Origin of the sequence: Cedecea sp. VD22 (assembly GCF_037150195.1) — a bacterium.
GTDB lineage: Bacteria > Pseudomonadota > Gammaproteobacteria > Enterobacterales > Enterobacteriaceae > Cedecea.
The window spans coordinates 564,722-621,892 of record NZ_JBBCPX010000001.1 but is presented as its reverse complement, the minus strand read 5'-3'; the positions used below and the strand labels follow the sequence as shown (position 1 = coordinate 621,892).

At 56.1% G+C, this 57,171-nt stretch carries 51 protein-coding genes and 1 other annotated feature (2 of these 52 only partly in view); of the genes, 25 read left to right on the top strand and 26 right to left on the bottom strand.

Annotated elements, in window-relative coordinates; genetic code table 11:
- Positions 1-715, bottom strand: partial view of a ferrochelatase gene (hemH, locus tag WFK85_RS02995; protein WP_008460250.1) — the 5' portion only. Its footprint begins 251 nt before the window's first position; the window shows 715 of its 966 coding nt (coding positions 1-715); it begins with the start codon at positions 713-715; its stop codon lies off the left edge, out of view.
- Positions 716-849: 134 nt separating this feature from the next.
- A complete protein-coding gene (gene adk / locus WFK85_RS02990) occupies positions 850-1,494 on the bottom strand; it encodes an adenylate kinase (RefSeq protein ID WP_008460251.1) in 645 nt (214 codons plus the stop codon).
- A 401-nt stretch (positions 1,495-1,895) separates the two neighbouring features.
- Here adk and WFK85_RS02985 point away from each other — a divergent pair, with 401 nt between their 5' ends.
- Complete coding sequence (locus WFK85_RS02985; RefSeq protein ID WP_008460252.1) at positions 1,896-2,246, top strand: hypothetical protein; 351 nt, start codon at positions 1,896-1,898, stop codon at positions 2,244-2,246.
- Between the two features lie 154 nt (positions 2,247-2,400).
- On the opposite strand, the gene htpG is transcribed toward WFK85_RS02985, so the two are convergent.
- The 3 genes from htpG to WFK85_RS02970 form a co-directional block, all read right to left on the bottom strand.
- Entirely contained in the window at positions 2,401-4,275 is a 1,875-nt protein-coding gene (gene htpG / locus WFK85_RS02980; protein WP_008460253.1) for a molecular chaperone HtpG, read from the bottom strand.
- A 110-nt stretch (positions 4,276-4,385) separates the two neighbouring features.
- The gene (recR, locus tag WFK85_RS02975; RefSeq protein WP_336706759.1) at positions 4,386-4,991 is read right to left on the bottom strand and encodes a recombination mediator RecR; all 606 of its coding nucleotides are present in this window, start codon (positions 4,989-4,991) and stop codon (positions 4,386-4,388) included.
- 103 nt (positions 4,992-5,094) lie between these two features.
- The gene (locus WFK85_RS02970) at positions 5,095-5,964 is read right to left on the bottom strand and encodes a pirin family protein (protein WP_008460257.1); all 870 of its coding nucleotides are present in this window, start codon (positions 5,962-5,964) and stop codon (positions 5,095-5,097) included.
- A 108-nt stretch (positions 5,965-6,072) separates the two neighbouring features.
- Here WFK85_RS02970 and WFK85_RS02965 point away from each other — a divergent pair, with 108 nt between their 5' ends.
- Positions 6,073-6,978, top strand: a complete 906-nt coding sequence (locus WFK85_RS02965) for a LysR family transcriptional regulator (protein ID WP_166990611.1) — start codon at positions 6,073-6,075, stop codon at positions 6,976-6,978.
- A 40-nt stretch (positions 6,979-7,018) separates the two neighbouring features.
- Here the strand turns inward: WFK85_RS02965 and WFK85_RS02960 are convergent, their stop codons facing one another.
- The 4 genes from WFK85_RS02960 to WFK85_RS02945 form a co-directional block, all read right to left on the bottom strand.
- The gene (locus WFK85_RS02960; protein WP_008460260.1) at positions 7,019-7,348 is read right to left on the bottom strand and encodes a YbaB/EbfC family nucleoid-associated protein; all 330 of its coding nucleotides are present in this window, start codon (positions 7,346-7,348) and stop codon (positions 7,019-7,021) included.
- A gap of 87 nt (positions 7,349-7,435) precedes the next feature.
- On the bottom strand, positions 7,436-9,364 hold the full coding sequence (dnaX, locus tag WFK85_RS02955) for a DNA polymerase III subunit gamma/tau (RefSeq protein ID WP_166990608.1): 1,929 nt from the start codon (positions 9,362-9,364) through the stop codon (positions 7,436-7,438).
- Positions 8,036-8,100 (bottom strand) — a sequence feature (DnaX frameshifting element). It overlaps the preceding gene by 65 nt.
- A gap of 246 nt (positions 9,365-9,610) precedes the next feature.
- Positions 9,611-10,162: an adenine phosphoribosyltransferase gene (gene apt / locus WFK85_RS02950; protein ID WP_008460281.1), complete on the bottom strand. Its 552-nt coding sequence runs from the start codon at positions 10,160-10,162 to the stop codon at positions 9,611-9,613.
- A gap of 151 nt (positions 10,163-10,313) precedes the next feature.
- Positions 10,314-10,691 (bottom strand): DUF454 family protein, encoded by a 378-nt coding sequence (locus WFK85_RS02945; RefSeq protein ID WP_166990606.1) that lies wholly within the window; start codon positions 10,689-10,691, stop codon positions 10,314-10,316.
- A gap of 35 nt (positions 10,692-10,726) precedes the next feature.
- Between WFK85_RS02945 and priC the strand changes: the two genes are divergently transcribed.
- Together priC and rsmS are read left to right on the top strand one after the other, a co-directional pair.
- Positions 10,727-11,263 carry a primosomal replication protein PriC gene (gene priC, locus WFK85_RS02940; RefSeq protein ID WP_008460286.1) on the top strand — a complete coding sequence of 179 codons (537 nt, stop codon included), beginning with the start codon at positions 10,727-10,729 and terminating at the stop codon, positions 11,261-11,263.
- Positions 11,264-11,282: 19 nt separating this feature from the next.
- Positions 11,283-11,450, top strand: a complete 168-nt coding sequence (gene rsmS / locus WFK85_RS02935) for a pleiotropic regulatory protein RsmS (RefSeq protein ID WP_008460289.1) — start codon at positions 11,283-11,285, stop codon at positions 11,448-11,450.
- Here the strand turns inward: rsmS and mscK are convergent.
- The gene (gene mscK / locus WFK85_RS02930) at positions 11,447-14,827 is read right to left on the bottom strand and encodes a mechanosensitive channel MscK (RefSeq protein ID WP_336706757.1); all 3,381 of its coding nucleotides are present in this window, start codon (positions 14,825-14,827) and stop codon (positions 11,447-11,449) included. The two genes, rsmS and mscK, sit on opposite strands and share 4 nt — an antisense overlap.
- Before the next feature lie 150 nt (positions 14,828-14,977).
- Complete coding sequence (gene acrR, locus WFK85_RS02925; protein ID WP_336706755.1) at positions 14,978-15,616, bottom strand: multidrug efflux transporter transcriptional repressor AcrR; 639 nt, start codon at positions 15,614-15,616, stop codon at positions 14,978-14,980.
- 143 nt (positions 15,617-15,759) lie between these two features.
- Here acrR and WFK85_RS02920 point away from each other — a divergent pair, with 143 nt between their 5' ends.
- The 6 genes from WFK85_RS02920 to WFK85_RS02895 all read left to right on the top strand — a co-directional run bounded on the left by WFK85_RS02920 (position 15,760) and on the right by WFK85_RS02895 (position 22,717).
- Positions 15,760-16,959 (top strand): efflux RND transporter periplasmic adaptor subunit, encoded by a 1,200-nt coding sequence (locus tag WFK85_RS02920; protein ID WP_166871834.1) that lies wholly within the window; start codon positions 15,760-15,762, stop codon positions 16,957-16,959.
- A gap of 22 nt (positions 16,960-16,981) precedes the next feature.
- Complete coding sequence (gene acrB / locus WFK85_RS02915) at positions 16,982-20,131, top strand: multidrug efflux RND transporter permease subunit AcrB (RefSeq protein WP_166990600.1); 3,150 nt, start codon at positions 16,982-16,984, stop codon at positions 20,129-20,131.
- A 564-nt stretch (positions 20,132-20,695) separates the two neighbouring features.
- On the top strand, positions 20,696-21,070 hold the full coding sequence (tomB, locus tag WFK85_RS02910; protein ID WP_008460297.1) for an Hha toxicity modulator TomB: 375 nt from the start codon (positions 20,696-20,698) through the stop codon (positions 21,068-21,070).
- A gap of 27 nt (positions 21,071-21,097) precedes the next feature.
- The gene (locus tag WFK85_RS02905) at positions 21,098-21,313 is read left to right on the top strand and encodes an HHA domain-containing protein (RefSeq protein ID WP_008460299.1); all 216 of its coding nucleotides are present in this window, start codon (positions 21,098-21,100) and stop codon (positions 21,311-21,313) included.
- Between the two features lie 250 nt (positions 21,314-21,563).
- A complete protein-coding gene (gene maa / locus WFK85_RS02900) occupies positions 21,564-22,115 on the top strand; it encodes a maltose O-acetyltransferase (protein WP_008460300.1) in 552 nt (183 codons plus the stop codon).
- Between the two features lie 125 nt (positions 22,116-22,240).
- Entirely contained in the window at positions 22,241-22,717 is a 477-nt protein-coding gene (locus tag WFK85_RS02895) for a YlaC family protein (protein ID WP_008460303.1), read from the top strand.
- Positions 22,718-22,720: 3 nt separating this feature from the next.
- Here the strand turns inward: WFK85_RS02895 and ykgO are convergent, their stop codons facing one another.
- The 3 genes from ykgO to WFK85_RS02880 form a co-directional block, all read right to left on the bottom strand.
- Complete coding sequence (gene ykgO, locus WFK85_RS02890; protein ID WP_003859006.1) at positions 22,721-22,861, bottom strand: type B 50S ribosomal protein L36; 141 nt, start codon at positions 22,859-22,861, stop codon at positions 22,721-22,723.
- A gap of 3 nt (positions 22,862-22,864) precedes the next feature.
- Positions 22,865-23,125 carry a type B 50S ribosomal protein L31 gene (locus WFK85_RS02885; protein ID WP_008460319.1) on the bottom strand — a complete coding sequence of 87 codons (261 nt, stop codon included), beginning with the start codon at positions 23,123-23,125 and terminating at the stop codon, positions 22,865-22,867.
- 124 nt (positions 23,126-23,249) lie between these two features.
- Positions 23,250-25,154 carry a methyl-accepting chemotaxis protein gene (locus tag WFK85_RS02880; RefSeq protein ID WP_336706751.1) on the bottom strand — a complete coding sequence of 635 codons (1,905 nt, stop codon included), beginning with the start codon at positions 25,152-25,154 and terminating at the stop codon, positions 23,250-23,252.
- 379 nt (positions 25,155-25,533) lie between these two features.
- On the opposite strand from WFK85_RS02880, the gene WFK85_RS02875 reads away from it, so the two are divergent.
- From WFK85_RS02875 to WFK85_RS02850, 6 genes are all read left to right on the top strand, one after another.
- Entirely contained in the window at positions 25,534-26,571 is a 1,038-nt protein-coding gene (locus tag WFK85_RS02875) for an isopenicillin N synthase family dioxygenase (RefSeq protein WP_166871826.1), read from the top strand.
- A 29-nt stretch (positions 26,572-26,600) separates the two neighbouring features.
- Entirely contained in the window at positions 26,601-27,407 is an 807-nt protein-coding gene (locus WFK85_RS02870; RefSeq protein ID WP_336707001.1) for a MetQ/NlpA family ABC transporter substrate-binding protein, read from the top strand.
- Positions 27,404-28,195 carry a methionine ABC transporter ATP-binding protein gene (locus tag WFK85_RS02865; protein ID WP_008460326.1) on the top strand — a complete coding sequence of 264 codons (792 nt, stop codon included), beginning with the start codon at positions 27,404-27,406 and terminating at the stop codon, positions 28,193-28,195. Before WFK85_RS02870 ends, WFK85_RS02865 begins: the two co-directional genes overlap by 4 nt.
- Entirely contained in the window at positions 28,192-28,851 is a 660-nt protein-coding gene (locus WFK85_RS02860; protein ID WP_166864839.1) for a methionine ABC transporter permease, read from the top strand. Before WFK85_RS02865 ends, WFK85_RS02860 begins: the two co-directional genes overlap by 4 nt.
- 202 nt (positions 28,852-29,053) lie before the next feature.
- Complete coding sequence (locus WFK85_RS02855; protein ID WP_166990588.1) at positions 29,054-30,304, top strand: oligosaccharide MFS transporter; 1,251 nt, start codon at positions 29,054-29,056, stop codon at positions 30,302-30,304.
- Between the two features lie 4 nt (positions 30,305-30,308).
- Positions 30,309-31,751, top strand: a complete 1,443-nt coding sequence (locus WFK85_RS02850; protein ID WP_336706749.1) for a glycoside hydrolase family 32 protein — start codon at positions 30,309-30,311, stop codon at positions 31,749-31,751.
- Here the strand turns inward: WFK85_RS02850 and WFK85_RS02845 are convergent.
- Both WFK85_RS02845 and WFK85_RS02840 read right to left on the bottom strand, forming a co-directional pair.
- A complete protein-coding gene (locus tag WFK85_RS02845) occupies positions 31,746-32,741 on the bottom strand; it encodes a LacI family DNA-binding transcriptional regulator (RefSeq protein ID WP_336706747.1) in 996 nt (331 codons plus the stop codon). The two genes, WFK85_RS02850 and WFK85_RS02845, sit on opposite strands and share 6 nt — an antisense overlap.
- A 43-nt stretch (positions 32,742-32,784) precedes the next feature.
- Entirely contained in the window at positions 32,785-34,185 is a 1,401-nt protein-coding gene (locus tag WFK85_RS02840; RefSeq protein WP_166990579.1) for a PTS transporter subunit EIIC, read from the bottom strand.
- Positions 34,186-34,464: 279 nt separating this feature from the next.
- Between WFK85_RS02840 and WFK85_RS02835 the strand changes: the two genes are divergently transcribed.
- Positions 34,465-35,664, top strand: coding sequence for an enolase C-terminal domain-like protein (locus WFK85_RS02835; RefSeq protein WP_008460333.1), 1,200 nt, complete (start codon positions 34,465-34,467; stop codon positions 35,662-35,664).
- Here WFK85_RS02835 and WFK85_RS02830 read toward each other — a convergent pair.
- A complete protein-coding gene (locus tag WFK85_RS02830; RefSeq protein ID WP_336706745.1) occupies positions 35,661-36,374 on the bottom strand; it encodes a GntR family transcriptional regulator in 714 nt (237 codons plus the stop codon). The genes WFK85_RS02835 and WFK85_RS02830 overlap by 4 nt on opposite strands.
- 107 nt (positions 36,375-36,481) lie before the next feature.
- Between WFK85_RS02830 and WFK85_RS02825 the strand changes: the two genes are divergently transcribed.
- Positions 36,482-38,041 carry an EAL domain-containing protein gene (locus WFK85_RS02825; protein WP_336706743.1) on the top strand — a complete coding sequence of 520 codons (1,560 nt, stop codon included), beginning with the start codon at positions 36,482-36,484 and terminating at the stop codon, positions 38,039-38,041.
- On the opposite strand, the gene WFK85_RS02820 is transcribed toward WFK85_RS02825, so the two are convergent.
- The 4 genes from WFK85_RS02820 to norR all read right to left on the bottom strand — a co-directional run bounded on the left by WFK85_RS02820 (position 38,042) and on the right by norR (position 41,941).
- Positions 38,042-38,512 carry a 2TM domain-containing protein gene (locus WFK85_RS02820; RefSeq protein ID WP_008460336.1) on the bottom strand — a complete coding sequence of 157 codons (471 nt, stop codon included), beginning with the start codon at positions 38,510-38,512 and terminating at the stop codon, positions 38,042-38,044. It abuts the gene before it with no gap.
- Between the two features lie 104 nt (positions 38,513-38,616).
- Positions 38,617-39,375 (bottom strand): molybdate ABC transporter permease subunit, encoded by a 759-nt coding sequence (locus tag WFK85_RS02815; protein ID WP_336706741.1) that lies wholly within the window; start codon positions 39,373-39,375, stop codon positions 38,617-38,619.
- The gene (locus WFK85_RS02810; RefSeq protein ID WP_336706739.1) at positions 39,372-40,304 is read right to left on the bottom strand and encodes an extracellular solute-binding protein; all 933 of its coding nucleotides are present in this window, start codon (positions 40,302-40,304) and stop codon (positions 39,372-39,374) included. Before WFK85_RS02810 ends, WFK85_RS02815 begins: the two co-directional genes overlap by 4 nt.
- A 95-nt stretch (positions 40,305-40,399) precedes the next feature.
- Complete coding sequence (gene norR, locus WFK85_RS02805; RefSeq protein ID WP_336706738.1) at positions 40,400-41,941, bottom strand: nitric oxide reductase transcriptional regulator NorR; 1,542 nt, start codon at positions 41,939-41,941, stop codon at positions 40,400-40,402.
- A gap of 222 nt (positions 41,942-42,163) precedes the next feature.
- On the opposite strand from norR, the gene norV reads away from it, so the two are divergent.
- Both norV and norW read left to right on the top strand, forming a co-directional pair.
- On the top strand, positions 42,164-43,615 hold the full coding sequence (norV, locus tag WFK85_RS02800; protein ID WP_336706737.1) for an anaerobic nitric oxide reductase flavorubredoxin: 1,452 nt from the start codon (positions 42,164-42,166) through the stop codon (positions 43,613-43,615).
- A complete protein-coding gene (gene norW, locus WFK85_RS02795; protein WP_166990557.1) occupies positions 43,612-44,751 on the top strand; it encodes an NADH:flavorubredoxin reductase NorW in 1,140 nt (379 codons plus the stop codon). Before norV ends, norW begins: the two co-directional genes overlap by 4 nt.
- Positions 44,752-45,429: 678 nt before the next feature.
- Here norW and WFK85_RS02790 read toward each other — a convergent pair.
- Positions 45,430-46,851, bottom strand: coding sequence for an alpha,alpha-trehalose-phosphate synthase (UDP-forming) (locus WFK85_RS02790; RefSeq protein WP_336708604.1), 1,422 nt, complete (start codon positions 46,849-46,851; stop codon positions 45,430-45,432).
- A 42-nt stretch (positions 46,852-46,893) separates the two neighbouring features.
- Positions 46,894-48,312: a glutamine synthetase family protein gene (locus WFK85_RS02785; RefSeq protein WP_336708603.1), complete on the bottom strand. Its 1,419-nt coding sequence runs from the start codon at positions 48,310-48,312 to the stop codon at positions 46,894-46,896.
- 260 nt (positions 48,313-48,572) lie between these two features.
- Between WFK85_RS02785 and osmF the strand changes: the two genes are divergently transcribed.
- From osmF to WFK85_RS02765, 4 genes are all read left to right on the top strand, one after another.
- Positions 48,573-49,484 carry a glycine betaine ABC transporter substrate-binding protein OsmF gene (gene osmF, locus WFK85_RS02780; RefSeq protein ID WP_166995391.1) on the top strand — a complete coding sequence of 304 codons (912 nt, stop codon included), beginning with the start codon at positions 48,573-48,575 and terminating at the stop codon, positions 49,482-49,484.
- A 118-nt stretch (positions 49,485-49,602) separates the two neighbouring features.
- Positions 49,603-50,754, top strand: coding sequence for an ABC transporter permease (locus WFK85_RS02775; protein ID WP_286180333.1), 1,152 nt, complete (start codon positions 49,603-49,605; stop codon positions 50,752-50,754).
- On the top strand, positions 50,754-51,701 hold the full coding sequence (locus tag WFK85_RS02770) for an ABC transporter ATP-binding protein (protein WP_008455617.1): 948 nt from the start codon (positions 50,754-50,756) through the stop codon (positions 51,699-51,701). The genes WFK85_RS02775 and WFK85_RS02770 overlap by 1 nt, the downstream gene beginning before the upstream one ends.
- Positions 51,685-52,416, top strand: coding sequence for an ABC transporter permease (locus tag WFK85_RS02765; protein WP_039291356.1), 732 nt, complete (start codon positions 51,685-51,687; stop codon positions 52,414-52,416). The genes WFK85_RS02770 and WFK85_RS02765 overlap by 17 nt, the downstream gene beginning before the upstream one ends.
- Here the strand turns inward: WFK85_RS02765 and WFK85_RS02760 are convergent.
- The 3 genes from WFK85_RS02760 to WFK85_RS02750 all read right to left on the bottom strand — a co-directional run bounded on the left by WFK85_RS02760 (position 52,397) and on the right by WFK85_RS02750 (position 55,248).
- A complete protein-coding gene (locus WFK85_RS02760) occupies positions 52,397-52,489 on the bottom strand; it encodes a hypothetical protein (RefSeq protein WP_409335219.1) in 93 nt (30 codons plus the stop codon). The two genes, WFK85_RS02765 and WFK85_RS02760, sit on opposite strands and share 20 nt — an antisense overlap.
- A gap of 122 nt (positions 52,490-52,611) precedes the next feature.
- Positions 52,612-53,367, bottom strand: a complete 756-nt coding sequence (locus tag WFK85_RS02755) for a MerR family transcriptional regulator (protein WP_336708600.1) — start codon at positions 53,365-53,367, stop codon at positions 52,612-52,614.
- A gap of 759 nt (positions 53,368-54,126) precedes the next feature.
- Entirely contained in the window at positions 54,127-55,248 is a 1,122-nt protein-coding gene (locus WFK85_RS02750) for a ribosomal protein uL16 3-hydroxylase (RefSeq protein WP_008460962.1), read from the bottom strand.
- A 288-nt stretch (positions 55,249-55,536) separates the two neighbouring features.
- Here WFK85_RS02750 and WFK85_RS02745 point away from each other — a divergent pair, with 288 nt between their 5' ends.
- Positions 55,537-57,171, top strand: partial view of an AvrE-family type 3 secretion system effector gene (locus WFK85_RS02745; RefSeq protein WP_336708598.1) — the 5' end (the start) only. It continues 3,852 nt past the right edge of the window; only the first 1,635 of its 5,487 coding nucleotides appear in the window; its start codon is at positions 55,537-55,539; its stop codon lies off the right edge, out of view.

The following is a 57,171-nucleotide window of genomic DNA, read 5'->3' as shown; positions in this document are numbered from 1 at the left end:
GGCCAAAGCGGGACTGGTAGGTCATCATCACTTTTTCCGGCGGCAGCTCAAGGGCGCTCAGCAGTTCGCGGGTGGTGTCGCGGCAGCGCTGCGGGTAATCATCGCCTTCATTCGCGTAGCGCTGCGGAATACCGTGATAGGAAAGCAGCAGCACGTCCGGTTCACCGTGTTCGGCAAAAGAGCGTTTGACCGAGGCCGCCAGCGCGTTGATGTAAGCCGGCTCTGTCGCGTAGTCGCGAATCAGGGAAATAGAAGGCAGACTGCGGTAATCGGCGAAGATACGCCCCAGCTCGTCCCATACCGCCGCCACGGTTGAGCAGGAAAACTGCGGATAAAGCGGCAGCACCACAATGTGCGTCACGTTCTGCGCCAGGAGGTCGTCCACGGCGCTTTTGAGCGACGGTTCGCCGTAGCTCATCCCCAGCGCAACCGGCGTGTCCGGCAGCTGCTGCGCCAGCGCTTTTTCCTGCCGACGGCTGTATACCATCAAGGGCGAGCCCTCTTCCATCCAGATGGACTGATAGAGTTTGGCGACACGCGGTGAACGGATCGGCAGAATGACGCCGCGCAGCAGCGGCCACCAAAGCAGGCGGGGCGTATCTACCACGCGCTTATCGCTGAGGAACTGACGAAGATAGCGGTTGACCGCCGCCGGTGTCGGGGCGCTCGGCGTACCAAGGTTAGCCAGTAAGATGCCAATTTTTTCCTGATTCATTCCCACCCCTTATCTGTAAATTGCCGTCAATTGTAACGTAAAAGAGCGAAACGAGAACCGATTACAGTGAAAGGGGAAAATAGGGGCAAAAAAATACCAGGGCATGCCCTGGTATTTTTTGCCGCTGCGGGAAATTATCCGAGGATTTTTTCCAGTTCAGCGCGCACGTCAGCCACGGCCTGGGTGCCGTCAACTTTAGCGTATTGGGTGTTACCCGCCTGCGCTTCTTTAGAGTAGTAGCCGATCAGCGGCGCGGTCATCTGATGGTATTCCACCAGGCGTTTACGCACGGTTTCTTCCTGATCGTCTTTACGGGTAGTCAGCTCTTCGCCGGTCACGTCGTCTTTACCTTCAACCTTAGGCGGGTTGAATTTAATGTGGTAAACGCGGCCGGAAGCAGCGTGCACGCGGCGACCCACGATGCGGTCAACGATCAGCTCGTCAGGTACGTCGAACTCCAGCACGAAATCAACCTTGATGCCCGCTTCTTTCATGGCGTCTGCCTGCGGGATAGTGCGTGGGAAACCGTCCAGCAGGAAACCGTTACGGCAGTCTTCCTGCGCAATGCGCTCTTTAACCAGGGCGATAACCAGCTCATCGGTCACCAGTTTGCCAGCATCCATGATGTCTTTGGCCTGTTTACCCAGTTCTGAACCAGATTTAACCGCAGCACGCAGCATATCACCGGTGGAAATTTGCGGAATACCGTATTTCTCCATGATGAACTGAGCCTGAGTCCCTTTACCTGCGCCCGGTGCGCCGAGCAGAATGATACGCATTGCGTAATTCCCCATACATTTAATTATTCAATCGAATTTGAGGCGAAAACCATACCACTAAAGGCGGTATCATCACAAGAAAGGGAGGTGCTCAGGCTGAAGCCCCGGGCCTCGATTTCGCCTGAATCCCGACCGCTTAGCGGCCCTGATGGAAGCCAGAATCGGTTCAGCCAAACAGCATTTTTATTTTTCAGCAGCGGCCTTATCCCTTATCTCATCGGGGGAATAATAAGGTTTTCGCCTGGTAATTTATGAACCGTCAGGCTGGCTGAAAAAGGCCTGCTATATAGATTAGGTTTATGTACAGCAATTATAATGACGGCCAACACAGCCTGCCGACGCTGTTTGGCGTCAGGCTGTTAACCAGGAGATCTATTTTGCTAAAAGGAAGAGCGCCCGCCATGAATAAGCCCTTAATTGCCATTATCTGTTGTTTGCTGCTAAGCGGGTGCACATCTCAGTGGGTAAAAACCCGCAGTAACGCGCAGGAGTACACCAGCGCACGAGGAGACTGTGAAACCCAGTCCCAGCAGGCTTTTCCGGTAAGGAATGAGGTTGCACAACGTACTAAGTACACCACTTACTACGAAGCCTGTACTAAAAAAGATGAGTGTGATGGCGAGAAAACCCGGGCGGTAAAAAAGCCAGAAATTGAAAGCTATGTGATGGACGTGAATAGCGAAAGCCGGGACCGGTTATTTAATCAATGCATGGAACTGAAAGGTTGGGAAAGCAAAATAAAGTGGCTGTAATATCTGAAATTCAACATCCATAGCCCGTATTCCGACAGAAAAATAACCTTACTTTTTAAAGCATGAAATTTTCTGCAGTTACTGTGCCTGAATATTTAAGTGAAAAAAAACCACCTGTCGATACAGGTGGTTTTTGTCAGATAATCAATCCGACTTAAGAAACCAGCAGCTGGTTCATGCGGCGGATGAACTGGTTAGGATCTTCCAGCTGGCCGCGTTCAGCTAACAGCGCCTGGTCAAGCAGCAGCTCAACCCACTCGCTAAACTGCGCGTCATCCTGCGTATCCGCAGCGCGTTTCACCAGCGCATGCTCCGGGTTAAGCTCGAAAATGTACTTAACTTCCGGCACTTCCTGGCCCGCAGCGGCAAACAGTTTCGCCATCTGGGTGCTCATGTCGTTGCTGTCGGTGGTGACGATCGCCGGGGTATCGGTCAGGCGATGCGTCAGACGCACTTCCTTCACACGCTCGCCCAGCAGGGTTTTCACGCGGTCCACGAACGGCTCCAGCGCCTTCTCAGCTTCTTTCGCTTCTTCGGTTTCTTCGTCCGTCAACTTATCCAGTGATTCATCGGTCTTGCTGACTGACTGGAACGCTTTCCCGTCGAACTCGGTCAGGTAGCTCATCATCCACTCGTCGATGCGATCGGAAAGCAGCAGGACTTCGATGCCTTTCTTACGCAGCAGTTCCAGGTGCGGGCTGCTCTTCGCCGCCGCGTAGCTGTCCGCGGTGATGTAGTAGATCTTCTCCTGGCCTTCTTTCATGCGGGAGACATACTCTTCCAGCGACACGGTCTGCGCGGAGGAGTCGTTGTGCGTGGTCGCGAAGCGCAGCAGTTTAGCGATAGCTTCCTGGTTCGCGTTATCTTCCGCCGGGCCTTCTTTCAACACCAGGCCAAAGTTTTTCCAGAAGGTCTGGTATTTCTCAGCATCGTCTTTCGCCAGCTTGTCCAGCATCTGCAGCACACGCTTGGTCAGCGCGCTGCGCAGGTTCTGGGTCACGCGGCTGTCCTGCAGGATTTCACGGGAAACGTTCAGCGGCAGATCGTTAGAATCTATCAGGCCACGCACGAAGCGCAGGTAGTTCGGCATGAACTGCTCGGCATCGTCCATGATAAACACGCGCTGCACGTAGAGTTTCAGCCCGTGTTTGTGGTCACGGTTCCACATATCCCACGGCGCCTGCGCAGGGATGTACAACAGGCTGGTGTACTCCTGCTTCCCTTCTACACGGTTGTGGCTCCAGGCCAGCGGGTCGGTAAAGTCGTGAGCGATGTGCTTGTAGAACTCTTTGTATTCGTCATCGCTAACTTCGGATTTGCTTCGGGTCCACAGCGCCTGAGCTTTGTTGATTTTTTCCCAGCTAACGATGGTCTCACCGTCTTTTTCTTCCTGCTGTTCAATCTCAACCGGCAGAGCGATGTGATCAGAATATTTGCTGATGATGGAGCGAACGCGCCAGTCGTCGAGGAACTCATCTTCGCCTTCACGCAGATGCAGCGTGATTTCGGTACCACGATCGACTTTCTCAATGTCGGCCACGGTGTATTCACCCGCGCCTTCAGACTCCCAGAACACGCCCTGCTCCGCGCTGGCACCGGCGGCGCGAGTGCGAACGGTGACTTTGTCCGCCACGATAAACGCAGAATAGAAGCCTACGCCGAACTGGCCGATAAGCTGGCTGTCTTTCGCCTGGTCAGACCCCATGGACTCGAGGAAAGCCTTGGTGCCGGATTTAGCAATGGTGCCCAGATGATCGATAACTTCATCACGGGTCATGCCGATGCCGTTATCGGCAATAGTCAGGGTACGGTTGTCTTTGTTAAAAGAGACGCGAACGCGCAGTTCACCGTCACCTTCGTAAAGGCTGGCGTCAGACAGGGCGCGGAAGCGCAGCTTGTCTGCCGCATCGGAGGCGTTGGAGATCAGCTCACGCAGGAAGATTTCTTTGTTTGAATAGAGAGAATGGATCATCAGGTGCAGAAGCTGTTTTACCTCTGACTGAAAACCGCGGGTCTCTTGTCCTTTCATGGTCATTGATACCTCAACAAAATCATACGGGATGAAGAAAACGTTGAGGGGGATATGGTAGCGATTTGTGCCTTTTCAAGCTGGAGGAGGCAAAAACCTCCCCCAACCGATTAAAAATTAATCTTATGGCGACCCAGCAGCGAGTGTGAAAGCGTGGTGCCATCCACCATTTCCAGCTCGCCGCCCACCGGCACCCCGTGGGCGATACGGCTGGCTTCAACGCCGTACTGCGCGCACAGCTCGGCAATGTAGTTCGCCGTGGCTTCGCCTTCTACCGTCGGATTAGTGGCAAGAATAACTTCTTTCATCGGCTCGCTGGAAAGGCGCTGCTCAAGGCGATCCAGTCCAATATCGTTCGGGCCAATGCCATCCAGCGGCGAGAGGTGCCCCATTAAGACAAAGTAGCGGCCTGAGAACTGGCCGGTTTGCTCGATGGCGTGAATATCCGCCGGGCTTTCCACCACGCAAATCTGGCCGTTTTCCTGGCGACGTGGATTGGAGCAAATGGAGCAAACTTCCTGCTCGGTAAAGGTACGGCAATCCGCACAGTGGCCAATCTCGGACATGGCGCGGGTCAGCGCCTGAGCCAGACGCATGCCGCCGCTGCGGTCGCGCTGCAACAGGGCAAACGCCATACGCTGGGCGGATTTCGGGCCAACGCCGGGCAGGCAGCGCAGGGATTCCATAAGGGCTGAGAGTAAAGGACTGGTTTGCATCGCTCGGGCTTGTGAGAAAAAAGTGGGCTATAGCCTAACATTAGCCCCGCGGATGGGTATAGGAAAAGATATCCCCCGCACGAAGGCTCGCCGGGGGAAAAGTTTACGCGATGTCTTTGCCGAAACGGCCCTGATTAAAATCATCGATGGCCTGATGAATCTCCTCTTTGGTGTTCATCACGAACGGGCCATAACCCACCACAGGCTCATTCAGAGGCTCACCGCTGAGCAACAGAACCACCGCGTCATTATTGGCTTCGAGGGTCACGCTTTCGCCTTTGGCATCCAGCACTACCAGCTGTGCTTCACGCGCCACCTCTTCACCGTTGACCAGCACCGTGCCTTTCAACACCACCAGCGCCGTGTTCCAGCCGTCTTTCACCGCCAACTGCGTAACGCCTTGTGGGTTCAGGCGCAAATCCCAAATGCTGATTGGCGAGAAGGTCCTGGCCGGGCCTTTGGTTCCGTCAAACTCACCGGCAATCACGCGAACCTTACCGGCATTGTCCGGCAAATCGACCACCGGAATATCGCCGTCGGTAATCGGCTGATAGCCAGGCGCGGTCATTTTGTCTTTTGCAGGCAGGTTAACCCACAGCTGCACCATTTCCAGGCTGCCGCCCGCTTCGCTGAATGCCGGAGAATGGTATTCCTCGTGAAGGATGCCGCTCCCGGCGGTCATCCACTGCACGTCACCCGGGCCAATCACACCGCCGTTGCCCGCGTTATCGCGATGCGCCACTTCGCCTTTGTAGACGATGGTCACGGTTTCAAAGCCACGATGCGGATGCTGATCCACGCCGCGCTGGCCTTTATTGCTCGGCTTAAATTCCGCCGGGCCCGCGTAGTCCAGCAGCAGGAACGGGCTAAGCTGCTCGGCAAATTTTGAGTACGAAAACAGCGACCGAACCGGGAAACCATCCCCCACCCAGTGGGAAGCCGGTGCGGTGTAGACGCCAAGAATTGATTTCATGATTCTCTCCACAAGGGTTGTTTCTGATGGGATAAAGCTTACCCGTCAGACGCTCAGCCCGGTAGAGTGCTAAAATGGACTCAGTGTTCCATAATCAGGACAATAGAAATGCAGGACCTAAACGATCTGTGGTACTTCGTGCAGGTGGTAGACCACGGCGGTTTTTCCCCCGCCAGCCGGGTTATCGACATTCCAAAGTCCCGCCTGAGCCGCCGCATTGCGCTGCTGGAAGAGCGGCTTGAAACCCGCCTGCTGCAGCGCTCGACGCGGAGCTTCACGGTCACCGAAGCCGGGCAGATTTTCTACCGCCACTGCAAGGCAATGATGATTGAAGCAGAAGCGGCGCAGGAAGCCATCGACACGCTCAAGTCAGAGCCGCGAGGGCTGATCCGCCTCACCTGTCCGATAGCGCTGCTGCATGTCCACGTCGGCGATATGCTGGCGCGCTTTATGCAGCTTTATCCGCAGATTGTGATTCAGCTTGAGGAAACCAACCGCCGCGTGGACGTGCTGAACGAAAACGTTGATTTAGCTATTCGCGTGCGTCCTTTGCCGCTGGAAGACAGCGACCTGGTGATGCGCAAGCTGGCCACCCGCAGCATGTGCCTGGTCGCCAGCCCTGATCTGGTCGCCCGCCAGGGTATGCCTGCGGCACCTACAGATCTCGCCCACTGGCCAAGCCTGGCGCTGGACAGGCCGCAGCAAACTTATCGCTGGTGCCTGTTTGGCCCGGAACAGCAGGAGGTGATTGTTCACCACAAGCCCCGCTATGTGACGACGGATATGATCGCGCTGCGTACCGCGGCGCTGAACGGGATTGGCGTCGTGCAGCTCCCGAAGCTGATGCTTAACGACGCGCTGGCGCGGGGCAAGCTGGTTCACGTGTTGCCAGAATGGCGAGCAAGAATGGAGATCGTGCATGCGGTCTTCCCTTCACGACGAGGGCAGTTACCTGCGGTGCGGGCGTTGATTGATTTTCTGGCGGAGAGCTATCAGGCGCTGGACGAGGAGTAAGAAAACGGCCTTCTCCCGGGCGGGAGAAGGCGGAAAATCATCAGAATGGCATTTTGAAGCCCGGTGGCAACTGCATGCCGTTGGACACCCCAGCCATTTTTTCTTTCTGCGCTTCGCCGATACGGCGAGCGGCATCGTTGAAGGCTGCGGCAACCAGGTCTTCAACCATCTCTTTGTCATCTTCCATCAGGCTTGGGTCGATTTCGACACGGCGGCAGTTGTGCGCCCCGTTGATGGTGACTTTCACCAGGCCCGCGCCGGACTCGCCGGTGACTTCCATGTTGGCGATTTCTTCCTGAGCCTGGGCCATTTTTTCCTGCATCTGCTGGGCCTGCTTCATCAGGTTACCCAGACCGCCTTTTCCAAACATAATCTTCTCTCTTTCATCGGGCCAGCCCTCACAGAATGCGAGAGTGGCTATCAGGGTTTCACACTATGCCGCGCCAGGCGAGGCATATCAAACAGGGCGAATACTATCTTCATCCAGCTCAGCATCAAAGAACCTTTGCAGAGTCTGAATATTGCTGTCGTTGCTCATCGCCTCGCGCGCCTGCGCCAGCTTCTCTTCGTAGATAGCCTGACGCCACTCCAGCGGCGTACGGCGAGCCAGATTATCATCTTCAATAATAGTCAGTTCTATCGCTTCGCCATGGTGCGAACTCAGGGCATCTGACAGCGTTTTTTGCGCCGATGGCGAATTCAGGTGGCGCTGGCCAGGACGCAAATGCAGGCAAACCCGGTTGCCGTCCACCTCTTTCCAGGCGTTAAGCGCCAGCTGTTGTACCAGCTTTGGCAGCACCAGCTGATTGATTTCCGCCGCCCATTCATCGCGCTCGATAGCCTCTTCGGCCAGCTTCTGCGCTAGCTCCGGCGTTTTTTCATGCTCAAGCGCCTTTTTCAGCGCCTTGGGCGTAGCGACCGGTTCAGGGGCGACTTCCGTCGGATTTTGTGCCTTCCAGCGATAGGCTTCAGGCTTCGCTGGTTTTTCCAGCGCCGTCGGCGCAGGGCGCGCCTGAACGCGTTCGGTCACCGAGGCCAAACGTTCCAGCGCGGAGCTTTTTGCCGGCCGCGCTAGTCGTTGCGCTGCCGGCTCATTCTTTTTTGCTTTATCAGCCTCCTGCTGGCGCATCAGTTGGCTGCGCGCCTGGAGGATCTGGCTGGTGGCATCCGGCAGCGGAGGGGCTTCCCGGTCCGGCGGCGGTGCCGCCTGCTGCTGCCTTACCGCTGGCTGGTGTGAGACCGGGTTAATCACCGGAATGCTTGCCGCCTGGCGAGGTGCTTCCGGCTCAGGCAGCGGCTTGCGCGGATGGAAAGCCAGCGCGCGCAGCAGCGTCATTTCTACGCCCATGCGGCGATCCGGCGCCCACGGCAGCTCTTTGCGGCCAATCAGCAATGTCTGGTAATAAAGCTGCACGTCGGCCGGGGGAACAACGCGGGCAAGCTCTCGCATGCGCTGTTCGATGGCTGCCATATCGCTGCCAAGGGCAGATGGAGAAAGCTGAACCATCGCCACGCGGTGCAACAGCGCGGACATTTCTACCAGCAGAGCTTCCCACTCCACGCCGCGCGCGGCTGCGTCGTTCAGCAATGCCATGACTCGCTGGCCGTCAGCCTGGACGACAGCTTCAATCAGCGACAGCGCCTGGTCATCATCCAGCGTGCCGAGCATAGCGCTGACGGCGGCGGTGGTGACCTGCCCGTCGCCGCTGGCAATCGCCTGGTCGGTGAGGCTCAGCGCATCGCGCAGGCTGCCGTCCGCCGCGCGGGCTAACAGCTGCAGCGCGCGGGGCTCGCTCACGACCTTCTCTTCACCAAGAATGTGCTCCAACTGATGGCGGATCTGTTCGACATCCAGCGCTTTCAGGTGGAATTGCAGGCAGCGAGAAAGAATGGTCACCGGCAGCTTTTGCGGATCGGTAGTTGCCAGCAGGAATTTTACGTGCGGAGGCGGCTCTTCCAGCGTCTTAAGCAGCGCGTTAAAGCTGTGGCGCGAGAGCATGTGCACTTCGTCAATAAGATAGACTTTAAAGCGGCCACGCGCGGGGGCGTACTGCACGTTGTCCAGCAGATCGCGGGTGTCTTCTACTTTGGTGCGCGAGGCGGCGTCTATCTCAATCAGGTCGACAAAGCGGCCCTGTTCTATTTCGCGGCAGTTATCGCAGACGCCACAAGGGGTTGCGGTAATACCGGTTTCGCAATTCAGCCCTTTCGCCAGCAGACGGGCGATTGAGGTTTTCCCCACCCCACGAGTGCCGGAAAAAAGATACGCATGGTGGATGCGGCCCAGCGACAAACCATTAGCCAGCGCGGTCAGTACGTGTTGCTGGCCGACAACATCAGCAAAAGTTTGGGGGCGCCATTTGCGGGCTAAGACCTGGTAGCTCATCTGGAGTTAGGCTCTGGTTCGCGGGAAAGGTGAATCGAGGGGGTAATGCTAACATAATCCCCGCCCGCTGGGCGAGGCTTGTGATATCTGACTGGATATTGACGCTTTAAAAGCATTCTCTTCGCCTCAAAAAAGCAAAGGATATGAACTTTTGGCTTGCCCAAACGCCTAAAAACCACGTTTTTTGGGCGTTTGTCTCTAAACTAAAGCCCCGCCCGCTGGGCGAGGCCTGTAGGTCGAAGAAGCTTAGTGGCCCGGGAAAGGCACCAGGCAGAAGCTTTTCACGCCCATGTTTTCCAGACGCTGCTCGCCGCCGAGGTCAAACAGGTTGATAACGAAAGCGGCATCAGTCACTTCCCCACCGAGGCGGCGAATCAGTTTCACCGTCGCTTCAATGGTCCCGCCTGTAGCCAGCAGATCGTCCACGACCAGCACTTTATCGCCCGGTTTGATGGCATCTACGTGGATTTCAAGGCTGTCGGTGCCGTATTCCAGCTCGTAGCTTTCGGCGATGGTTTCGCGCGGCAACTTACGAGGTTTGCGCACGGGAATGAACCCCACGCCCAGCTCCAGCGCAACCGGAGCACCAAACAGGAAGCCACGGGCCTCGGTGCCCACCACTTTGGTGATACCGGCGTCTTTGAAACGAGAAACTAACAGCGCAATGCTGGTGGCATATGCTTTCGGATCTTCCAGCAAGCTGGTCACGTCACGGAACAGAATTCCTGGTTTTGGGTAATCAGGAACGCTTTTAATGCTGTTTTTGAGATATTCAAGCTGCTGCGCAGTCGCGGTCATCGGTTTATGCCTGCTAAAAACATGATACTAAACAGAGTACCTGTGGGTTCAAATGTGAACCACTGGTTAACGGTTAACCAGCTGTACCCGTGCTCGAAAACGCTCGAATTTACTGGCTGGACGCGACAATTGCAACAGCTTCTGCTGCGGTTTATCGCTTTTGTTGCGCTTCATCAACCACCGGAATGCGCCACATAAAGATCAACAGCGCACAAAGTATCACCAGCAGCAAAATTCTAACCCACACTATCTTCACCAGCCATAGCGAAAGCGCGAAGGTGGCAAGAATAAACAGGATAGCTTTTGGCTTAGATCCGCGGGGCATCGCGCGGTGCGTTTGCCAGTGCCGCAGATAGCTGCCAAACCATGAACGGTACAGCAGCCAGTGGTGAAAACGCGGCGACGAGCGGGCAAAACACCACGCGGCCAGCAGCAAAAATGGCGTGGTCGGCAACAGCGGTAATATCACGCCAAGCGTCGCAAGCACTACCGCCAGCCAGCCGATGATGAGTAGAATAAGACGCTTCATGCTGTAACCTCTGACAATCCCTGGAGAGCCATTCTGTGAAAACCGCTTCGCTGTTACAAGCCCTGGAAACCCGGGTCGCCGAGCTGGCCGCCGCCGTTGAGCCGGTCGCCCTGCTTCGGGCAAGCCAGGCGCGCTTCGACCGCAAGCTTTTCCATACCCACAGCACGCAGCTGAAAGACTATCTCCAGGAAGCTCAGGCTAATCTCGCCCAGCTTCAGCTTAGCGTCAGCCACGGTAAAACGGACCAGGTGGCATTTATCGCCGAAAAGCTGGTGGCACAGATTGCCGCGCTACAGCGGGAATTGGCCACCGCGCATTTACGCCAAAGCGAGCCGCAGCAAAAGGTGCAGGAAAACCTGTACGAAAAACTGGCTACCCATCAGGATTACGAACGCAGGCTGCTGGCGATGGTGAGCGATAGAGAAAGCCAGCTTTCCCTGCAAACCACGCTTGCTGGCCAGCAAAAGCTTCAGCGAGAACTGGCCGCGCTGGAAGGCCGCCTGCAGCGCTGTCGTCAGGCGCTGACCCGCATAGAAAAAGCCATTGAAAGACGCGAACGCGGGCTGAGTTAACCCCAACTAAGGAGCAAGAATGTCGCTGGATAACGCCCCGGACGAGGTCAAACTGGCCGTCGATTTAATCATGCTGCTGGAGCAGCACCAGATCCCAACGGACACCGCCCTCGCGGCGCTGGACATTGTCCGTCAGGATTTTCTGCGTAAGCAGCGGGAAGCACAAACGCCTCCCGCCGGCGATTAAGGCTGGCTGGTCGGCGGCAGCAGACCGCCGTTTTTGCCTAAATCACGCTTCACTTCCGTTAGTTCATCGCCTTTTTCATTGTGCAGATGCACTTCAAGCTGGTTAAAGGCGATGTTGATATTGTTTTCACGGCACAATCTGTCAATGGCGCGGTTCAGCTCATCCACGGTAATGCTGCGGTCGCGTAGTTCACGGACATACAGGCGCAGTTCATGGTCAAGCGTGCTGGCGCCAAACGTGGTGAAGTACACCGCTGGTTCCGGGTCGTGCATCACTCTCGGATGTTCCATCGCCGCCTTCAGCAAGATCGCTTTCACTTTATCGAGATCGGATCCATACGCCACGCCGAGCTTGATCACCACGCGGGTGATCGTGTCCGTCAGCGACCAGTTGATCAGTCGTTCGGTCACAAACGCTTTGTTCGGAATGATCACTTCTTTACGGTCAAAGTCGGTGATTGTCGTCGCACGGATGCGGATCTTACTGACGCTACCGGAGAATGTCCCGATGGTAACGGTATCGCCGATGCGGACCGGGCGTTCAAACAGGATGATCAGGCCGGAAACGAAGTTACCGAAGATCTCTTGCAAACCAAAGCCCAGGCCCACCGACAGTGCCGCCGCCAGCCACTGCAGTTTGTCCCACGACACGCCCAGCGAGCCAAACACCGTCATCGCTCCAATCACGATAATGGCGTAGTTGAGGATGGTCGTAATGGCGTAAGAGGCGCCCTGGCGCATTTTCAGCCGCGACAGAACCAGCACTTCCAGCAGGCCCGGCAAGTTTCGAATCAGCGCCCAGGCGACCATCGTCGCCACTAGCGCGAACAAGATGCTGCCCATCGTAACGTTTTTCATCACCGTGGCGCCGGCTTCGCTGCCGGTGTAATGCCACAGCACGATGCTGTCGAGATAGGCAAAGACGGTAATTAAATCCGACCAGATGGCGTAGAACACCACGCCGAACAGGGCGAACATCAGCAGCATGGTCAAACGCATGGTTTGCTGGTTGATCTGATCCAGCGCCAGCGGCGGCTCTTCGACCGGCTCTGCGCCCTCTGCCCCCTCTTTAACCATATTCTGGCGGCGAGCCAGCGCGCGGCGGTAGGCAATACGGCGTGCCGCAACGCTCAGACCACGAATCACCGTCTGGTGAATCAGGTTCCAGATAATGACCAGATAAACTGTGTCTATCCAGCGATTAGCCAGGCGCAGCGTGGTATAGAAATAGCCGGTTGCGGTCAGCACCAGCAGCGCGACCGGCACAATGGAGAGCACCGTAATGGTCAGCAGCCGCATCGGATGGGACTCTTTGTCCCGCCAGTTGTCGCGGCACATCGGGATAACCAGGGCGGTGATCAGCAGTAGGTTAAGGAGGATCATAAACTGCCCGAGCACATCGTCCATCAGGTTCAGCGGTGACATCTCGCCGACGACAGACCAGAACAGCAGCGGCAGCAAGGCAAAGCTGATGCGCACGATTTGGCGACGATAATGACGGGTCAGGTGCTCCGGCATGTTAAACCAGATCACGGCCAGACCGCGGCTGCTCAGAATGCGCCAGGCCATGCCAAACACCAGCCAGAACAGCGCCAGCTCTTTGGCAAACGCCCACAGCAGCTCACTGATATTGAGCTGCATAAACAGCAATACCAGCCCCACCGAGAGAATGGCCATCGTCAGCGGCAGCACTTTCAGGAAGTTGAGCAGAATCGCCTTAGGCGTGTTGAGCTGGGTATCCGTGCGCAGCTGCCCGACCTCCGAGGCCAGCTTAGCCAGCTGCCTGTCGATCCACTTGTAGCGCCAGCGCAGCAGCCCGGCCAGCAGCATTAACGGCAGCGCGGTGAACAGCGACATAAACAGCCCGTCCAGCACTTTGTGCCAGCTGATATCCAGCTTCATGCCTTTGATTTGGTCGTGCAGCGCGCCCGGGAAGGATTTGATCCACTCCCAGTTCATCGGTTTGTTACTGTTCACCCAAAAGATTTGCTGGGTAAGCATTTTCTTCAAGCTGCTGCTGACGCTCATCAGCTGCTGTTGGTTAATCTGCAGGTTAATCGCCATCATCAGCTGGTTGCCCAGCTGCTTGTTGAGCTGGTCCAGCAGCTCACGACGCATGTCCACCACCTGCATCAGCGCGTCGTGAACTTCGTCGTTAACCTCGTTTTTATGCCCTCCGACAATCTTGTCGACGTAGCTGTCGCTTTGGAACAGCGCATCACGCTGCTGGTTGATGTCGAACTGCTCCAGGCGCAGGTCGGCGATGCGGTTGGTGAGGTCTTCCAGGTCGTCGGCTGACGGCAGCGTTTGCTGCTGCTGATAAAGAATGCGCGACAGCAAAAGGCTGCCCTTCAGCACCGAGATTTGTTCTTTCAGATTACGCTCGGACTGTAGCGCACGATCGAGCCAGTTTTTAACGCGGATATTGCGCTGAACCAGCTCATTTCCGCTTTGAGTGGCGTTAATCAGCCGCTGGCTGAGCTGGTGGTTAACGTCCAGTTCCTGACGCACCAGCGGGTTATTCTGCACCGCGCTGGCATCGGCGTCGTCCGGCGTGACGGCTTCCTGAGCCGTTTTTTCCGTCAGTGTTAAGCGCTTACTGTTAACCGCTTCCTGCAGCAGTTGAAGCGTGTGCTCAAGCTGCCCAATATTGGCGTTGGTATAGTCACGCTGTTTTTGCAGCGCATCCTGCAAAACGGTGTTACCTTCCAGGCTTTTCCGCTGCTGCTCAATTTGGGTATTCAACAGCGCCTGCTGCACCAGCAGCAAGTTTTGCTGGCTTGGACGGAGAGTGGCTTCCCCCGGCGTGGTGCCGTTCAGCCTGTTACGCACCTGCAGAAGCTGCTGAGAGGCGCTGTACATGGCATTCTGCACGCGCTCAGGCTGGGTTTGCAGCGACACCAGCTGACTGTTCAGCGTGGATAAATCGTTGTTGGCCGACTGCAGCTGATCCAGCACGCCGGTCAGCCGGGCTTCCAGTTGACGAAGGGAAAGCGAACCCAGCGTTTTACGCGTCGCTTCGTCATCGGCTGGCGTGCTCAGCGAATTCAGCGCGTCGGTCGCCTGCTTCAGCTTGTCCGGTGCCTGGGCAACCGTGGTTTTGAGCTGTGCCGTTTCCTGCTTCACGCGGTCGAGCTTGTCCAGCATCTCAAGCGTTTCGGTGAGATCTTTCTGGGTAAGCTTATCGTCCGGCGTCAGCGTTTTTTGCTTATTCAGCGAGTCCAGCTGCGACTGCACCTCTGCCTTTGTAGGCAAATCGCCATTGCCTGCCGCCGCCTGGGCCACAGAAAAAGGCAACAGGACGGAAACACACAAAAACAGGAAAAGAATCAATGCGGAACGGGAAGTCCGCGACAGAGCGTTGGGCTGGGTAGTCATGGTTGAGTCATTACGGTGCTGCGCATGTGAGTGCCAGCTAAAAGTAAAAGGCCACGGAAGACGCGCAGAATAACACGGCTTCAGGGCGCAGAATAGCAATCGCCCTCGGAGGAATCTCAAATGATTTATCGGGTGAATGGCAGCCGAAAGTTACGCCGGTTTGTTCAGCGTGGGGCTAAGCTGGAACATCTCCAGCAGGACGGCGACAAAGTCTGACGCTTTAGCATGTAAATCAAAGGTTTCCGGAGCCACCAGCCAGTTCTCAATCAGCCCGGTAATGTAGCTGCGCATCAGCGTGACGGCGAGGGAAAGGCGCAGGCCTGCAGGGAGTTTTCCGGCGTCGATACAGCGCTGTAAAGCGGCTTCGATACGCTCATTTCCTTCCATATAAAGCGTGCGTCTGGCCTGCTGCAAAACTTCGAGTTCGCCTACAAACTCACACTTGTGGAAAATGATTTCGGTCATCAGGCGCCGGCGCTCTTCTGTCACCGTTGCCTGTAGGATATAAATGAGTAATTCTCTTATCACCGAGAGTGGATCGTCTGGATATTTTGCCCGATACTCAATCTCTAAGTCACCAATACTGGATTCGGTTAGCTCCCAGATCTCACTAAACAATTCCGACTTATTTTTGAAATGCCAGTAAATTGCACCACGAGTTACCCCGGCAGCCTGCGCGATATCCGCTAGCGAAGTCGCAGAGACGCCCTGTTGTGAAAACAGGCGAATCGCAACGTCGAGGATGTGCTGGCGGGTTTCAAGCGCCTGAGCTTTAGTTTTTCGTGCCATAAGTGAGTGAATTTACTTTAGTCAGATTTACATACATTTGTGAACGTATGTACCATAGCACGACGATAATATAAACACAGCAATGGGTTTGTGGACATTTGATCCATTGAACAACTTTGAAATCGGACACTCGAGGTTTACATATGAACAAAAACAGAGGGTTTACGCCTCTGGCGGCCGTTCTGATGCTCTCAGGCAGCTTAGCGCTTACAGGATGTAACGAGAAAGAGACTCAGCAGAGTGCGCCGCACGCCCCGGAAGTGGGTGTAGTGACTCTGAAAAGCGCGCCATTGCAGATTACTACTGAGCTTCCAGGACGCACCAACGCCTTCCGCATCGCAGAAGTTCGTCCTCAGGTTAGCGGCATTATTCTGAAGCGTAACTTCACTGAAGGGAGCGACATTCAGGCCGGTGTTTCGCTGTATCAGATCGATCCTGCCACCTATCAGGCTGCCTACGACAGCGCGAAAGGCGACCTGGCGAAAGCCCAGTCCAGCGCGAATCTTGCACAGCTGACCGTCAAACGTTACCAGAAACTGCTGGGCACCAAGTACATCAGCCAGTCTGACTACGATACGGCTGCGGCAACCGCACAGCAGGCAAACGCTGACGTCGTCGCAGCAAAAGCCGCGGTGGAAACTGCTCGTATCAACCTGGCCTACACCAAAGTCACTTCGCCTATCAGCGGCCGCATCGGGAAATCCGCGGTCACCGAAGGTGCGCTGGTTACCAGCGGGCAAACCACCGCCCTCGCCACCGTCCAGCAGCTTGACCCGATTTATGTGGATGTGACCCAATCCAGCGATGACTTCCTGCGCCTGAAGCAGGAGCTGGCCGACGGCAAACTGAAACAGGAAAACGGTAAAGCGAAAGTCCAGCTGACGATGAACAACGGCGTTGCCTACCCTCAGGAAGGCTCGCTGGAATTCTCTGAAGTGACCGTTGACCAGACCACCGGGTCTATCACCCTGCGCGCTATCTTCCCTAACCCGGACAAAACCCTGCTGCCAGGAATGTTTGTTCGCGCCAAACTGGAAGAAGGCGTTAACCCGAATGCCATCCTGGTTCCGCAGCAGGGGGTAACTCGTACTCCACGCGGTGATGCTTCAGCGATGGTTGTTGGGAAGGATGACAAAGTTGAAGTTCGCCAGCTGCAAACCAGCCAGGCGATCGGCGACAAATGGCTGGTTACCGATGGGTTACAAACAGGCGATCGCGTGATTGTTACCGGCCTACAGAAAGTAAAACCGGGTGTTCAGGTAAAAGCGCAGGAAGTTGCGGAAGACAATAAAGGCCAACAGCAACCCGCCGCAGGCGCGCAGTCAGAACAACCGAAGTCTTAACTCAAACAGGAGCCGTTAAGACATGTCTAAGTTTTTTATCGATCGCCCCATCTTTGCCTGGGTAATCGCCATCATTATTATGTTGGCGGGTGCGCTTGCGATCATGAAATTGCCTATCGCGCAGTATCCTACGATCGCGCCACCGGCAATTCAGATCTCAGCTAACTACCCGGGTGCAGATGCGAAAACGGTACAGGATTCAGTAACCCAGGTTATCGAACAGAATATGAACGGTATCGATGGCCTGTTATACATGTCCTCTACCAGTGATTCCTCTGGTACCGTTCAAATCACCATCACCTTCGATTCCGGCACCGATGCCGATATCGCACAGGTTCAGGTGCAGAACAAACTGCAATTGGCTATGCCGCTGCTGCCGCAGGAAGTACAGCAGCAAGGGGTTAGCGTTGAGAAGTCCTCAAGCAGCTTCCTGATGGTACTGGGTATGATCAGCACCGACGGTTCAATGAACCAGCAGGATATTGCAGACTACGTTGGCGCAACCATTAAAGACCCGGTCAGCCGTACCCACGGTGTCGGTGACGTTCAGCTGTTTGGTGCTCAGTACGCGATGCGTATCTGGATGGATCCGAACAAACTGAACAACTACCAGCTGACGCCGGTGGATGTGATCAACGCTATCAAGGCACAAAACGCCCAGGTAGCAGCGGGCCAGCTCGGTGGGACTCCGCCGGTCAAAGGTCAGCAGTTGAACGCCTCCATCATTGCGCAAACCCGTCTGAAATCAGCAGAAGAGTTCAGCAAAATCCTGATGAAAGTGAATCAGGATGGATCTCGCGTACTGCTGAAAGACGTGGCAAAAGTTGAGCTGGGCGGCGAAAGCTATGACGTTATCGCTCGCTATAACGGCCAGCCTGCTGCCGGTCTGGGTGTAAAACTGGCGACAGGTGCTAACGCCCTGGATACCGCCGAAGCGGTACGCGCCACGGTAGAAAAACTTCAGCCTTACTTCCCGGCAGGCCTGAAAGTTGTATATCCGTACGACACCACGCCGTTCGTTAAAATCTCCATTAACGAAGTGGTGAAAACGCTGGTCGAAGCTATCGTGCTGGTGTTCCTGGTTATGTATCTGTTCCTGCAGAACTTCCGGGCAACGCTGATTCCAACCATTGCGGTACCGGTGGTACTGCTGGGCACGTTCGCTATCCTTGCCACCTTTGGCTACTCGATAAACACCCTGACGATGTTCGGCATGGTGCTGGCGATAGGCCTGTTGGTGGATGACGCCATCGTTGTGGTTGAGAACGTCGAGCGCGTGATGGTGGAAGATGGACTGCCACCGAAGGAAGCCACGCGTAAATCCATGGGTCAGATTCAGGGCGCACTGGTCGGTATCGCGATGGTACTGTCTGCAGTGTTTGTCCCAATGGCCTTCTTCGGCGGCTCTACCGGTGCCATCTATCGTCAGTTCTCGATTACTATCGTTTCGGCGATGGTGCTGTCGGTACTGGTCGCGATGATCCTGACTCCTGCACTCTGTGCAACCATGCTTAAGCCAATCCCGAAAGGTCATCACGATGACAAGAAAGGGTTCTTCGGCTGGTTCAACAGAATGTTCGACAAGAGCACGCACCACTACACCGACAGCGTCGGTAACATTCTGCGCAGCACCGGCCGCTATCTGGTGGTGTATTTGCTGATTGTTGTCGGCATGGCAGTTCTGTTTGTTCGTCTGCCAAGCTCGTTCCTGCCGGACGAGGACCAGGGCGTGCTGTTAGCCATGGCGCAGCTGCCTGCGGGGGCAACCCAGGAACGTACGCAGAAAGTGCTGGATGAAGTCACGGATTACTTCCTGACGAAAGAGAAAGCCAACGTTAACTCAGTGTTTACCGTTAACGGCTTCGGCTTCTCCGGTCGTGGTCAGAATACCGGTCTGGCGTTCGTGTCGCTTAAAGACTGGAGTGAGCGCTCTGGAGAAGAGAACAAAGTTCCGGCTATTGCAGGCCGTGCGATGGGCACCTTCTCGCAGATTAAAGATGCAATGGTCTTTGCCTTTAACCTGCCGGCGATTGTCGAGCTGGGTACCGCAACCGGCTTTGACTTCCAGCTGATTGACCAGGCAAACCTTGGCCACGAGCAGCTCACTCAGGCTCGTAACCAGCTGTTCGGCATGATTGCCCAGCACCCTGACCTGCTGGTTGGCGTGCGTCCGAACGGTCTGGAAGATACACCGCAGTTCAAAATCGATATCGATCAGGAAAAAGCACAGGCGCTGGGGGTATCCATCAGCGATATCAATACCACGCTGGGCGCAGCCTGGGGCGGCAGCTACGTCAATGACTTCATCGACCGTGGCCGCGTGAAGAAAGTGTACGTCATGGCCGAAGCGCCATACCGTATGCTGCCAAGCGACATCGGTAACTGGTACGTGCGTGGCTCTTCCGGCCAGATGGTACCGTTCTCCGCGTTCTCTACCTCACGCTGGGAATACGGTTCACCGCGTCTGGAACGTTACAATGGCTTACCGTCCATGGAAATTCTTGGCCAGGCAGCACCGGGTAAAAGTACCGGTGAAGCAATGGACATGATGGAACAGCTTGCGTCGAAATTGCCAACCGGCATTGGCTTTGACTGGACGGGCATGTCCTACCAGGAACGCCTGTCCGGCAACCAGGCCCCTGCCCTGTACGCCATCTCGCTGATTGTGGTCTTCCTGTGTCTGGCGGCGCTGTATGAGAGCTGGTCAATTCCGTTCTCGGTCATGCTGGTTGTTCCGCTTGGCGTATTCGGTGCCCTGCTGGCGGCAACGATGCGTGGCCTCACCAACGACGTTTACTTCCAGGTTGGTCTGCTAACAACCATTGGTTTGTCGGCGAAGAACGCGATACTTATCGTTGAATTCGCCAAAGATCTGATGGAGAAAGAAGGCAAAGGTCTGATTGAAGCGACGCTGGAAGCCGTGCGTATGCGTCTGCGTCCGATCCTGATGACTTCTCTGGCGTTTATCCTCGGGGTAATGCCGCTGGTTATCAGTACCGGTGCGGGCAGTGGCGCGCAGAACGCCGTAGGTACCGGTGTAATGGGTGGTATGGTGACCGCGACCGTGCTGGCTATCTTCTTCGTGCCGGTGTTCTTCGTGGTGGTACGCCGCCGCTTTAGCCGCAAGAGTGAAGATATTGAACATGCACATGCGGTAGAGCATCACCAGTAAGCCGTTCAATCACATAACAAAAGGCCGCGTAATGCGGCCTTTTTTATGAATACAGAAACCGGTTTCAGTATTGTTAATTCAGATTTCTTATTTCCACATTCACTTCTCTCTTCCGCATTATCTTCAACATAAATGCCGCCTCATTTCGGAAAAAATAACGCTTAAATGCTCGTTAATCCATGATTAACGAAACAACAAAAACCGAAGTGTTACATTTATTTGGGAATATTCTTACAAATTAACGCCTGATTTTTAGCCGGATACAGAATAGTCTTATAGATGGATTAACCAGCTGAAAGTTATAAATATTACCGATTATGGGTTAATGACTGCCTGAGAATTTAAGTTAAAATTCATACTAAAGTTTTAATTCACATTTAGTAACGTATTCTCCTTTTTTAACTTAATTGTAATTTTTCGTTAGAGCCGCATGAAATCCAGGCAATATTGATTTATAGTTACAGCACATGTAATAATCGTGGCAACAGTTCTTCACCTCTTCAGGTGTGTCCACCCCAACCCGTTGTGTTTATCATTTGGTTTACCGATAAAAGGGGCAGCACTATGGACGAATACTCACCAAAGCGGCACGACATCGCGCAGCTTAAGTTCCTCTGTGAGAGTCTGTATCACGATTGTCTGACCAATCTTGGTGAGAGCAATCATGGGTGGGTTAATGATCCTACGTCGGCCATTAATCTGCAGTTGAATGAATTGATTGAGCACATTGCAGCATCGGCGCTTAATTATAAGATTAAGTATCCAGATGAGAGCAAATTGATTGAACAGATTGATGAATACCTGGACGATACTTTCATGTTATTTAGCAATTACGGCATTAACGCACAGGACTTGCAGCGGTGGCGTAAATCAGGGAATCGCTTGTTCAGATGTTTCATCAGTGAGAGTCGCGCTAACCCAGTAAGCCACTCGTTCTAAAAATATTAAAATACTTAAGGCGAATTTATGACTACCAAGCTCACTAAGACCGATTATTTGATGCGCCTGCGGCGTTGTCAGACAATTGATACGCTGGAACGCGTAATAGAAAAAAATAAATATGAATTATCAGATAATGAACTGGCGGTATTTTATTCAGCAGCCGACCACCGTCTTGCAGAACTGACGATGAATAAACTGTATGATAAAATCCCACCCTCAGTGTGGAAATTTATTCGTTAATAGCTGTCTTATTAAATAATATTTAAAATCACATTTTATCTTCTGTTATTGTCTGGTTTGTCTCAGTCGATGTTACACAGGTTTGGATTAACGCCCGTTAACCAGCCAGCGAAATACCGCCAGCACTCCTCAACGCTAACCTTCCGCGCCGCAGTCTGCGACGTGAGGTCCATCACGCTCGGGGAACGATACCCACTCTTTTCTTCCGAAATTCAGGTAGCCTTGCAGGCCACTGAAGAGGGAACCCGTGATGAGTGAAGAAAAGCGTAAAATGATTGCCGGAGAGCTATACCGGCCTGGAGACGAAACCCTGCAGCTGGAGAGCCACAAAGCACGCCAACTGCTGCATCGCTACAACCAAAGTTCGCCGGACGAACAGGCGTACCGCGATGAGATCCTCGCCGAGCTGCTTGGCCAGAGCGAAGGGGCTTACATCGAACCCACTTTCCGCTGCGACTATGGCTACAACATCTACCTGGGTAAAAACTTCTACGCCAATTTTGAATGCGTCATGCTGGACCCTTGTCCTATTCGCATTGGTGACAACTGTATGCTGGCACCTGGCGTTCATATTTATACCGCGACCCATCCCCTGGATGCAGAAACACGAAATAGCGGCGTCGAACTTGGCAAGCCGGTGACAATTGGCAATAACGTCTGGATTGGCGGACGCGCGGTTATTAATCCGGGCGTCACCATTGGTGATAATGTGGTGGTGGGTTCAGGCTCGGTAGTGACCAGAGATATTCCAGCCAACTGCGTTGTGGTGGGTAACCCGGCCCGTATCATTAAGACACTTTAAGTCGGTCAGGCTTGTTAACTGTTATGGTTATTTTTGGCTTATCTGTTACTTTTTTGCCTGGTCCCTGGTTCTTAAAATAGTCTGGCCACGCGTACAACCGAAACAGATAACTTAGAAGGCACACCATGTCAGAAATTCAGCGCCTGCTTACCAATACCATCGAACATCTGAATGAAACTGAAAAGCGCGATAACCGCCCGCGCTTCAGTATCAGTTTTATCCGCAAGCATCCCGGATTATTTATCGGCATGTATATCGGCTGGTTTGCCACAATGTGGGTAATGCTGGAATCAGAAACCCTGGCGGGCTCAGTATGGCTGCTGGTCGTGCTGTTCGCGCTGATGAACGCGTTTTTCTTCTTTGACGTCAACCCTCGCTACCGCTACAGCGATATTGACGTTCTCGACCTGCGCGTTTGCTATAACGGCGAATGGTACAACACCCGCAACGTGCCCACGGCGCTGATCGATGAAATTCTTAACTCCCCAGGCGTGGATGAAGAGCAAAAATCTTTGTTGCACAAAATGCTCAACCGCAAAGGGGAACTGTCGTTTTATGATGTCTTCTCACTCACCCGCCAGCAACCTGCGGGTGAGCGATAACCGCTAGCGACGTTTCTTCCGTCCCTGCACCGCTTTAAAACGCGGATTAGATTTGCAAATCACATACAGCCGCCCCTTACGCTTCACAATCTGGCAATCGGGGTGGCGCTGTTTTGCACTGCGAAGTGAATTCAATACCTGCATTTCTTAAGACTCCTTCCCGCCAAAGAACTTGCCAAAACGCTGCTGGAAGCGCGCCGGGCCGCCTTCATTGACGAAGACTTTCTGTTTGCCGGTGTAATGAGGATGTGAAGCAGAAGAGACTTCGATCGTCACGTAGGGGTAAGTCACCCCGTCCAGCTCAATCTCGCGGTCGGTTTTGATCGTCGAGCCCACTTTAAAATATTCATTTACGCTGGTGTCGTGAAACACCACGGTCCGGTAAAACGGATGGATATCGCGCTGCATAAAAATTATTCCGATATGTTATAACGTAACAATAAAATAAAAGATGATTGGGCAAATTGCAAGCGGGGTTTCAACGGGAAGGTAGGCCAAAAAGAAACGGGCACCGCCTGGGTGCCCGCTGTGATTAGAGTTTAAATCCGGCGACTACACGCTCAAGCTGAGTGGATTGTTCCGCCATCGAATGCGAGGCGGAAGAGACTTCCTGGACCAGCGCGGCGTTCTGCTGCGTGGTGCTATCCAGCTGATTAATCGCCAGATTCACCTGCTCAATGCCGGTGCTCTGCTCGCGGCTGGAAGACATAATTTCGGCCATCAGCGTCGTCACGTTACGCACGCCCTGAGTCAGCTCTTCCATGGTGCTGCCAGCCTGATTAACCAGCTCAGTCCCCAGATTCACATTGCTCACCGAATTTTCGATCAGCGCTTTAATTTCCCGTGCCGATTGCGCAGAGCGCTGAGCCAGGCTGCGAACCTCAGAAGCCACAACCGCAAAACCTCTGCCCTGCTCACCGGCTCGGGCGGCCTCAACAGCGGCGTTGAGCGCCAGGATATTGGTCTGGAAAGCGATGCTGTCAATCACGCTGATAATATCCACCACTTTGCCGGAAGAAGTCTGAATAGCATTCATCGTGCTGACGACCTGCTTCACCACTTCTCCCCCTTTCACCGCCACGCTGGACGCTTCGTGCGCCAGCTCGTTGGCGTGGGCGGCGTTGTCGGCATTCTGGCGAACGGTGCTGGTCAGCTCCTCCATCGAGGCCGCCGTTTGCTCAATCGAACTGGCCTGATCTTCGGTGCGGGCGGACAGATCCTGGTTGCCCGTCGCAATCTGATGAGAGGCCGAAGAAATGGCCCTGGCGCTATCCCCAACCTGCCGCAGCATGGTTTGCAGGTAACTAATCACGCCGTTAAAACTGTCGATAATGGCGTTAAATTCCGGGCTGCTGGTGGGCTCAAGGCGCTGCGTCAGGTCAGCACCACCGGCAGACAGGCGGCTGATGTTGTGGTTAAGATCGCCCAGGCGGCGCATCATGTTGCGAACAAACAGCACCAGGATCCCGAGCAAAACGATCGCCATCGGGATCTGCACCATGCCAAGGCGCAGCAGAATCGCGTCCGTTTGTTTGGTCAGCAGCGCAGTTGGCAGGTCAACCGCCAGAATCCACGGGCTGCCTTTTACCGTCTGTAAAATAACGGTGTGCGAAGTGCCGTCGTTATCGTATTCATTCTCACCGCTCTGGCTGGCATTGAAACCGGGCAACATTCCCTGAACCGCTTTCGCCATTGGCAGCGAGCCGCTCAGCTCAGAAAGATTTTTTAAGCCCGCCGTTTTGCCAATCTGATCCGCATTGCCGACGACTTTCCCGTCGGCTTCGATGATCAGCACCTGGCCTTTCACCGCCTCGCTCATCTGTTTGGCCAGCTGATTAAAGAAGCCCAGCGTCACGTCGATGGTTGCCACGCCCCATGGCTGCCCCTCTTTGGTAATCGCCATGGCGCAGTTAGTTCGCGGCTGCGGGCTGGCGTCATCCTGGTAGGCGTTTGCCCAGGCACATTGCCCTGCCGGAGAAGCCAGCCCGGCTTTGTACCACACCTGCTCATAGTAGTTAGGCGCGGCATCCGAGTTCCAGTAGGTATTTTCTTCAAGTTTATTGCTGCCGTTGCGGGCAAAGAAAGTGCTGAACTTATTGCGCCCCGCCTCGCGTTTTTCCGGCAGAGGCCAGATGCCGCCGCCAAACACGTTCACATCCAGGTACTGATCCACCAGCGTCGGTAATAACTTATTGATATCATCGCTTTGCATTGCAGCCACGGACTGGGTAATGCTGCGCATCTGCGCCTGTACCCGGTTCATCTGCTCGGTAATATTGACCGCCACGTTATCCACTTCGAAGCGAATCAGCTGGGTTTCGTTGCGCTTCAGCTGCGGCGTCACAAAAAAGTGAATCACCAGCGAAGTGACCGCAATTAACAACATGAAAAACAAACATAAAGAGGTAATAAATCGGGATTGTGTAGTTTTTAGCATGATGAAGACACCTGGGGGTAGAAAGCGAAACGCTTAGCAACCTCTTCGGCATAAAACCCATAAACTTAACTGCCGCCATAACTTAACTGCTCGTTAACTATTTCTAAATGTAATTAAGCCTCAGTGAAATCCATAAGTTACCCCTATTCATTGAAATATTTTGCAATGATTAGACTTTTCTCGTTTCCGCAAATGCTTAGAACCCCACCGGGTCATACCTTAGAAGATAACAATATTGGGCGAGGTTTTTTGATTGCGGCAAGGTAAGCGCTAACGCTACCCGACCGTATCCAGAAGGACATTGCCATGATGCTGTGCCGCTGTTGTGCCGAACTCAACCCGACCGCCTTTTCTAAGACTTTATTGACCGGAGTAAACTATGAGCACCAATCCAGGCCTGGCACTGCCGATTCTTGACCTTTCCCAGCTGAGCGGCAGTGAAACTGACCGTTCAGCCTTCCTCAGCCAGCTGCGCTACGCCGCGCGAGAAATTGGCTTTTTCTACCTGATCAACCACGGTATCAGCCCTGACCTGCAGCAGGCGGTCCAGGACGAAGCCCGCAGCTTCTTTGCCCTCCCCGACGATGAAAAACAGCAGGTGGCAATGATCCATTCGCCGCATTTCCGTGGCTACAACCGCGCCGCCAGCGAACTTACCCGCGGCCAGCCCGACTGGCGCGAACAGTTTGACCTCGGCGCAGAACGCCAGGCATTGCCGCCGGATGAATATGCCCCGGCGTGGCGTCGCCTGCAGGGGCCAAACCTCTGGCCGACCGCCAGGCCAGAACTCAAGCCCACGCTTTTACGGTGGCAAAGCGAAATGACCGCGGTAGCGTTAAAACTGCTGCGCACCTTTGCCGAAGCCCTTAGCCTGCCGGCCGATGCCTTTGACGACCTTTACGGCAACCTGCCCAACGAACACATCAAACTGATTCGCTATCCTGGGCAGTCTGCCACGCAGAGCAGCCAGGGCGTGGGCGCTCATAAAGACTCCGGCTTCCTGAGCTTCCTGCTGCAGGACGAGAAAAAAGGCCTGCAGGTCGAAGTCTCGCCGGACAACTGGGTCGATGCCCAGCCGCTGCCGGGCAGCTTTGTGGTCAATATTGGCGAACTGCTGGAGCTGGCTACCAACGGCTACCTGCGCGCTACCGTTCACCGAGTAGTTTCTCCTCCTCAGGATGAAGAACGCCTGTCCATCGCCTTCTTCCTCGGCGCACAGCTCAACGCCGTGGTGCCGGTTTATCAGCTCCCGGAATCGCTGGCCCGCGAAGCCCAGGGGCCAGAAAGCGACCCGCAAAACCCGCTGCTGCGCGACGTGGGCTGGAACTATCTGAAAGGCCGCCTGCGCTCACACCCTGACGTGGCGGAGCGTTATTACCCGGATGTCCTTCGTAACAGCAGTGAACTGATCGCTTAATAACACATTAAAACAAAAGGAAAATAATGATGAAAAAGACCGCTTTTAAATTGGCTGCCGTTGCGCTGTCACTGTCTCTGGCTTTCGCGGCACAGGCCGCAGATGCGCTGCGCGTCGCGGCAGATCCGGTCCCGCATGCGGAAATCCTCGCCTTTGTGCAAAAACTCGACCCTAACCTCAAGCTGAAGGTCGTCGAACTGAGCAACGGCGTTAACGCCAACGAACTGCTGGCGAACGGCGACGTCGATGCCAACTACTTCCAGCATGTGCCTTATCTACGTGACCAGGAGAAAGCGCTCGGCAAGAAATTTGTCGTTGCCGCCACGGTACATATCGAACCGCTGGGCATCTACTCGCACAAATACAAAGACCTGAAATCCATCCCGGAAGGCACAACCATCGCGGTACCGAACAACGTCACCAACCTCAGTCGTGCCCTTTACCTGCTCCAGGACAAAGGCCTGATCACCCTCAAACCGGAATTTAAGGACGCCGCCACCAACCAGGCAACGCCCAAAGACATTGCCAGCAACCCGAAGAAGCTGAAAATCCTGGAAGTTGAATCCCCGCAGATTCCCCGTTCGCTGGATGACGTAGGCCTGGGCGTGATCAACGGCAACTATGCGCTGGAAGCTGGACTCAGCCCGGCCAAAGACTCCCTTGGCCTGGAAAGCGCCACCCATAACCCTTACGCCAACATTCTGGTCACCAACCCGAATCTGGAAAACGACCCGCGCATCAAACAGCTGGCGAAAGACCTTGAATCCCCTCAGGTGGCCGAGTTCATTCGCAAGCAGTACAACGGCTCGGTGATCCCGGTAGAGACTAAGTCATGATCGCCCTTGAGCGGCTGAGCAAAGTGTACGCCGGAGAAGGCCGACCGGCGCTGGATGACATTAACCTTGTGGTCCCGGATGGCGCTATTTACGGCATTCTGGGCCGCAGCGGCGCCGGGAAAAGTACGCTTATTCGCTGTCTCAACCTGCTGGAGCGGCCCACCTCGGGCCGCATTATCATGAATGACCGGGACATCACCACTTTTAACCAGCGCGAGCTGCGCCAACACCGCCAGCGCACCGGCATGGTGTTCCAGCATTTCAACCTGATTCACGCCCGCAGCGTGGAGGACAACGTTGCCGTGCCGCTGGAAATCTCCGGCACACCGCGTGAGGCGCGCCAAAAGCGCGTTGCCGAGCTGCTGAATCTTGTGGGCCTGAGCGACAAAGCCAAAGCCTTTCCGTCCCAGCTTTCCGGTGGGCAAAAACAGCGCGTTGGCATTGCCCGGGCGCTGGCCGCCCACCCGGAAATCCTGCTCTGCGATGAGGCCACCAGCGCGCTGGATCCTGACACGACCGCGTCAATTCTGGCCCTGCTGGCGGACATCAACCGCCAGCTTGGGCTGACGATCGTACTGATCACCCATCAACTGGAAGTCGTCAAAGCCATCTGCGATCACGCGGCGCTGCTGGAGCACGGCCAATTAATCGAAAGCGGCCCGCTGTCTGAACGATTAGTCGACCCGTTCTCCAGGTTACGCACCTCGCTGCTGCACGACGCAGAGGCCGAACGCGAGTTCTTACGCCGCCACGGCGTGGAAGGGAGAGTCTTATGCGAAGTAGCATGAGTTGGGAAGATCTTTGGCCGCTCCTGCTGGACGGCACCCTCGACACGCTTTACATGGTGGGCCTGGCCGGGCTGTTTACCGTACTGATTGGGCTGCCGCTCGGCGTCCTGCTGTTCCTGACTCGCCGGGATGCAGTATTGCCTGCGCCCCGCCTGAATCAGGTACTCGGCAGCATCATTAACGTGGGGCGCTCGTTGCCGTTTATTGTCCTGCTTATCGCGCTGATCCCGCTGACCCGCATTATCGTCGGCACCACGCTCGGCAGCACTGCCGCTGTGGTGCCCATCACCATCGGCGCCTTCCCCTTCTTCGCCCGCGTGGTCGAAAGCGCGCTGGATGAGGTAGACAAAGGCCGGATTGAAGCCATTCTGTCGATGGGCGGCAACGCCTGGCATGTGGTGAGTAAAGTGCTGCTGCCCGAGGCGCTCCCTGCCATTCTGGCGGGCATCACGCTGACAATAGTGATGCTGATCGGCTTCTCTTCAATGGCCGGTGTTATCGGCGGCGGCGGTCTGGGCGACCTGGCGATTCGCTACGGCTACCAGCGCTTTAACAACCAGGTCATGGTCGGAACCGTCATCATCCTGATTGTAATGGTGCATCTGGTGCAAAGCCTCGGCGACCATTTAGTTCGCCGCCTGGCCCATCGCCGCTGATCCGCCCTGATGAACGCCCGATGCTCTGCATCGGGCCTCCCTCTAATTTCCCGCTTTCGCTGATGATCCAATCTGGATCACAAAATCACATTGTTAACGTTAACTATTGCGATTAACATCACATTTATGAAGCTTACGCTCTTCTCCCACTCAAAAGTTAACGTTAACAATACAGTCATTCAAGCATTCAGAGACTGCACACATGGCACTGACCAAACGCAATAAACACCACTATCTGATCCTGAGCGGGCTGCTGTTTACCTTTTTCTGGACCTGGTCATCGGCGTTTTCACTGATCGCCCTCTGGCTGAACCAGAAAATCGGCCTGAAAGGAGCGGAAACCGGGCTGATCTTCTCCATCATCGCCTTTACCGCCCTGTGTGCCCAGCCGCTGTACGGCTTTGTTCAGGACAAACTGGGGCTTCGTAAATCGCTGCTGTGGGTGATAGGCGTCCTGCTTCTGATAAGCGGACCCTGGTTTATCTTCGTCTGCACGCCCTTGCTCCAGATAAATATTGTCGCAGGTGCTATCAGCGTCGGGCTTTATGTCGGGGCAACCTTCTTCGCCGGGATTGGTGCGCTGGAGTCCTATACCGAGCGCGTCAGCCGCATCGTTGGCTTTGAATACGGCAAGTCACGCATGTGGGGCTCTTTAGGCTGGGCTGGCGCTACATTTTTTGCCGGGCTGCTCTTTAATCTCGATCCGCAGCTGAATTTTTGGATGGGTAGCGCCTCTGCCTGCCTGTTTCTGCTGTTGCTGTGGCGCATGCGCGATATGCAACCTAACGCCCTCAGCGAACTGGAATACGGCAAAGCCAGCGCCCTGACGCTGACCGATGCCTTCGGGCTGCTGAAGCTCTCTCGCTTCTGGGCGCTGGTCCTTTTCGTTTGCGGCGTCAGCGTCTACAACGTATACGATCAGCAGTTCCCGGTTTATTTCGCCTCGCTGTTCAACGACGTACAGCGCGGCAACGAAATGTTTGGTTTTCTCAACTCTTTCCAGGTCTTTCTGGAAGCGGGCGGAATGTTTCTCGCCCCAATGCTGGTTAACCGCATCGGGGCCAAACGCGGGTTGCTGCTCAGCGGCCTGATCATGGCGATGCGTATTTTTGGCTCCGGGATGGCAAGCGATCCGCTGACCATCTCCTGCATGAAGCTATTGCACGCCGTTGAGCTTCCTATCCTGCTTATTTCAATGTTTAAGTACATCACCACGCAGTTCGATCAGCGACTCTCCGCCACGCTGTATCTGGTGGGCTTCCAGTTTATAACGTCAATCTGTGCCACCGTACTTTCTCCACTGGTGGGGCGCGGCTACGACCAGCTAGGCTTCGCGGACACCTACATGATTCTGGCCGGACTGGTTCTGGCACTCACGCTGATATCCGCTTTTCTGCTCAAAGACTCAACCCCCGGGAACGAACATCCTTCTTTAAATCTGACCACCAGGTAATGCTATGAATACCCCACTGAACAAGGCGCAATCCGCCTTAGAAACTCTGCAAACAGCGCGCGGCAACGCCTTTTATCCGCTCTATCATCTGGCCCCACCCGCGGGCTGGATGAACGATCCTAACGGCCTGATTTATCACAATGGGCTTTACCACGCCTTCTATCAGCACCACCCGTTCGATCAAAACTGGGGGCCAATGCATTGGGGGCATGCCACCAGCCGGGATATGGTTCGCTGGGAACATCAGCCCATTGCGCTGGCGCCGGGGGACGAATGGGATCGCGATGGCTGCTTCTCCGGCAGCGCGGTGGACGATAACGGCGTGCTCTCGCTGATTTACACCGGGCATATCTGGCTGGAAGGTGCGGGCAATGACAGCGCTATACGCCAGGTGCAATGCCTCGCCACCAGCGAAGACGGGGTTCACTTTAAGAAACAAGGCGTCATTCTCACCCCACCGCCCGGCATCATGCATTTCCGCGATCCGAAGGTATGGCAACAGGAGGGCACCTGGTGGATGGTCATTGGTGCCCGGGACGAGCACGATCGAGGCAAAGTATTACTTTATCGAGGCAATTCACTTCGTGACTGGCAGTTAGATCGCATTCTCGCAGAAGCCAACGCGGATATGGGTTATATGTGGGAATGCCCGGATTTCTTTCCGCTCGGAAACAGCCAGATCCTGATGTTTTCCCCGCAGGGCATCAAGGCTAAAGGCCTGGCTTATCAGAACCTGTTCCAGAGCGGCTATTTACGTGGGCGATGGCAACCGGGGAAAGGCTTCACCGTTTATCAGCCGTTTGAAGAGATGGATCACGGCCACGATTTTTATGCCCCGCAGTCCTTTGTCGCCGAAGATGGCCGCCGCATCGTCCTGGGATGGATGGACATGTGGGAATCTCCCATGCCTTCTAAACGCGAAGGCTGGGCGGGTTGCCTTACCGTGCCGCGCGAGCTGTGCGTGATGCCAAACGGCAAACTCTACCAAAATCCGGTTCACGAACTGGCAACGCTCCGCACCGGGGAGCAATTAGTGCTGCCCTGCGTGCTGGACACGCAAGAGCTGATGCTGCACCCGAATGCAGAAGCCGTGGAGTTAGAGATAGCCTGGGAAGCCGGGCAAAGCACGGCTGAACGCTACGGTATTCGCCTTGGACAGGGTTGTGAGCTGTTTGTCGATGCGTTGACGCAGCGTCTGGTGCTGTCACGCGGCTATCAGGACGCGCAATTGGACGGCAATCGCAGCGTGCCGTTATCGGAAAAAGGCGACCTGCATCTGCGGATTTTTATCGATCGCTCTTCCATCGAAGTCTTTGTTAACCAGGGCGAATATTGTCTCAGCAGCCGCCTCTACCCGCAGCAAGGGGAACGTCAACTGGAACTGTTTGCCAGCCACGGGAAAGCCTTATGCCGGGGCGGCACGCTGTGGCAATTGAACGCGCTATAGCGAAACGCGCTTGACCAGCGGGCAAGGCAGCCGCTGGATGCCGCGGCGGGTCAACCCGTCAATTAAATGCAATGCCGCCTGGCGACCAATCGCGTCATGCGGCAACTGAACCGTCGTCAGCGGCGGAAGGAACAAATCACCGATCCCTATCTGATTATCGAATCCAAGCACAGCCACCTGCTCAGGAATTGCCACGCCCTGCGCCAACAGCGTCTGCCAGGCCACAAAAGCGATGCGGTCATTACCGCACACCAGCACATCGAAATCCGCTTTTCCCTGCTGGCAATGTGCCAGAACAAGCCCAGCCAATTCAGGATAATGGCTATCGCCCCACTGCATGTGATACTGCATCACAGTCTCAACGTCGAGCCCGGCTTCGCGCCAGGCCTGCTCGAATCCATCCTGACGAGAACGGCTGGCAAGCGCTTCTTCGGGCAGCCACAGGCAAAGCGGACGGCGGTATCCCCGCTCAATCAGATGGCGAGTGGCCTGGTACTGCCCGTTAAAATCATCCGGAATGTAACTCGGTAAATCAGCATCATCACTAATACAGTTGGCCAGCACCACCCGGTGGTTTTTTAGTACCGCAGGGAGCTCAACGTGCCGCAGCCCCATCGAGGTAAAAATGATGCCGTCCGGCCGCTGGGCCAGGAGTTGATTCACTGCCCGCTCGGCGTCGTTAGCAGAAAGAATATTAATGAGAAAACTGTTCCAGCCTCGCTCACGTGCAGTCTGCTCAATGGCCAACAGTATTTCTACAGAATAGGGCGTGGTGGCGGTGTCCAGCGCCAGAATACCGATTGTCGATGCTTTAACGCCTTTGCTTCGAATCTTCCTGGCGGAATAGTCCGGCACATAATTCAGCTCATCAATGGCCCGCTGTACCCGCTCCCGGGTCGCCGGGCTAACGTGTTCAGCCTGATTAATGACCCTGGAAACGGTCATCAGCGACACGCCCGCCAGGGTTGCAACATCTTTCAGAGAAGCCATATCCAATCATTCAGCACGAGAGAAAAACCGATAGTAGCGGTTTTTACACGCTTTTTCTCGACGAGAATGCGTTTGTCTCTTTCTCACGCACCAGCACGGTGGTCAGCGCGAAAGAAAGTCCCAGCGCCAGCGCCACGCCCAGCAGGGCAAAGATAAAGTACGGCCCAATATAAGCGGGCAGACTAAAAATGCTCGACAGAATATAGCCGTACAGCCGCACGCCGAAGAACGCGATGAAGGCCGACGCAATCGAACTGGCAACCGTGGCGGCAATAAACGCTTTCTTGTAGCGGGTTAACACGCCAAACAGCGCCGGTTCGGTAATCCCCAGCAGCGCGGAGATCCCGGCAGAGAGCACCACCGAACGATCCGCCTTCGACTTGCTCTGCCGCCAGATGGCAAACGTCGCCCCGGCGATAGCCATGTTGGCCATAAACATCATCGGCATCAGCATGTCATAGCCGCGATCGGTAAAGTTCTGCAGTGCAATCGGCGTCATGGCGTGGTGCATTCCGGTCAGAATCGCTATCGGGCGAATTGCGCCCACCACCAGCCCGGCGAAGCTCGCGGAAATCCCGAACAGCCCTTCAATAAACCAGGCCAGCCCTTTCCCCAGATAAATCCCCAGCGGGCCGATCACCACCAGCGCCACCAGCGCGGAGATGAATAACGTCAGTGTCGGGGTGAACACCGTTTTCAGCACGTCAGGCATAATGCTGTCCACCCAGCGGTGGATGTAGCTCAGCGCCAGCACCGAGAAAATAACCGGGATCACGCTGGAGGCGTAGTTAAACACCGAAACCGGGATCGCATTCAGAAAATAGAAAGCATCCACCGCGCCCGCCTGATGCGCGGCCAGCGCTTTCGCCGCCTCAATCAGCGACGGATACATGAAGCAGGCCGCCACCGCCGCCGCGAGGTATTCGTTAGTTTTAAACATTCTTGCCGCGGAGATCGCGAGGAAAAACGGCAGGAAATAAAACACGCCGCTGGCGATGAGATCGATAACGATCACCGTATCGCTTTTGGCCGAAATCAGCTTGAGCGCCACCAGCCCGGCCAGCAGGCCTTTGATCATCCCCGCCCCGGCTATTGCCGGGACAATCGGGCCAAAAACGCCGGAAACCGTGTCCATAAACAGCGACACCAGACTCTTACGCTCTTTCTTGCCAGTAGAAGCGGCAGGTGCCTCTTTTGCGCCGCCAAGCAGCGCAGTCAGTTGCTCATACCAGCTGTTCACCTGCGGGCCGATGATTATCTGAAACTGATCGCTTTGTGTCTGCGCGCCCAGCACGCCGGGCAGCTTTTTGATCTCCGCCTGGTTCACTTTATTATCATCAATTAAATCGAAACGCAGACGCGTCATGCAGTGCCAGACTTTATTAATATTATCCGTCCCGCCGACCAGACGAATAATAGAAGCAATGACGTCACGACTCCCCATGAATAACTCCCCGGTGTTGGTTTATTGTTATGTGTTGCTGCGCCGATGGTAGAGAATAGAAAAATCAAAAACAAACCAATGAAACATGACAATCGTCACAAATAGCCAAAAAAAAAGAATAACAACAGCAATTGGTACGGTTTTATGGCCTTTAAAAGTGAAATAACTGACCAATAAAAAAGAGTCAAAAAAGCGTTTACCCGAGGAGAAAAATAGGGTGATAGTAATAGCAGAACTTAATTCACTGTGTTTATCTCAGCCTGACGGTGGAGCTTTCTCGTGCTACCCACAATTATCGAAAATATTGAATGTTTTATTACTAAACCGGACCGGCACAACCTGGTCACGGTCCGCGTCACCACTCACAAAGGCGTCACCGGCCTCGGCTGCGCCACCTTCCAGCAGCGGCCGCTGGCGGTAAAAACCCTGGTCGATGAATACCTCAAGCCGCTGTTAATTGGCCGCGACGCCAACCACATTGAAGACCTGTGGCAGATGATGACCGTCAACGCCTACTGGCGAAACGGCCCTGTCATGAACAACGCCATCGCCGGCGTGGATATGGCGCTGTGGGACATCAAAGGCCAGCTGGCGAATATGCCGCTTTACCAGCTTTTGGGCGGCAAATCGAAGGATGCCATCGCCGTTTACAGCCACGCCGCCAGTGAAACGCTTGCAGGGCTTTATCAGGAAGTGGATAAGCTACTGGCACAAGGATACCGCTACATCCGCTGCCAGCTGGGGTTCTATGGCGGCACGCCTCAGAGTATGCACCAGACCAAAGATCCCACGCCCGGCGCGTATTACGACCAGGACGAATACATGGCTAACACGGTGGAAATGTTCCGCGCATTGCGTGAGAAATACGGCCACCGCTTCCATATCCTGCACGACGTTCACGAGCGGTTATTTCCCCAGCAGGCCATTCAACTGGCGAAAGCGCTGGAGCCTTACCAGCCGTGGTTTATCGAAGATATTCTGCCGCCGCAGCAAAGCGCGTGGCTGGAACAGGTGCGCCAGCACTCCTCCGTGCCGCTGGCGATGGGCGAACTGTTCAACAACCCGGCGGAATGGCATGACCTGATCGTGAACCGCCGCATCGATTTTATTCGCTGCCACGTTTCGCAGATCGGCGGGATCACCCCGGCGCTAAAACTGGCGGTGCTCTGCCAGGCCTTTGGCGTGCGCCTCGCCTGGCACGGGCCACCGGACATGACGCCGATTGCGGTTGCGGTGAATACGCACCTGAACATTCACCTGCATAACGCGGCGATTCAGGAGTTTATTCCCGTCAAAGAGAACACCGCCGCCGTCTTCCCCGGCTCCCCGGCTGCGGAAAAAGGCTATATGTATCCGCTGGAAAAATCGGGCATTGGCGTGGGGTTTGACCAGCAGCAGGCTGAACGCTTCCCGGTGGAATATCGCCCGCACGAATGGACGCAAAGCCGCCTGCCCAACGGCGCGATCCACACGCCTTAAGACGTTTTACGGCGGGCGAGATTAGCGTGGTTGAAGGGGATAACGTAGGTGCAGGAATAGTTGATATCGACGATATCACTGATCTCAAACACCCGTCCCCCTTCCAGAATGCCGCGATTACTGATTTGCATCGCGGGCTGGCCCTTCTTGCATTCGAGCAGCTGGGCCTGTTCTTTATTGACCGCAACGGCCTGGTAGCGGGTCAGTAAATGCGAAATACGAAACCCCTTGCTCAGGACATATTGCTGCAAAGAGCTTTCTATCGCCTTCTGGTTGAGGTCGGGGAAATCTTTAGCCGGCAGGCGCGACGTTTCAATCTGTACTTTCTGGCCATCCACCAGGCGCAGGCGGCAAAACTGCCAGATAAACTCCCCGGCGCCAAGGCCAAAAACCTGCTGTTCGTCGCGGTCGGGCAGCTTTTTATGCAGGCTAATCAGCCGAAACGTAATGCGGTCGAAAGACTTTTCGGTAATCGAGTTATACACCAGCGGACTGCTGCGGGCCTGCTCGTTAATCCAGATCCCGGACCCTTGAATAATGGAAACCACGCCAATGCTGACCAGTTTTTCCAGCGCCTGTCGAATGGTAAAGCGTGAAACCCCATATTCTTCGGCCAGCTGCCGCTCAGGCGGCAATTTGCGCGGGCCAGATTCGCTGTGCTGATAAATTTTGCTCAGTAAATCCTGGGTCACAAAGTCTTTCTTTTTCATCGCGGGCTCCTAACCTTTGCGCTGAAACATAACATTCCTGTGCCCGGTGAACTATGCTGGCAGGTAAATTATCCCTGACATTTACCCCCTTACGCCGGAACCCACTTATGACAAGCCAAAAAAGGGTCACCCTCGTCAATGGCGTACTGATCGTGGCAGTGCTGCTGCCCATCTTGCTTAGCATTTATCTGGCCCATAACAAAGCCGAGAAAAACTTCCATAACGAGCTTGAAAATTACGCCGATCGTGGGATGGTCCGCAGCGACAAAGTTATTAGCCAGGCCAACATGGCGCTCAGGCAAATCAACGCTTTTCGCGGCCAGCACTGCTCTGCCAGCCATCTGGATGCCATGCGCCGCGTCGCTTTTGATTATCTCTACATCCAGGAAGTCGTCTATCTCGTCGGCGACCGGGCCGTATGCTCTTCCCTTGAAGCAGCACACCATGGCATTAAGCTTGGCCCACCCGATACGCAAAGCACACGGGGCTTCTTCGCCTGGTACACCGACGTCACCGATCTGGGTTTTCAGCGCCCAATGATATACATCGGTAACCAGGATCATGTGGTGGTTATCGATCCGCAGGCCTTCATTGACGTCATTCCTCTTGGCAATACGCCGGTCAACGTTGCCCTGGTTGGCCTGGCGCGTAATCGACTGATTGCCAGTAACGCCGGGTTGCCCAACAACAGCTGGGAAAGCCAGGTAGCAAAGGGCGTGACAACTTACTCCGACGGGAAAAACGACTATGTCATTCTCCGCTCTCCGGCGTCCGGGTTGGCCCTGATAACCTGGGCGTCCAGTGCCCCGCTGCAAACGGCCTGGTATAAGCAACTGGTCATCTGGCTGCCAATAGGTATTCTCGTTAGCCTTAGCGCAGGCTGGTTCATCACTCGCCTGCTGCGCCGTCTTGAATCCCCGCAGGCGCGTATTCAGGACGCCATCAGAGGCCGGGAATTTAGCCTCGAATATCAGCCCATCGTTGATTTAAAAACCGGTGAAGGCGTAGGTGCAGAAGCGCTGCTTCGCTGGCGCTTACCGGACGGGAGTTTCATCAGCCCGGACATCTTCATTCCCATTGCCGAGCAGACCGGGCTTATTTCGCAGATCACCGAGCTGGTGATTAAAAAGACTTTCGCCGATCTCGGTGACTGGCTGCACGCCCACCCTCGGCACCATATTTCAATCAATCTCTCCCCGAGCGACGTGCTTAACGACAGGGTGCTGCTGGCCATCAGGCCGCTGCTGCTGAAGTATCAGGTCAAAGCGGAACAAATAGCGCTGGAGATTACCGAGCGAGGCTTTGCCAACCCTAAGGTGAGCGCCCCGATTGTGGCGAAATACCGCGAAGCGGGTCATCCTATCTATCTGGATGACTTTGGCACCGGCTATTCCAGCCTCAGCTACCTGCAGGATCTCGACGTTGATATCCTGAAAATAGACAAATCGTTCGTTGACGCGCTGGAGTACAAAAACGTCACGCCGTACATCATTGAAATGGCGAAAACGCTTCATCTGGCAACGCTCGCCGAAGGGATTGAAACGGCGGCGCAGGCGGCGTGGCTGCGGGAACACGGCGTCGCCTGGGGGCAGGGCTGGCTTTACAGCAAAGCCCTGCCGAAACAGGCTTTTATCGACTGGATTGCCCGCAACCGCATTGTGAACTGATCACTTCCGCAACAGCTGCTGGAGGCGCTGCTGCTGGCGTTTCTCCAGCCAGCCCTTCAGCAGGAACAGGCGCAGGCCGCCCATCACCAGCAGCGCGCCCCAAATCAGCGTTGCCCACTGGAACCAATAGTGGCCCGGCGAAGTCAGCCAGTTAATAACGGCCAGGCCGGTACACACAATCGCCCACACCAGCACGGAACGGTAGAAGCGATACTCGCGAGCCACGCGGCGCTTAGCTTCAAGAATGCGCGTATTGAGCGCATCCTCAGGTTCACCGTCCGGCTCATTGTCGTCGTATAAATCCGTCACCTTGAGATCGAACGCCGCCGCAATCGCGCTCATGGTTTCCAGGCTTGCCTGGCCGCCATTTTCAATACGCTGAATAGTTCTGACGCTCAGGGAAGAGAGTTCGGCCAGCTGCTCCTGGGACCAGGCGCGGGACAAACGCAACGCTTTAATGTTGTTACTCATGGCTGGAGATCCTCAAATGATTTAACCCGCCCTGACTATGGCTCAGCCCGCGCCACTTCAACACGACAGCGACACGACATCAACCCGACAGCAACCTGACAGCCCTAATGCGCCGCTTTTCGCCGGGCAAAAGCAAAGCAGATAATCGGCAGAGGCAAAGTGAACAGCAGCAGCAGCCATACTAAAGTATAAACCGCATCCACGCCGTCGTTTTGCAGATTGGTATACAGCTTGACGGGGATCCCCTGAGGGAAATAGGCAAAAATCATCACGATGCCAAATTCACCGATGGCCCGAACCCAGGCCACGGCAAGCGCCGACGCAAGTCCCGGCGCGGATATCGGCAAAGCAAGGCGCAGGAAGCGCTGCCAGGGCGAGGCCCCGAGCGTGCGCCCGGCTTCAAGGATCTCTTTCGGCACCGCGGCAAACGCGGAACGGGCGGCGGTAATAAAGTAAGGCAGCGCGCCGTAAACCTGAGCCAGCACGAAAGCCCCGGGGTTATTCACCAGCGTCAGCCCGAAGCGGGACAGCCACTCCCCCGCCAGGCTATACGGCCCCCAGGCGGAAATCAGCAAAATCCCCATCGCCAGCGGCGGCGTAAGCAGGGGAAGCAACACCAGTACCTCAACCAGCAGTCGACGCCGGCCTTTGGCCCAGGCCAGCCACCATGCCACCGGCAGCCCCAGCGCGACAACAATCATCAGCGCCAGGCCGCCCAGCCCAAGGGAAACGGCAATCGCGCTACCGTCTCCCCAGGCCAAATGAAACCCGTGCCACGGCGTGACGCCCAGCAGAGTCGCAAACGGAATCGCCAGCAGAAGCAGTGCCGGGAGCGACAGCCACATTGCCGGGCTACGCATCATTGCGCGTAAATCGCCTGGCCTTTAGGTGCCGCATAGCCATTCGCTTTAAACAGCTTCTGGCCTTCGGCGCTACGCATAAAGTCGATAAACTTCTGCCCCTGCGGCACGCCGTTCGGGGCGTTTTTCAGCACGGCAGCGTAATAGACCAGCGGCTGGGTATGCAGCACCTGATCTTTCCCGGCGCTGTCCTTGATGGTGAAGCTCACGGTGTCGTACCACTGTTTGGCTTCATCAGGGTTGCTGAGGTTGATCTCATCCGGCAGCGCGATGTACGGCAGTTTGGCGGAAATCACTTCGCTTTCGTACCCGGCGGCAGCGTCAACCTGCCCGCTCTCCAGCCGCGTCAGCAGGCCGCCTTCCAGGCTGACCTGGGCAGGGTTTTGTACTTCCCCCATCACCTGCTTCGCCACGCCCGGCTGCTGGTAATATTTTTCCGCCAGCAGCAGCGTAAAGACAATATTCTGCCCTTTAGGATCGTTATACGGATCGGTACGGCCAAACTTCAGCCCCGGCGTCGCCAGCACTTTCAGCCAGCTGGCGTCTTTTCCGTTCGCGGCGGCAAACTGCGGCGCGTATTTTCCTTTCGGGCTATAGGCGATAACCATGCTGGTGCTGGCCACCGGCACGGCATCGTCAATCAGCCCGGCATCTTTCAGGATTTGCATAGGGCCAGGGGTGATGGAGACAAACACATCGGCGGTAATTTTCTTGCTGGCGAGCAGCCGCGCCATTCCGTAAGCGCCTTGCCCCTGCCCCTGGTAATCACCGTGGTTTTCTTTCGCGAAGGCCGGACCGAGGGACTGGTCCATGACCTTGCCCATCGAACCTGCATAGGTGACGCGAATATCGGCAGAAGCCAGCGCCGAAGCGCTGAAAAGAAGTGAGCAAAGCGCCAGGGCGCCCGTGCTGCGTGCTGAAGTCAAAGCCATAGCATCCTCGTTATATATAAAAATACACAGCGATTATCCGCGCCGCTTCACTGCTAAACAACTAGTTTGTATGATGAATTTATCTGCGGTTGAAGTTAAGAGGTACTCCCTTGGGGTGATTTCACTCCCAGCCGCTTCGCCAGCCGGTGGAGGTTGGCCACATCGACGCCGAGCTGCCGGGCGCTGGCCGCCCAGTTATTGCCGTTACGGGCAAGCGCTTCCCTAACCTGGCCGCGCTGAAACGCATCGGTCGCTTCTCGCAGGCTGGCAAAAGGGGTTTCTACAGGTGGCGTTTCTGGCTCGTGGGCTACCACATCCAACTGGCCAGCAAGCTGGAAATGTTGAGGCTGAAGCACAAGCTCGCCCTGTGGGTAACCGGCGCGGGCCAGCACAATCGCGCGATAAATGGCGTGTTCCAGCTCGCGGATATTTCCCGGCCAGCCATACTGCGCCAGAAGCATCCGAGCCGATTCACTCAGCCCAACCTGTTTCAGCCCCATCTTCACACGGCTTTGCTCGCAGAAAAAACCGGCCAGCAGCGCAATGTCCTCTCCCCGCTCGCGTAACGGTGGAATGTGCAGCGGAAAAACGCTCAGGCGGTGAAACAGGTCGGCGCGAAACTCGCCGGCCAGTACCTGCTGGCGCAGATCGCGGTTAGTCGCGGCCAATACCCGAACATCCACGCGCTGGCTGCGATCGTCCCCTACCCGCTGAATATCACCGTACTGCAACACGCGCAGCAGCTTGGCCTGCAGCGCCAGCGGTAACTCACCGATTTCATCGAGAAACAGTGTGCCGTTATCCGCCATTTCAAACTTGCCGGTACGGTGATGAATCGCCCCGGTAAAAGCGCCCTTCACATGGCCGAACAGCTCACTTTCCGCCACGCTTTCCGGTAGCGCGGCGCAGTTAAGGTAAACCAGCGGATTTGCCACCCTGGCCGATCCGGCGTGAATCGCCCGCGCCACCAGCTCTTTCCCCACGCCAGTCTCGCCGGTGATCAGCACGTTCAGATCGGAACTGGCAACGATATCAATCTCTTTTTTCAGCTGGATGATGCCCGGCGAGCGGCCAATCATCTCCCCGGCGGCCTCCCGCGCAATAGCGGGCTGCACCGTGCCTTCCGGCGTTTGTTTTTCAAGCTGTTCCAGCAGCAAAGCATTGTTCAGCGCCCCGGACGCCAGTACGCCAATCAGCCTGAGCTCCTCATCGCTGAAGCTGTCGAACTGATAAGGATCCATGCCGTCCACGGTCAGCGCCCCGATGAGCGTCTGGTCGGCAAACAGCGGCAGCCCCAGGCAGGCGTGAACTTTGAGTTCTTCATGGTCTGGAATCAGGCCGTCATACGGGTCGGGCAGCTCGCTGTCGGCCGGGAAACGCACCACGTCACCCGCGCGGGCAATGGCCTCCAGTCGCGGATGAGCGTCCACGGCAAAGCGCCGCCCCAGCACATCGAGGGCAAGGCCGTCTATCGCCAGCGGGTAAAAATGCCGCGACTCGTAGCGCAGCAGCGCCGTGGCATCACCGCCGAGCAGCTTTCTCAGGGTTCGGATAACGCGGGTAAAGCGATCGGAATGGCTGATGCCGCTCTGCAGTTCGATTGCAATGGCGGCGAGAGAAGACATCGACAGGCTCATAGGGAGGCTCCTGGAACGCGAGGCGTTCAGCTTACGCCTGAGTAGTCAAAATGACAAACACCAGAGTCATTATGACCAAAAACAAGAATGTCATTATGACAATAAAAAAGAACACAAAAAAACAACAAATAATTAAAAATCAATAAATTATAAAACTGGCACGATACTCGCAATAACACCGTCATTGAAGTACTTAACGCTATGACATCAATGAGGTTCTCAATGGCTATTCAGGTTAAAAACAACATTCAGTGGGTTGGGCAACGTGACTGGGAAGTGCGTGATTTTCACGGCACGGAATATAAAACGCTGCGCGGCAGCAGCTACAACAGCTACCTCATTCGCGAAGAGAAAACTGTCCTGATCGACACTGTGGACCACAAGTTCAGCCGCGAGTTTGTGCAAAACCTTGAGCGTGAAATCGACCTTAACACGCTCGACTACATCATTATCAACCACGCGGAAGAAGACCACGCGGGGGCGCTGACCGAGCTGATGTCACGCATCCCGCACACGCCAATCTACTGCACCGCCAACGGCATCGACTCCATTAATGGTCACCACCATCACCCGGAGTGGAACTTTAAGGTGGTGAAAACCGGCGACAGCCTGGACATCGGCAATGGCAAACAGCTGATCTTCGTTGAAACGCCAATGCTGCACTGGCCGGACAGCATGATGACCTATCTGACCGGCGACGCGGTGCTGTTCAGCAACGACGCCTTCGGCCAGCATTACTGCGACGAGCATCTGTTTAACGACGAAGTGGATCAGACCGAGCTGTTCGAACAGTGCCAGCGCTACTACGCCAACATCCTGACGCCATTCAGCCGCCTGGTAACGCCAAAAATTACCGAAATCCTCGGCTTCAACCTGCCGGTGGAGATGATTGCCACTTCCCACGGCGTGGTCTGGCGCGACAACCCGACGCAAATCGTTGAGCTGTACCTGAAATGGGCCGCCGATTACCAGGAAGACCGCATCACGCTGTTCTACGACACCATGTCGAACAACACCCGCATGATGGCGGACGCCATTGCCCAGGGCATTCACGAAGTTGACCCGCGCGTGGCGGTGAAAATCTTCAACGTGGCGCGCAGCGATAAAAACGAAATTCTGACCAACGTGTTCCGCTCCAAAGGCGTGCTGGTCGGCACCTCCACTATGAACAACGTGATGATGCCGAAAATCGCCGGGCTGGTGGAAGAGATAACCGGGCTGCGCTTCCGCAACAAACGCGCCAGCGCCTTCGGCTCCCACGGCTGGAGCGGCGGCGCGGTCGATCGCCTTTCCACCCGCCTGCAGGACGCCGGGTTTGAAATGTCCCTCAGCCTGAAGGCGAAATGGCGTCCGGACGGCAACGCCCTGGAACTTTGCCGCGAACACGGTCGCGAAATCGCCCGCAAGTGGGCGCTCTCCCCGCTACCGGTGGCTCAGGCTTCAGTCACCGTCGCTCCGCTAGCCGAAGAAGCAAAAGCAGAATCCACCGGCGCCGACCTCGGCCCCTGCATGCAGTGCAGCGTTTGCCAGTGGATTTACGATCCAGCGCAGGGCGAACCGATGCAGGCCGTTGAGCCAGGCACGCCATGGAGCGAAGTGCCTGACAGTTTCTTGTGCCCTGAATGTTCGCTGGGCAAAGACGTCTTCGACGAACTGGCAACGGAGGCCAAATGAACAACGGCATTGTGATAGTCGGCTCAGGCTTTGCCGCCCGCCAGTTGGTGAAAAATATCCGCAAACACAGCGCAGAGGTGCCAATCCGGCTGATTGCCGCCGACAGCGCCGACGAGTACAACAAACCGGACCTGAGCCACGTCATCAGCTTAAACCAGCGGGCCGAAGCGATGACCCGCCAGCAGGCTGGCGCGTTTGCGGAGCAGTTCAACCTGACGCTGCACGCCAATAGCTGGGTCAGCAGCCTTGACCCAAAAAATAAACGGGTCAACTGCGGCGAGCAGCAGTGGCGCTACGACAAGCTGGTGCTGGCGACCGGCTCTTCCGCCCTGCTGCCGCCCGTTGCCGGCAAAGAGCTGATGACGACGCTCAACAGCCAGCAGGAGTATCAGGCCTGTGAAGCCCGGCTGCGCGACGCCCGGCGGGTGATGATCCTCGGCGGCGGGCTGATCGGCAGCGAGCTGGCGATGGACTTCTGCCGTGCGGGCAAAGAGGTTGTGCTGGTGGATAACGCCAGCCACCTGATGGCGTCGCTGCTTCCGGCAGAGGTTAGCGGCCGACTGCAATCCCGCCTGAACCAGATGGGCGTCGAGCTGCTGTTCAACCAGCGTCTGGAAGCGGTGAGCCAGGCGGAGTCAGGGCTGTGCGCCACGCTTAACAACGGACGTGAGCTGCAAGTTGATGCGGTAGTGTCCGCCATCGGCCTGCGCCCGAACGTTGGGCTGGCCCAGCATGCAGGGCTTGAGGTGAACCGGGGCGTCAAGGTGAACAGCCAGCTGCAAACATCCGATCCGGATATTTACGCCCTCGGCGACTGCGCAGAAATCGATGGCAAAGTGCTGCCGTTCCTGCAGCCGATTCAGCTCAGTGCCATGACGCTGGCGAAAAACCTGCTCGGGGCAAGCGACGCGCTTTCCCTTCCGGCGATGCTGGTCAAGGTGAAAACGCCGGAGATGCCGCTGCACCTGGCCGGAGAAACCCAGCGCCGCGACCTGGTCTGGCAGATTAGCGCCAGCCCGCAAGGGCTGATTGCCAAAGGGATGGACGCTGCACAGCAGCTAAGGGCGTTTATCGTCAGCGAGGAGCATATGAAGCAGGCGTTTAGTTTGGTGCGGGAGTTAACTTCAGCGCCTTAAGCCTGGCCGTTTCTATGCAAACATGGCTAAAGTCCCGTTCACCTTAAGTAAAGTTTTATATTTTGCCACCGCGTCGGTGAACGTCTCAGGGGAGTCACCGTCACTCCCCTGAGAACCCGGACTCCCGGCGAAATAAATCGACCGCTGAAGCGGCAGACCTCCGTTTTATCTCCCAGTCCTGGGTCGGCTGAGATGCGTTCCCGACGCTCTCAGCCTCCGGCCGTTCCCGACGTCCGGACCCTGGCCAGTCGGAGAGAAAACGCAGGCGATTTAAGCCGGAACCGTGCCTCGCTTTAAACCCGCAGCCACGCAGAACGTCACTGTCGCTGCAAGTCTCACAGCCACGCCCTTGTCCCCGGCTCTCAGCGCCCCCGGGTATGACCCAACTCAGGCGGGGTTGAGCTGCCGGGAGCAGCGAAAGAGAGCGATCGTCGGGAACGAATCGCGAACGACCCCGAATGTTTGGGTGATAGCCGGTGGGTTTACCGCTTCAGCGGCGATGAGCTCGCCGGGCGCCAGGGGTTGTCAGGGGGCATGGCGTAATGCCCCCTGACACGTTCACTGTGCTCTGGACGTAAAGGGGAAACAGATCTACGGGTGAACGGAATTATGCCTGAGCTAAATAGTTCTCCCGAAATAGACAATATATAAGTGGTGCAAAGCGCCCAACCCTGACCATCAATACAAATTCTGCGGCGTAAAAATCCCGTGGTGGGAAGTGCGTAAAGGAATCACTGTGGCAGGCGCTGGGGCAGGCGCAGCGCTGAGCGAATCAATAAAAGCTCTGGCCCACCACTGGCTGTCGTACCTTTCCACTTTGGCCAGCAGCTGCTGGTGGCGGCGTTTCCGCTCGTGCAGCGGCATCGTCAGCGCGGAATAAAGCGCATGGCTTGCTTCGTTGGCATCGTAGGGGTTGATCAACACCGCATCCGTCAGCTGTTCCGCCGTGCCGGTCAGGGCCGACAGCATCAGTACGCCGGGGTCTTCGGCATCCTGCGCGAGAACAAAAGCTTTCGCCTCCAGGCTCATCCCCTCAGAAAGTGGGGTGAACATCGCCACGTGGGCGTTACGGTAAAACGCGTGAATCAAATCGGAGTGGCAAAGATGGTTGCGAATATAGTTGATGGGGTACCAGGTCGCATCCCCAAAGCGAGCGTTAATTTCTGCGCACTGGTGTTCCAACTGGTCGCAGAGATCCCGCGCCGACCACGAATAGCCCCTTGAAGCGTCAGAGATTTGCAACAGGCTGACGTCACGCAGGTACTCCGGGTGCGAACTTAGAAACGTTTCCATCGCATTCAGGTGGCAGTGCACGCCGCTGATATCGCTGATCGTGTCGTTGCTGATCACAATCTGGCGAGGGTAGTTCCGCACCGCTTCGGCGTTGGTGTGCGAAAGCGGCGGCAGGGTTTTATCCACGCCGCAGGGGAAAATCCCCAGCCGGATAATGTGCCCGTTGAGCTGAATAAGATTATCCGCCAGCCGCTCCACGCGGTAAAACCGCAGCGCATAGGCGAGGAAATTATTCACATCTCCGCTCGACTGAAAGCCGAGCAGATCGTAGCTGAACAGCGCCTGCATCAGGCTGTCGTGTTCAGGTACCGAACGCAGCACATCGCCTGGCGGGAAGGGCTGATGCAGGAAAAAGCCGCAGCGGTTGGTGTAGCCATCCTCTTTGAGCATCTTGCCGGTGAACAACAGATGGTAGTCCTGCACCCAGACGAGATCGTCAGGCTCGATTTTGGCGGCCACCCGCGCTTTCACGTCATGGTTATAGTTTTTCCAGGTGGTGAAATACTCTTTTTTATAGTGGATCAAATCCGGGCGATTGTGGAAAACCGGCCACAGCACCTGATGAATATAGCCCTGGTAAAAGTTGTCATACTCGTTGGGGGTCAGCACCCAGCTGTATTGCTGGTAGCCCGACTGACTGAAAAAACGCTCTTTTCTCTGCTTGTTCCCTGCGGCTATTTCACCGTTCCAGCCAAACCACAGGCCCGAATGTTTCTTCAGAACGGCATGAAGTACCGGAAGCAGAGGATCGCCGCGCTGCCCGCGTTCTGGTTCGCAGCGATTAGACAGCATGATAAGACGAGACATACATCACCTCAGGTTAGCATTCAGGTTAAGAGCACACGGGTGTTAGCGGGACAGCACCGCTTCTTCCTGGGTCACGATAGTTTCAAACCACGCCAGTTCCGCCAGCTTGTGGGTCACCCACTGGCGGGAGAACGCTTCCCCCAGGCTTTCGGCCATGTAATGACTTTGCTGAAACTCATCGATTGCGACGTGCTGGAACAGCGGCAGCTCAGGGGCAAACAGGGCTGAATTTTTCAGGGTATCGCTGTCGATATTTTCCAGGCCGTAAAGCATGCCGGTCAGAATGGCGGCCATCGCCAGATACGGGTTCACGTCGGCCCCGGCGAGGCGGTACTCAATGCGGCGGTTGCCGTCGTCAGAGCAGGGAATGCGCAGGGCGGCGCTGCGTTTGTTGTAGCCCCAGGAACTGAACAGCGGCTCGGTAAGGTTTTTGCGCAGCCGCCTGAAAGAGTTGACGTGTGGGGCAATAATGGCCACGGCGGCGGGCATTGTTTGCAGCATCCCCGCCAGGCAGAGCTGGGTCATTTCGTTCAGGTTTTCCGCCGGGGAGGCAAAAACGTTGTCGCCTTTGCGGTCGTTCAGGCTGATATGAAAATGCAGGCCGTTTCCGGCCAGGTGCGAAAACGGCTTCGCCATAAAGTTGGCCTGATAGCCAAACTTATCGGCCACGATGCTGGTCAGGCGGCGTAGCGCCAGCACGCTTTCGCACACGCCGACGATGTCTTTGCCATGCTTCAGGTTCAGCTCAAACTGCCCGGCTTCCGCTTCGCAGACGATACCGCTCAGCGGCAGCTTTTGATCGGCGGCGGCCTGCTCCAGCGCTTCAATAAAAGCGGTGTAATCGGAAGGGACGGGCATATAAAAGCAGCCCTGGGCCGGCACGTCCTGCTGGGCTTTGCTGACCAGGTAAAACTCTATTTCCGGCGCGGCGACCGGGTACAGGCCGTGGTAATGAAACTTCTGCAGGACATTTTCCAGCACCACTCTGGGTTCTAGCGCGTAGCCGCTGCCGTCGCTCTGCTTCATGGTTAACAGCAGCTGCGCGTTGTGCTTCGGGTCGTGGGCGCAGGGCCGCAGCGTCCCCGCCACTGGCAGGCAAAGCCCGTCGGGCTCGTCGTATTCCACGCTGGCTGATGCCTGGCTAAAAGGTTTACCCTCGTGATCCATCGCGTAAACGGACTGCGGGAAATAGCAGCCGGCAGAGAGCGACAGCAGGCTGTCTACCGCGATGCGCTTGCCGCGAAAAGCCCCGTTGACGTCATTGAGGTAAATATCAACGTGCTTTGTGTCGGGGTGACGTTGCAGGTAGCGCTGTACCTCTTCGGCAAACTCTTTAGCTCGCTCCGCCGCTGGCTTTTGCCGCACTGACTGGCCGACGGATTCTTCATTGGATGAAGCCTGCGGCAAAGCGAAAAGCGTAAAAATGTTTTTAACGAGTGAGTGGTGAATGAGTGAGTTCATGGCGGTCTTTTTCTAAGCCTCTCGGCGACGAAAAGAGCATATTCACTGGCGTATAAAAAGAAGGTAAAAAAGCCCAGGCGGTGGGTAAAAAAAGTATAAATGGCAATAAGTGTGGGGATGTAGCCCGGCACCTGCGGCTGTCCGCCTGTCCAAACGAGTTCGCATATCATATACCGCTTAGTGCTTTCCCCAGCCGATTCAAACTCGGCTATTCTTTGTTTACTGCATGATTTTTAAGTAAAGAACAACGAGGAATAACTATGAACATATCAACACGTTGGGGTTTGGCAGGGTTAGTGATGTTGGCAACAGGCGCGCAGGCGGCGGAACCGGTGAAAGTCGGCTCTAAAATTGACACCGAAGGCTCTTTGCTCGGCAATATTATTTTGCAGGTGCTGGAAAGCCACGATGTAAAAACCGTGAATAAAGTCCAGCTCGGCACCACCCCGGTTGTGCGCGGGGCGATTACCTCCGGCGAGCTGGATATTTACCCGGAATACACAGGCAACGGCGCGTTCTTCTTTAAAACTGAAAACGATCCGGCCTGGAAAGATGCCCAGAAGGGCTATGAGAAAGTTAAGCAACTGGATTACGACAAAAATCACCTGGTCTGGCTGACGCCGGCCCCGGCCAACAACACTTACACCATCGCGGTACGTAAGGACCTGGCGGAGAAAAACCACCTGGTTTCCCTGGCGGATCTTAGCGAATACCTGAAAAAGGGCGGCACCTTTAAGCTGGCGGCTTCCGCCGAGTTTATCGAGCGCTCCGACGCGCTGCCGGCCTTCGAAAAAGCCTACGGCTTTAAGCTGGAACAAAGCCAGCTGCTTTCCCTGGCCGGGGGCGACACCGCAGTAACCATTAAAGCAGCGGCACAGCAAACCTCCGGCGTTAATGCCGCGATGGCCTACGGCACCGATGGCCCGGTTGCGGCCCTGGGCCTGGAAACGCTCACCGACCCGAAAGGCGTGCAGGCCGTTTCTGCGCCAACCGCCGTAGTGCGTGAGGCCGTGCTGAAAGAGTACCCGCAAATTGGCGACTGGCTGAAACCGGTCTTTATTTCCCTCGACCAGAAAACGCTGCAGCAGCTGAATGCTAAGATTGCCGTGGAAGGTCAGGATGCCAAAAAAGTGGCCGCTGATTATTTAAAGCAAAAAGGCTTTGTTAAATAGCCTGCTGGCGGCGTGCATTGTGCTTCAAAGCCCGAAATGCACGTCGTTATTTGGTCTGCCTCAAACAGTCGACAACGCCGGTTGTCGGCTGTTTGTCATCAATTAGCTGGAATGACGTTTGCTAAAAATTCATAACAGGGTACTGCTGCTGCTGGTGTTACTGCTGGCGGCCGCCTTGATGTTACTCCCGATCATCAACAACGCGCCTAACCGCCTGGTTTCCGGCGAGCCGCTGGGCGTCACCCAGTTGCCCGGCACGCTGTATTACTGGCTGGCGATTCCTTTTCTGATGCTGGCTGGCCTGACGCTGGCCCCCGCCCGCGCCCTCACTCAGCTGGTGATTATTGCCACCGGCGAGCTGCTGTTTATCGGCCTGCTGTTACTGCTGGGACACACCGCGAGCCAGCTTGCCCTGGAGGGCAGTTCCCTCGCGCGTACTTCCCCCGGCAGCGGGCTGTGGCTGATGCTGGCGGTTTGCCTGCTGCTTTGCGCCGATGCGGCTAACAGACTTACGGCCAGCCCTTTGTGGCGGCTCTTGCTGAATCTCCAGGTCTGGGTCGTCCCCGTCGCGCTGCTGGCAACCGGCTACTTCAGCGATCTTTCGCTGATGAAGGAGTACGTCAACCGCCAGGACGTGTTTGACGATGCCCTGAGCCGCCACCTGGCCCTGCTGGCCGGTACGCTGGCTCCGGCGCTGCTGATTGGCGTCCCGCTGGGGCTCCTTTGCTATCGCCGCCCGGCCTGGCAATCCGGCGTGTTTTCTCTGCTCAACGTGATCCAGACGGTGCCTTCCGTGGCGCTGTTTGGCCTGCTTATTGCGCCGCTGGCGGGTCTTGCCGCCTGGCTGCCGTGGCTGGGGAAAATGGGCGTGAGCGGGATTGGCGTCGCGCCTGCGCTGATTGCGCTGGTGCTTTATGCGCTCTTGCCGCTGGTGCGTGGCGTGGTGGCGGGTTTGCAGCAGGTACCGCGCAACATCGTGGAAAGCGCGCTGGGCATGGGCATGTCGCGGGCACAAATTTTCTGGCGAGCGGAAGTGCCGCTGGCGTTGCCGGTGCTGCTCCGCAGCCTGCGTGTGGTCTGCGTGCAGACTATCGGCATGGCGGTTATCGCCGCGCTGATTGGCGCAGGTGGATTTGGCTCGATTATTTTCCAGGGGCTGTTGAGCAGCGCGCTGGATCTGGTTCTGCTTGGCGTGATGCCGGTTATCGCCCTGGCGGTGATCGTCGACGCGCTGTTTAAGCTGTTTATTTCTCTGCTGGAGGCAAAATAATGATCGAGTTCGATCGCGTCAGCAAATACTTCCACGGCGAAGCGGCGGTCAGTGATTTGACGCTGAACATCCTTGAAGGGCAATTCACCGTGCTGATCGGCACCTCCGGCTCAGGCAAGTCCACCACGCTGAAGATGATCAACCGCCTGGTAGAGCACGACGAAGGGCGCATTCGCTTTGCCGGGGAAGAAATCCGCAGCTTTGACCCGAAGGCGCTTCGCCGCCGCATGGGCTACGCCATTCAGTCCATCGGCCTGTTCCCACACTGGACGGTGGCGCAGAACATCGCCACGGTGCCTGAGCTGCTGAAGTGGCCGAAGGCGAGAGTGGCCGAACGTATCGACGAGCTGCTGGAGCTGTTAGGCCTGGACGCCGCGCAGTTCCGCGACCGCTATCCACACCAGCTTTCCGGCGGGCAGCAGCAGCGCGTGGGCGTGGCCCGTGCGCTGGCGGCCGACCCGGAGGTGCTGCTGATGGACGAGCCTTTTGGTGCGCTGGACCCGGTCACCCGCGCGACGCTGCAGCAGGAGATGATCCGCATTCATCAACTGCTGGGGCGCACCATCGTGCTGGTGACCCACGACATTGACGAGGCCTTAACGCTTGCCGACAACATCGTGCTGATGGACGGCGGCAAAGTTATCCAGCAGGGAACGCCGCTGGAGCTGCTGACCAACCCGGCCAACGACTTTGTGCGTGATTTCTTTGGCCGCAGTGAGCTTGGCGTCCGGCTGCTTTCACTGCGCCACGTCGCGGACAGCATTCGCGCCGATGAACGTCTGGAAGGGGAACCTATCCGGGCAGACATGACGCTGCGCGAAGCGCTCTCGCTGTTTATCGACCGCCAGTGCGAAAAACTGCCGGTGGTGGATGCCCAGAATCAGCCCTGCGGCGTGCTGCACTTTAGCGACCTGGTCAGGAGGAGAGAACATGCGCCTGCTGCGTGACCCTTTGCTGTGGCTTATCGCGCTTTTTGCTGCGCTGCTGGTGCTGCTGCCCTACACCAGCGGGCTGTTTAGCTGGCTGTTCCCGCAGCTGACGAGGCCGATGTACCAGCAGGACAGCTTTGTCTCTCTGGCGCTGGCGCACTTAACGCTGGTGGGCATTTCCAGCGTGGTTGCGGTGGTGATTGGCGTGGGGCTGGGGATTTTGGTCACGCGTCCGGCGGGGGAAGAGTTTCGTTCGCTGGTGGAGACCATTACCGCCGCCGGGCAAACTTTTCCGCCGGTGGCCGTCTTAGCCGTGGCGGTGCCGGTGATGGGGTTCGGGCAAGAACCGGCGATCATCGCGCTGGTGATTTACGGCCTGCTGCCGATTTTACAGGGGACGCTGGCGGGGATTGGGGCGGTGCCTGAATCCGCGCGCGAGATTGCGCTTGGCATCGGTATGAGCCGCGGGCAAATGCTGCGGAAAGTGGAACTGCCGCTCGCCGCGCCGGTTATTCTGGCGGGCATCAGGACATCGGTGATTATTAATATCGGCACCGCGACGATCGCGTCTACCGTGGGCGCTAACACGCTCGGGTCACCGATTATTATCGGGCTAAGCGGCTTTAATACCGCCTATGTGATTCAGGGCGCGGTGCTGGTGGCGCTGGCGGCAATTGTTACTGACCGCCTGTTTGAGCGCCTGGAAAGTTACGTCACGCGCCATGCAAAATAACGATGTAGCCGACCAGCATCACGCCGCCAATGCCGCCGATCGCCATAACCAGCATTCCGCCCACAAGGGCCATTTTTGACAGTTTCATCCGTTGCTCCGTTTGTTAACGAAGCGATTATAAAGGGAAGCGGGGTTGTTAATGAACCATTGATTGTGACGAAGAGGGAAAAAGGCCATTTTCCCTCTTTATTGCCGTCAGTCCGTGGGCTGTCTGCGCTCAACGTTACCCAGCACAAAAACGGGCAGCCCTGCGCTGCGCCACGATTCAATCTGGTCTATTTGCCGTTCTCCGGGGCAGTCACCGCACCAGACCAGCAGCGTTTGCCGGTCAAAAATCTCCGGTTTCAGGCTGCTCAGAGAATTAGCCAGCACGTCGACCCGCCAGCCTTGCTGGCTGGCAATCCACGCCGCCATCCACAGCCGCGTTGTGTCCTGCACGTTCCAGCCCACGACTAAAGCATCTCTGCCATTTTGCTTGCGCGCGGTGGCAATACACATCGCGATATAGTTGATCAGAGCGCCGTCCAGCAGGCTAAGCAGCGCGCAGAGCGCAATTTGCTGCCCGTAAAGGCGGCGACGCAGCGGAAGATAGAGATGTTGCACCAGCGTGTGCGCCGGATAGATACGCCCAATGTCGGCTATCCAGGCGCGGAGCAGGTTGGGGTTGCCGCTTTGCAGATGGCGGAGCAGCGTTTCCTGCCGCTCTCCCCAGGCGTGTTCTTTTTCCCGGTGTTCACCGCTGAGTAGGCTTTTGACTTTGCTGACCTGCACGCCTTGCTCGATCCAGGTTTGGATCTCGCGAATCCGCTCGATGTCGGCGGAGTCAAACAGGCGATGCCCGCCGTCGCTTCGCTTAGGTTTGAGCAACCCGTAACGCCGCTGCCAGGCCCGGAGGGTTACCGGATTAATATTGCAAAGCGCAGCCACTTCTCCGATGGAATAAAGCGCCATAACGTCACCTGATACCTTAAGGGGAGGCCCTTACTAACTGTAGTAAGTTCTGGTGAGTTTGGCTTCATTGGGCGAGATTTCTTGGGGGATTGGCGTTGTTGCTTAATCACATTTCTCTTTCAAATCTTCCACAGATATCTTTCGCTCCACAGTTATGCCGTTCACCGATAATTCAGTTTCCCTTGTACTTTCAGAGCACGTGAACGTGTCAGGGGGCATTACGCCATGCCCCCTGACAACCCCCGGCGCCCGGCGAGCTCATCGCCGCTGAAGCGGTAAACCCACCGGCTATCACCCAAACATTCGGGGTCGTTCGCGATTCGTTCCCGACGATCGCTCTCTTTCGCTGCTCCCGGCAGCTCAACCCCGTCTGAGTTGGGTCATAGCCGGGGGCGATGAGAGCCGGGGACAAGGGCGTGGCTGTGAGACTTACAGCTACCCAAACGTTCAGAGTGGCTGCGGGATTGAAGCGAGGCACGGTTCCGGCTTAAATCGCCTGCGTTTTCTCTCCGACTGGCCAGGGTCCGGGCGTCGGGAACGCATCTCAGCCGACCCAGGACTGGGAGATAAAACGGAGGTCTGCCGCTCACGCGGTCGATTTATTTTGCCGGGAGTCCGGGTTCTTAGGGGAGTGACGGTGACTCCCCTAAGACGTTCACCGGTGCGGGGGCTGCATATAAAACAGGACTCAAAGTGAACGGAATATTAGCCAGTCTTTCATAACGCCTATTTATGACTAAGAGACAGCTCTGGACCGGCTTAATCCTCGAAGTACCAGTACCCCTGATTAATCAGCGCCGTCAGCTGGCGGATAAATTCGTCATCCTCCACGGCGGCACCCAGCTCCGTTTTGGTCAGCCGGGTATAGCGGCACATTGACACGGCGGCGGCCTGATGGCTAACGTCCAGCGGTTCACTGTTGACGAAGAAACCCTCGCCAACCTGCAATACCCGCAGCCCGCTCAGGCGAATCAGCTCTTCTCCGCCAGCCAGCGCGGCGGCCACTTCTTCGGGCTCGTAAGGCGGCTCTGCAGATGCAATATCCAGCTCGTGCCGCGGCGTGGTCACAAAGCTGCCGAACCACTGGTTGAACGCTTCCGGCTGGCTAATCAACGCCGTCATCATGTCGCGCAGGCGTTCCAGCTCGTAGTTTTCTACTTTGCCAGGGTTTACGCGGCAGGTGAGATCCGGGTCGCTGTAGTGATCGCCGCCGAGGTCATTTTCCAGCACGTAATCGGCAAAGCTGCTGATTAAGTCGCGGCTGTTTGGCCCGCGGAAGCCAACCGAATAGTTCAGCGCCGTTTCATGGGTAAAGCCGTCGTGCGGGAAGCCAGGCGGAATGTAGAGGATATCGCCGGGGGCTAAATCTTCATCGATGATCGGCGTGAACGGCTCAACGTGCAGCAGCGCTGGGTGCGGGCAAAACTGCTTCAGCGGCAGCTTATCGCCCACGCGCCAGCGGCGGCTGCCCATCCCCTGGATAATAAACACGTCATAGTTGTCGATATGCGGGCCAACGCCGCCGCCCGGTACGGAAAACGAAATCATCAAATCATCCAGCCGCCAGTCCGGCAACACGCGGAAAGGGCGCACCAGCGCGGCGGCGGGTTCGTGCCAGTGATTAACGGCCTGGGCCAGCAGCGACCAGCCGGTCTCGCCGAGATTATCAAAGTGTTCAAAGGGGCCATTGCTGGCGTGCCATTTTCCCTCTTTAAAACTGACCAGCCTGCTGTCGACTTCATTTTCCATTGCAAGGCCGGCAAGTTCGTCGGGCGTTATAGGGTCGACAAAATTAGGCAGTGCGTTTTTGAGCACCACCGGCTTTTTCTGCCAGTACGTTTCCATAAACGCTGGCCAGTTGAAATTAAGTTGATAATCCACGGTTATTTACCCCTGTGCGGAAGGAGGCCGATTATAGAGAGCGGCGTCCGCCGCCGACCTTGTCATGGGTCAATCTGCCGCTACATTCCCGCTTTTTCTCCGGCCAGAAAACGCCGGGGCTATCGGTTTTTTCTGATTTTATTTTAACGTTCAACCGGGCTGCAGCCCTTGCTGTGGCTGGTTTTTTCTGGTTTTACACAGAGTTAAAGAAAATTTAGCCTGGAACCGGAACTGAATTCTTACCACTGACTAAGCGGAGAACGTGTTTGACTGTTAAGGGGTAACAGCATGGGATTAGGAATATCGGCTTTTATCAAGCCAGGGCGAGCCATTAGCGACCGTGAAATTACCGATTTACAGCAGGGGCGGTCACGCGCCTCAGCGATAAAACAAAGCAAAGCGCCACCCACGCAAATCGCGTCGGGGTCACTGCACGCCGAGGCCGGAGCTACGCTGCCCCCCGGTGGACTAAGGCAGAGTGCGGCAAATACGCAGACGCCGCAAAAAGGAATGTTCAGCCGTTTTTTAGGACGGCATCGCAACGGACAAGATGCCGCGCAAATTACGATTCCCGCCACGGCAAGCGCTTCTCGCGCCAGCAGCCCAAGTCTCTATAGCCAGGCCAGCGCTTCTCGTGCCACTAGCCCAAGCCTTTACAGCCAGCCCAGTGCCAGTTCCGCCAGCGTTTATAGTCAGCCGGATGTGTCCGACCCGAACGCCATCCCCAGTAATGAAGTCGGAACGCCCGGCAGCCACTTTGCCGAGCTGCCGCTGGAGATTGAGCCTGAAAAAAACATGCTGCTGGAAACCCGGCTATCGCTCGATAAAAAAGGGCGGCTGGAGATCGATACGCCCGCAACCTCTGCGCCTCTACATGCCCTGATGGAAAAAACCATCGGCCATGACCGCCTGCGTTATCAAAATCACCTGGCCAGCGACGACGGCCATCAGCATGTTTTGCTGGATAAAGAAGGGCGGTTGATGACGCTGCGCAGCCAGCCCGGCGCATTTATTGCCCTCAGCCACAGTCAGCAAAAAGTGGAGTGGCGGGAAGTACATCCTCCCCATCGGGGATTTATGCGCCGCCAAAGCCTGGCGCCCGCCGGGCAGCATCTTTCCTGGCACGACCGCCAGACCGTCGAGATTGGCGGTGAGAAAGTGCGTCTGCCGGAAACGGGCATCCGCGACCGCCTGACGGACAGCGTTACCGACGGCGACGGCACGCGCTACCGCCTGCACGACAAAAAACTCTTTAGCTTTGACAGCGCCGCCAACGCCTGGCAATCGCTCTCCGGCGAGGACGATAAACTCTCCTCCCTGTCGCGCCAGAGCGACGGCATGCTGTGGCGAGTGAACGACGACAAACAGCTTGGCAGCGCCGTGGGTGACACGATCAAGGTCAATTTTGAGCACAAAATCGATCACTATGCGGTAGGCCCGAAGCGCGATGCTCTGGTGCTGCTGAGCGACGACGAGAAGAAGCCGCAGGTGGCCTATCTGGCCAACCTGGCGGCGACCGATCCTCAGCCTAAAATGCTGACGCTGCCCGAGAACATGACGCTGAAGAAAACGGCGCTGCACGGCCCGCTGCTGTTTGCGCTGGACAACAATGGCCGGCTGCACTGCGGCGACAAACCTGATGCACAAAGCACGGCGCTGACCTTTGGGGAAGCCCGGCACAAGCCGCTGCTGGATAACATCACGCAATACGTGGCCGCGACCGTTGAAGATGGCGCGCGAATCGAAGATATGCTGGCCGATGAAACCGATCGCCTGCACCTTATCGTGAAGGATAAGTACGACCAGAAGCACGCCATTACCTTCCACTGGCACGGCGGCGATCTCAAGCCGCAGAGCAGCTGGAACCTCAGCGACAGCCTGGTGCTCGACTACCAAAAAGGGCTGCCGCAGGTCACGCCTGCC

What these genes read in the sequence shown, in the direction of transcription:
- WFK85_RS02785 (WP_336708603.1), bottom strand. Translation starts at nt 48,312, where the DNA reads ATGAACTCACTCATTCACCACTCACTCGTTAAAAACATTTTTACGCTT.
- WFK85_RS02920 (WP_166871834.1), top strand. Translation starts at nt 15,760, where the DNA reads ATGAACAAAAACAGAGGGTTTACGCCTCTGGCGGCCGTTCTGATGCTC.
- WFK85_RS02760 (WP_409335219.1), bottom strand. Translation starts at nt 52,489, where the DNA reads ATGGCCCTTGTGGGCGGAATGCTGGTTATGGCGATCGGCGGCATTGGC.
- ykgO (WP_003859006.1), bottom strand. Translation starts at nt 22,861, where the DNA reads ATGCAGGTATTGAATTCACTTCGCAGTGCAAAACAGCGCCACCCCGAT.
- rsmS (WP_008460289.1), top strand. Translation starts at nt 11,283, where the DNA reads ATGTCGCTGGATAACGCCCCGGACGAGGTCAAACTGGCCGTCGATTTA.
- WFK85_RS02825 (WP_336706743.1), top strand. Translation starts at nt 36,482, where the DNA reads ATGACAAGCCAAAAAAGGGTCACCCTCGTCAATGGCGTACTGATCGTG.
- WFK85_RS02810 (WP_336706739.1), bottom strand. Translation starts at nt 40,304, where the DNA reads ATGGCTTTGACTTCAGCACGCAGCACGGGCGCCCTGGCGCTTTGCTCA.
- WFK85_RS02865 (WP_008460326.1), top strand. Translation starts at nt 27,404, where the DNA reads ATGATCGCCCTTGAGCGGCTGAGCAAAGTGTACGCCGGAGAAGGCCGA.
- WFK85_RS02840 (WP_166990579.1), bottom strand. Translation starts at nt 34,185, where the DNA reads ATGGGGAGTCGTGACGTCATTGCTTCTATTATTCGTCTGGTCGGCGGG.
- dnaX (WP_166990608.1), bottom strand. Translation starts at nt 9,364, where the DNA reads ATGAGCTACCAGGTCTTAGCCCGCAAATGGCGCCCCCAAACTTTTGCT.
- WFK85_RS02770 (WP_008455617.1), top strand. Translation starts at nt 50,754, where the DNA reads ATGATCGAGTTCGATCGCGTCAGCAAATACTTCCACGGCGAAGCGGCG.
- tomB (WP_008460297.1), top strand. Translation starts at nt 20,696, where the DNA reads ATGGACGAATACTCACCAAAGCGGCACGACATCGCGCAGCTTAAGTTC.
- WFK85_RS02815 (WP_336706741.1), bottom strand. Translation starts at nt 39,375, where the DNA reads ATGATGCGTAGCCCGGCAATGTGGCTGTCGCTCCCGGCACTGCTTCTG.
- recR (WP_336706759.1), bottom strand. Translation starts at nt 4,991, where the DNA reads ATGCAAACCAGTCCTTTACTCTCAGCCCTTATGGAATCCCTGCGCTGC.
- WFK85_RS02985 (WP_008460252.1), top strand. Translation starts at nt 1,896, where the DNA reads ATGAATAAGCCCTTAATTGCCATTATCTGTTGTTTGCTGCTAAGCGGG.
- WFK85_RS02850 (WP_336706749.1), top strand. Translation starts at nt 30,309, where the DNA reads ATGAATACCCCACTGAACAAGGCGCAATCCGCCTTAGAAACTCTGCAA.
- mscK (WP_336706757.1), bottom strand. Translation starts at nt 14,827, where the DNA reads ATGACTACCCAGCCCAACGCTCTGTCGCGGACTTCCCGTTCCGCATTG.
- WFK85_RS02880 (WP_336706751.1), bottom strand. Translation starts at nt 25,154, where the DNA reads ATGCTAAAAACTACACAATCCCGATTTATTACCTCTTTATGTTTGTTT.
- WFK85_RS02875 (WP_166871826.1), top strand. Translation starts at nt 25,534, where the DNA reads ATGAGCACCAATCCAGGCCTGGCACTGCCGATTCTTGACCTTTCCCAG.
- adk (WP_008460251.1), bottom strand. Translation starts at nt 1,494, where the DNA reads ATGCGTATCATTCTGCTCGGCGCACCGGGCGCAGGTAAAGGGACTCAG.
- WFK85_RS02945 (WP_166990606.1), bottom strand. Translation starts at nt 10,691, where the DNA reads ATGAAGCGTCTTATTCTACTCATCATCGGCTGGCTGGCGGTAGTGCTT.
- WFK85_RS02970 (WP_008460257.1), bottom strand. Translation starts at nt 5,964, where the DNA reads ATGAAATCAATTCTTGGCGTCTACACCGCACCGGCTTCCCACTGGGTG.
- acrR (WP_336706755.1), bottom strand. Translation starts at nt 15,616, where the DNA reads ATGGCACGAAAAACTAAAGCTCAGGCGCTTGAAACCCGCCAGCACATC.
- WFK85_RS02755 (WP_336708600.1), bottom strand. Translation starts at nt 53,367, where the DNA reads ATGGCGCTTTATTCCATCGGAGAAGTGGCTGCGCTTTGCAATATTAAT.
- apt (WP_008460281.1), bottom strand. Translation starts at nt 10,162, where the DNA reads ATGACCGCGACTGCGCAGCAGCTTGAATATCTCAAAAACAGCATTAAA.
- WFK85_RS02905 (WP_008460299.1), top strand. Translation starts at nt 21,098, where the DNA reads ATGACTACCAAGCTCACTAAGACCGATTATTTGATGCGCCTGCGGCGT.
- norR (WP_336706738.1), bottom strand. Translation starts at nt 41,941, where the DNA reads ATGAGCCTGTCGATGTCTTCTCTCGCCGCCATTGCAATCGAACTGCAG.
- WFK85_RS02820 (WP_008460336.1), bottom strand. Translation starts at nt 38,512, where the DNA reads ATGAGTAACAACATTAAAGCGTTGCGTTTGTCCCGCGCCTGGTCCCAG.
- norW (WP_166990557.1), top strand. Translation starts at nt 43,612, where the DNA reads ATGAACAACGGCATTGTGATAGTCGGCTCAGGCTTTGCCGCCCGCCAG.
- osmF (WP_166995391.1), top strand. Translation starts at nt 48,573, where the DNA reads ATGAACATATCAACACGTTGGGGTTTGGCAGGGTTAGTGATGTTGGCA.
- htpG (WP_008460253.1), bottom strand. Translation starts at nt 4,275, where the DNA reads ATGAAAGGACAAGAGACCCGCGGTTTTCAGTCAGAGGTAAAACAGCTT.
- WFK85_RS02965 (WP_166990611.1), top strand. Translation starts at nt 6,073, where the DNA reads ATGCAGGACCTAAACGATCTGTGGTACTTCGTGCAGGTGGTAGACCAC.
- WFK85_RS02845 (WP_336706747.1), bottom strand. Translation starts at nt 32,741, where the DNA reads ATGGCTTCTCTGAAAGATGTTGCAACCCTGGCGGGCGTGTCGCTGATG.
- WFK85_RS02885 (WP_008460319.1), bottom strand. Translation starts at nt 23,125, where the DNA reads ATGCAGCGCGATATCCATCCGTTTTACCGGACCGTGGTGTTTCACGAC.
- norV (WP_336706737.1), top strand. Translation starts at nt 42,164, where the DNA reads ATGGCTATTCAGGTTAAAAACAACATTCAGTGGGTTGGGCAACGTGAC.
- WFK85_RS02860 (WP_166864839.1), top strand. Translation starts at nt 28,192, where the DNA reads ATGAGTTGGGAAGATCTTTGGCCGCTCCTGCTGGACGGCACCCTCGAC.
- maa (WP_008460300.1), top strand. Translation starts at nt 21,564, where the DNA reads ATGAGTGAAGAAAAGCGTAAAATGATTGCCGGAGAGCTATACCGGCCT.
- WFK85_RS02870 (WP_336707001.1), top strand. Translation starts at nt 26,601, where the DNA reads ATGAAAAAGACCGCTTTTAAATTGGCTGCCGTTGCGCTGTCACTGTCT.
- WFK85_RS02960 (WP_008460260.1), bottom strand. Translation starts at nt 7,348, where the DNA reads ATGTTTGGAAAAGGCGGTCTGGGTAACCTGATGAAGCAGGCCCAGCAG.
- acrB (WP_166990600.1), top strand. Translation starts at nt 16,982, where the DNA reads ATGTCTAAGTTTTTTATCGATCGCCCCATCTTTGCCTGGGTAATCGCC.
- WFK85_RS02765 (WP_039291356.1), top strand. Translation starts at nt 51,685, where the DNA reads ATGCGCCTGCTGCGTGACCCTTTGCTGTGGCTTATCGCGCTTTTTGCT.
- WFK85_RS02830 (WP_336706745.1), bottom strand. Translation starts at nt 36,374, where the DNA reads ATGAAAAAGAAAGACTTTGTGACCCAGGATTTACTGAGCAAAATTTAT.
- WFK85_RS02855 (WP_166990588.1), top strand. Translation starts at nt 29,054, where the DNA reads ATGGCACTGACCAAACGCAATAAACACCACTATCTGATCCTGAGCGGG.
- WFK85_RS02895 (WP_008460303.1), top strand. Translation starts at nt 22,241, where the DNA reads ATGTCAGAAATTCAGCGCCTGCTTACCAATACCATCGAACATCTGAAT.
- WFK85_RS02790 (WP_336708604.1), bottom strand. Translation starts at nt 46,851, where the DNA reads ATGTCTCGTCTTATCATGCTGTCTAATCGCTGCGAACCAGAACGCGGG.